At 45.6% G+C, this 57,671-nt stretch carries 49 protein-coding genes and 2 pseudogenes (1 of these 51 only partly in view); 46 read left to right on the forward strand and 5 right to left on the reverse strand.

Translation table 11 applies throughout. The annotated features are described in order from the left end of the window. The 5 genes from recN to LP667_RS06690 form a co-directional block, all read left to right on the forward strand. Positions 1 to 655, forward strand: partial view of a DNA repair protein RecN gene (gene recN / locus LP667_RS06670; protein WP_021731663.1) — the 3' end only. It extends 1,040 nt beyond the left edge of the window; 655 of the gene's 1,695 nt are visible here — the last part of the coding sequence; its start codon lies off the left edge, out of view; the stop codon is at positions 653 to 655. A 575-nt stretch (positions 656 to 1,230) separates the two neighbouring features. Next, positions 1,231 to 2,415: a betaine/proline/choline family ABC transporter ATP-binding protein gene (locus LP667_RS06675; RefSeq protein WP_162257771.1), complete on the forward strand. Its 1,185-nt coding sequence runs from the start codon at positions 1,231 to 1,233 to the stop codon at positions 2,413 to 2,415. Beyond that, positions 2,412 to 3,041, forward strand: a complete 630-nt coding sequence (locus LP667_RS06680; RefSeq protein ID WP_021731661.1) for an ABC transporter permease — start codon at positions 2,412 to 2,414, stop codon at positions 3,039 to 3,041. Before LP667_RS06675 ends, LP667_RS06680 begins: the two co-directional genes overlap by 4 nt. A 12-nt stretch (positions 3,042 to 3,053) precedes the next feature. Continuing rightward, positions 3,054 to 3,989 (forward strand): osmoprotectant ABC transporter substrate-binding protein, encoded by a 936-nt coding sequence (locus LP667_RS06685; RefSeq protein WP_021731660.1) that lies wholly within the window; start codon positions 3,054 to 3,056, stop codon positions 3,987 to 3,989. Then, positions 3,989 to 4,642, forward strand: a complete 654-nt coding sequence (locus tag LP667_RS06690) for an ABC transporter permease (RefSeq protein WP_003640359.1) — start codon at positions 3,989 to 3,991, stop codon at positions 4,640 to 4,642. The genes LP667_RS06685 and LP667_RS06690 overlap by 1 nt, the downstream gene beginning before the upstream one ends. Before the next feature lie 191 nt (positions 4,643 to 4,833). Here LP667_RS06690 and LP667_RS06695 read toward each other — a convergent pair whose 3' ends face one another. Further along, positions 4,834 to 5,169, reverse strand: a complete 336-nt coding sequence (locus LP667_RS06695; RefSeq protein ID WP_021731659.1) for a hypothetical protein — start codon at positions 5,167 to 5,169, stop codon at positions 4,834 to 4,836. A 192-nt stretch (positions 5,170 to 5,361) separates the two neighbouring features. Between LP667_RS06695 and gmk the strand changes: the two genes are divergently transcribed. The 11 genes from gmk to LP667_RS06750 all read left to right on the forward strand — a co-directional run bounded on the left by gmk (position 5,362) and on the right by LP667_RS06750 (position 17,423). Beyond that, complete coding sequence (gmk, locus tag LP667_RS06700) at positions 5,362 to 5,982, forward strand: guanylate kinase (protein WP_003640361.1); 621 nt, start codon at positions 5,362 to 5,364, stop codon at positions 5,980 to 5,982. Next, a complete protein-coding gene (gene rpoZ, locus LP667_RS06705; RefSeq protein ID WP_003640362.1) occupies positions 5,979 to 6,191 on the forward strand; it encodes a DNA-directed RNA polymerase subunit omega in 213 nt (70 codons plus the stop codon). The genes gmk and rpoZ overlap by 4 nt, the downstream gene beginning before the upstream one ends. 163 nt (positions 6,192 to 6,354) lie before the next feature. Then, the gene (gene coaBC / locus LP667_RS06710) at positions 6,355 to 7,581 is read left to right on the forward strand and encodes a bifunctional phosphopantothenoylcysteine decarboxylase/phosphopantothenate--cysteine ligase CoaBC (RefSeq protein WP_033609478.1); all 1,227 of its coding nucleotides are present in this window, start codon (positions 6,355 to 6,357) and stop codon (positions 7,579 to 7,581) included. 22 nt (positions 7,582 to 7,603) lie between these two features. Beyond that, positions 7,604 to 10,021 (forward strand): primosomal protein N', encoded by a 2,418-nt coding sequence (priA, locus tag LP667_RS06715; protein WP_021731657.1) that lies wholly within the window; start codon positions 7,604 to 7,606, stop codon positions 10,019 to 10,021. Between the two features lie 23 nt (positions 10,022 to 10,044). Beyond that, positions 10,045 to 10,998 carry a methionyl-tRNA formyltransferase gene (gene fmt, locus LP667_RS06720; protein WP_021731656.1) on the forward strand — a complete coding sequence of 318 codons (954 nt, stop codon included), beginning with the start codon at positions 10,045 to 10,047 and terminating at the stop codon, positions 10,996 to 10,998. Next, positions 10,995 to 12,338: a 16S rRNA (cytosine(967)-C(5))-methyltransferase RsmB gene (rsmB, locus tag LP667_RS06725; protein WP_021731655.1), complete on the forward strand. Its 1,344-nt coding sequence runs from the start codon at positions 10,995 to 10,997 to the stop codon at positions 12,336 to 12,338. Before fmt ends, rsmB begins: the two co-directional genes overlap by 4 nt. Before the next feature lie 17 nt (positions 12,339 to 12,355). Continuing rightward, entirely contained in the window at positions 12,356 to 13,102 is a 747-nt protein-coding gene (locus LP667_RS06730; RefSeq protein ID WP_021731654.1) for a Stp1/IreP family PP2C-type Ser/Thr phosphatase, read from the forward strand. Continuing rightward, positions 13,099 to 15,120, forward strand: a complete 2,022-nt coding sequence (gene pknB / locus LP667_RS06735; RefSeq protein WP_021731653.1) for a Stk1 family PASTA domain-containing Ser/Thr kinase — start codon at positions 13,099 to 13,101, stop codon at positions 15,118 to 15,120. Before LP667_RS06730 ends, pknB begins: the two co-directional genes overlap by 4 nt. A gap of 84 nt (positions 15,121 to 15,204) precedes the next feature. Beyond that, on the forward strand, positions 15,205 to 16,101 hold the full coding sequence (gene rsgA, locus LP667_RS06740) for a ribosome small subunit-dependent GTPase A (protein ID WP_021731652.1): 897 nt from the start codon (positions 15,205 to 15,207) through the stop codon (positions 16,099 to 16,101). 9 nt (positions 16,102 to 16,110) lie between these two features. After that, positions 16,111 to 16,764 (forward strand): ribulose-phosphate 3-epimerase, encoded by a 654-nt coding sequence (gene rpe / locus LP667_RS06745; protein WP_021731651.1) that lies wholly within the window; start codon positions 16,111 to 16,113, stop codon positions 16,762 to 16,764. Then, complete coding sequence (locus tag LP667_RS06750; RefSeq protein WP_021731650.1) at positions 16,764 to 17,423, forward strand: thiamine diphosphokinase; 660 nt, start codon at positions 16,764 to 16,766, stop codon at positions 17,421 to 17,423. Before rpe ends, LP667_RS06750 begins: the two co-directional genes overlap by 1 nt. A gap of 462 nt (positions 17,424 to 17,885) precedes the next feature. Here LP667_RS06750 and rpmB read toward each other — a convergent pair whose 3' ends face one another. After that, positions 17,886 to 18,071, reverse strand: coding sequence for a 50S ribosomal protein L28 (gene rpmB / locus LP667_RS06755; RefSeq protein ID WP_021731649.1), 186 nt, complete (start codon positions 18,069 to 18,071; stop codon positions 17,886 to 17,888). Positions 18,072 to 18,306: 235 nt separating this feature from the next. Here rpmB and LP667_RS06760 point away from each other — a divergent pair, with 235 nt between their 5' ends. The 18 genes and pseudogenes from LP667_RS06760 to LP667_RS06845 all read left to right on the forward strand — a co-directional run bounded on the left by LP667_RS06760 (position 18,307) and on the right by LP667_RS06845 (position 43,554). Then, positions 18,307 to 18,669 carry an Asp23/Gls24 family envelope stress response protein gene (locus tag LP667_RS06760; RefSeq protein WP_003638623.1) on the forward strand — a complete coding sequence of 121 codons (363 nt, stop codon included), beginning with the start codon at positions 18,307 to 18,309 and terminating at the stop codon, positions 18,667 to 18,669. Positions 18,670 to 18,705: 36 nt separating this feature from the next. After that, positions 18,706 to 20,412, forward strand: coding sequence for a DAK2 domain-containing protein (locus LP667_RS06765; RefSeq protein ID WP_021731648.1), 1,707 nt, complete (start codon positions 18,706 to 18,708; stop codon positions 20,410 to 20,412). 142 nt (positions 20,413 to 20,554) lie between these two features. Next, positions 20,555 to 22,594: an ATP-dependent DNA helicase RecG gene (recG, locus tag LP667_RS06770; protein WP_021731647.1), complete on the forward strand. Its 2,040-nt coding sequence runs from the start codon at positions 20,555 to 20,557 to the stop codon at positions 22,592 to 22,594. Between the two features lie 41 nt (positions 22,595 to 22,635). Continuing rightward, on the forward strand, positions 22,636 to 23,682 hold the full coding sequence (gene plsX / locus LP667_RS06775; protein ID WP_021731646.1) for a phosphate acyltransferase PlsX: 1,047 nt from the start codon (positions 22,636 to 22,638) through the stop codon (positions 23,680 to 23,682). A 38-nt stretch (positions 23,683 to 23,720) separates the two neighbouring features. After that, positions 23,721 to 23,966 carry an acyl carrier protein gene (acpP, locus tag LP667_RS06780; RefSeq protein WP_003640376.1) on the forward strand — a complete coding sequence of 82 codons (246 nt, stop codon included), beginning with the start codon at positions 23,721 to 23,723 and terminating at the stop codon, positions 23,964 to 23,966. Between the two features lie 441 nt (positions 23,967 to 24,407). Further along, positions 24,408 to 25,103 carry a ribonuclease III gene (gene rnc / locus LP667_RS06785; RefSeq protein ID WP_021731643.1) on the forward strand — a complete coding sequence of 232 codons (696 nt, stop codon included), beginning with the start codon at positions 24,408 to 24,410 and terminating at the stop codon, positions 25,101 to 25,103. Positions 25,104 to 25,133: 30 nt separating this feature from the next. After that, on the forward strand, positions 25,134 to 28,691 hold the full coding sequence (gene smc / locus LP667_RS06790) for a chromosome segregation protein SMC (protein WP_021731642.1): 3,558 nt from the start codon (positions 25,134 to 25,136) through the stop codon (positions 28,689 to 28,691). A gap of 18 nt (positions 28,692 to 28,709) precedes the next feature. Beyond that, positions 28,710 to 30,254: a signal recognition particle-docking protein FtsY gene (gene ftsY / locus LP667_RS06795; RefSeq protein WP_021731641.1), complete on the forward strand. Its 1,545-nt coding sequence runs from the start codon at positions 28,710 to 28,712 to the stop codon at positions 30,252 to 30,254. A 178-nt stretch (positions 30,255 to 30,432) separates the two neighbouring features. Next, positions 30,433 to 30,780 carry a putative DNA-binding protein gene (locus LP667_RS06800; protein ID WP_021731640.1) on the forward strand — a complete coding sequence of 116 codons (348 nt, stop codon included), beginning with the start codon at positions 30,433 to 30,435 and terminating at the stop codon, positions 30,778 to 30,780. Between the two features lie 22 nt (positions 30,781 to 30,802). Then, complete coding sequence (gene ffh, locus LP667_RS06805) at positions 30,803 to 32,257, forward strand: signal recognition particle protein (RefSeq protein WP_021731639.1); 1,455 nt, start codon at positions 30,803 to 30,805, stop codon at positions 32,255 to 32,257. A gap of 96 nt (positions 32,258 to 32,353) precedes the next feature. Then, positions 32,354 to 32,626, forward strand: coding sequence for a 30S ribosomal protein S16 (rpsP, locus tag LP667_RS06810; protein ID WP_003638633.1), 273 nt, complete (start codon positions 32,354 to 32,356; stop codon positions 32,624 to 32,626). 17 nt (positions 32,627 to 32,643) lie between these two features. Continuing rightward, positions 32,644 to 32,901: an RNA-binding protein KhpA gene (gene khpA, locus LP667_RS06815; protein WP_021731638.1), complete on the forward strand. Its 258-nt coding sequence runs from the start codon at positions 32,644 to 32,646 to the stop codon at positions 32,899 to 32,901. Between the two features lie 113 nt (positions 32,902 to 33,014). Continuing rightward, entirely contained in the window at positions 33,015 to 33,539 is a 525-nt protein-coding gene (gene rimM, locus LP667_RS06820; RefSeq protein ID WP_021731637.1) for a ribosome maturation factor RimM, read from the forward strand. Further along, entirely contained in the window at positions 33,539 to 34,279 is a 741-nt protein-coding gene (trmD, locus tag LP667_RS06825; RefSeq protein WP_021731636.1) for a tRNA (guanosine(37)-N1)-methyltransferase TrmD, read from the forward strand. The genes rimM and trmD overlap by 1 nt, the downstream gene beginning before the upstream one ends. 157 nt (positions 34,280 to 34,436) lie before the next feature. Further along, complete coding sequence (gene rplS / locus LP667_RS06830) at positions 34,437 to 34,793, forward strand: 50S ribosomal protein L19 (protein WP_003640385.1); 357 nt, start codon at positions 34,437 to 34,439, stop codon at positions 34,791 to 34,793. 486 nt (positions 34,794 to 35,279) lie between these two features. Then, on the forward strand, positions 35,280 to 35,600 hold the full coding sequence (locus tag LP667_RS06835) for a bacteriocin immunity family protein (RefSeq protein ID WP_021731635.1): 321 nt from the start codon (positions 35,280 to 35,282) through the stop codon (positions 35,598 to 35,600). Positions 35,601 to 36,358: 758 nt separating this feature from the next. Then, positions 36,359 to 43,059 (forward strand): annotated as a pseudogene (locus tag LP667_RS17365) (mucin-binding protein). 21 nt (positions 43,060 to 43,080) lie between these two features. After that, positions 43,081 to 43,554 carry a hypothetical protein gene (locus tag LP667_RS06845; protein WP_021731401.1) on the forward strand — a complete coding sequence of 158 codons (474 nt, stop codon included), beginning with the start codon at positions 43,081 to 43,083 and terminating at the stop codon, positions 43,552 to 43,554. Between the two features lie 102 nt (positions 43,555 to 43,656). Here LP667_RS06845 and LP667_RS06850 read toward each other — a convergent pair whose 3' ends face one another. Next, the gene (locus LP667_RS06850) at positions 43,657 to 44,001 is read right to left on the reverse strand and encodes an ABC-2 transporter permease (RefSeq protein WP_056988302.1); all 345 of its coding nucleotides are present in this window, start codon (positions 43,999 to 44,001) and stop codon (positions 43,657 to 43,659) included. 164 nt (positions 44,002 to 44,165) lie between these two features. Here LP667_RS06850 and LP667_RS06855 point away from each other — a divergent pair, with 164 nt between their 5' ends. Next, positions 44,166 to 44,717, forward strand: a complete 552-nt coding sequence (locus tag LP667_RS06855) for a TetR/AcrR family transcriptional regulator (RefSeq protein WP_056988301.1) — start codon at positions 44,166 to 44,168, stop codon at positions 44,715 to 44,717. A 134-nt stretch (positions 44,718 to 44,851) separates the two neighbouring features. On the opposite strand, the gene LP667_RS06860 is transcribed toward LP667_RS06855, so the two are convergent. Continuing rightward, entirely contained in the window at positions 44,852 to 45,439 is a 588-nt protein-coding gene (locus tag LP667_RS06860; protein WP_021731403.1) for a TetR/AcrR family transcriptional regulator, read from the reverse strand. Between the two features lie 594 nt (positions 45,440 to 46,033). Between LP667_RS06860 and LP667_RS06865 the strand changes: the two genes are divergently transcribed. The 10 genes and pseudogenes from LP667_RS06865 to LP667_RS06910 all read left to right on the forward strand — a co-directional run bounded on the left by LP667_RS06865 (position 46,034) and on the right by LP667_RS06910 (position 55,651). Then, positions 46,034 to 46,798: an ABC transporter ATP-binding protein gene (locus LP667_RS06865; RefSeq protein WP_021731404.1), complete on the forward strand. Its 765-nt coding sequence runs from the start codon at positions 46,034 to 46,036 to the stop codon at positions 46,796 to 46,798. After that, positions 46,791 to 48,386, forward strand: a complete 1,596-nt coding sequence (locus LP667_RS06870; RefSeq protein ID WP_021731405.1) for a hypothetical protein — start codon at positions 46,791 to 46,793, stop codon at positions 48,384 to 48,386. The genes LP667_RS06865 and LP667_RS06870 overlap by 8 nt, the downstream gene beginning before the upstream one ends. 472 nt (positions 48,387 to 48,858) lie before the next feature. Then, entirely contained in the window at positions 48,859 to 50,295 is a 1,437-nt protein-coding gene (locus LP667_RS06875) for an anthranilate synthase component I family protein (protein ID WP_021731407.1), read from the forward strand. Next, on the forward strand, positions 50,279 to 50,842 hold the full coding sequence (locus LP667_RS06880) for an anthranilate synthase component II (protein ID WP_021731408.1): 564 nt from the start codon (positions 50,279 to 50,281) through the stop codon (positions 50,840 to 50,842). The genes LP667_RS06875 and LP667_RS06880 overlap by 17 nt, the downstream gene beginning before the upstream one ends. Continuing rightward, positions 50,790 to 51,596: pseudogene (gene trpD / locus LP667_RS06885) on the forward strand (anthranilate phosphoribosyltransferase); the annotation flags it as partial. The gene LP667_RS06880 and the pseudogene trpD, both read left to right, overlap by 53 nt. Continuing rightward, a complete protein-coding gene (trpC, locus tag LP667_RS06890) occupies positions 51,593 to 52,375 on the forward strand; it encodes an indole-3-glycerol phosphate synthase TrpC (protein WP_021731410.1) in 783 nt (260 codons plus the stop codon). The pseudogene trpD and the gene trpC, both read left to right, overlap by 4 nt. Further along, positions 52,372 to 53,004, forward strand: a complete 633-nt coding sequence (locus LP667_RS06895) for a phosphoribosylanthranilate isomerase (protein ID WP_021731411.1) — start codon at positions 52,372 to 52,374, stop codon at positions 53,002 to 53,004. The genes trpC and LP667_RS06895 overlap by 4 nt, the downstream gene beginning before the upstream one ends. Further along, positions 53,001 to 54,200, forward strand: a complete 1,200-nt coding sequence (gene trpB / locus LP667_RS06900) for a tryptophan synthase subunit beta (RefSeq protein ID WP_056988300.1) — start codon at positions 53,001 to 53,003, stop codon at positions 54,198 to 54,200. Before LP667_RS06895 ends, trpB begins: the two co-directional genes overlap by 4 nt. Continuing rightward, on the forward strand, positions 54,193 to 54,987 hold the full coding sequence (gene trpA / locus LP667_RS06905; protein WP_021731413.1) for a tryptophan synthase subunit alpha: 795 nt from the start codon (positions 54,193 to 54,195) through the stop codon (positions 54,985 to 54,987). Before trpB ends, trpA begins: the two co-directional genes overlap by 8 nt. Positions 54,988 to 55,150: 163 nt before the next feature. Further along, positions 55,151 to 55,651 (forward strand): cysteine hydrolase family protein, encoded by a 501-nt coding sequence (locus LP667_RS06910; protein ID WP_021731414.1) that lies wholly within the window; start codon positions 55,151 to 55,153, stop codon positions 55,649 to 55,651. A gap of 212 nt (positions 55,652 to 55,863) precedes the next feature. On the opposite strand, the gene LP667_RS06915 is transcribed toward LP667_RS06910, so the two are convergent. Beyond that, entirely contained in the window at positions 55,864 to 56,334 is a 471-nt protein-coding gene (locus LP667_RS06915; RefSeq protein ID WP_021731415.1) for a MerR family transcriptional regulator, read from the reverse strand. A 239-nt stretch (positions 56,335 to 56,573) separates the two neighbouring features. Between LP667_RS06915 and LP667_RS06920 the strand changes: the two genes are divergently transcribed. Further along, entirely contained in the window at positions 56,574 to 57,617 is a 1,044-nt protein-coding gene (locus LP667_RS06920) for a zinc-binding dehydrogenase (protein WP_021731416.1), read from the forward strand. The last annotated feature ends 54 nt before the right edge of the window (positions 57,618 to 57,671 follow it).

Raw genomic sequence — 57,671 nt, forward strand, 5'->3', positions numbered from 1 at the left:
TGAGGATTTGGCCCAACAAGTTGCCGACTTAAAGCAACAATTACTTGCTACTGGAGCGTCATTGTCTGATAAACGACGAGCTGCTGCTAAAGTATTACAACGTCAGATCCATCAGGAACTAAAGGATTTGTACATGGATAAGGCAATCTTTGAAGTGCGCTTCAAGCCGACAAAGGGTCAAATTTACCGCAGTGGGCTTGATAGTGTTGAGTTTTATATTCAGACTAATCCGGGTGAACGGATGCGCCCCCTGGCCAAGATTGCCTCAGGTGGGGAACTTTCGCGAATGATGCTGGCTTTGAAAACGATTTTTTCTGAATCACAAGGGATTACGAGTATTATTTTCGATGAAGTCGATACAGGTGTCAGTGGTCGGGTTGCCCAGGCAATTGCCGAAAAGATCAATGGCATCGCCCATTTCTCGCAAGTCTTGTGTATTACCCATCTGCCACAGGTTGCAGCGATGAGTGACCACCATTACTTTATTGCGAAAAAAATTACTGGTAAGCGTACCAAAACAAGTGTGACGAAGCTAGATAATGCCGCACGTGTCCAAGAATTGGCTCGGATGTTGGCGGGAACAAAGGTAACGAAGTTGTCGCTTGAACATGCCGAGGAATTATTACAATTAGCGGATGAAGAAAAGGACCGTTGATAAGATTTTAGTTGCGCATTTAATAGGACTAACCGTATCAGGGTTGGTCTTTTTTGTTAGGCTAATTAAGTTAAGACGTTATTAGTAATACGGATAAGGATAGCGATAACTTACAATATCATGCGTTGTATTAGTTGCCATTTGATTGAAACCGGTTGTTAGTTAGATTGCTGCTCATCAGCAGGTGCGGGCTACTATGGCCGCTATACCGAGCGAATAGCACGTGTCTACTATCGGCTTGAAAGCGTGTGAAATTTTCTGCCTTGGATACAAGTCTTATTCTGAGTCGTTGACCTCTTAATTGCTAGGGTTTCTAGGCGGATTACTTTAGGGTTTAAGGGTTGGCCTGCTTGGATTACGATTTCCAACCGATGAATTCAGCACAATTGCGTGGCCCTATTAGAAATTTAAGTGATATTTTCCAAAATACAGTGGCGAGCACGATAAAATACGCAGTTTATATGTCGTGTCGTTTGCATTTTGCTTTCGTTATAAGTTATGCTGATTATAGTACAGTTTATTAAGCAATAAAATAAACTGAGTAAATGATTGGAGTGATGAGGTTGTTTCTGACAATGGAACATTTGAATAAAACGTATCCGGGTGGCAAAGTTGCCGTTGAAGATTTTAATTTAGAAATCGAAAAAGGTGAATTTGTTTGTTTCATCGGGACGTCTGGTTCAGGTAAAACGACCACGATGCGGATGATTAATCGGATGTTAAGTCAGACTTCCGGTACCATTAAGCTTAATGGTAAGGATATTAGCCAGATTGACCCGGTTAAGCTACGGCGGCAAATTGGTTACGTGATTCAAAATATTGGGTTAATGCCCCATATGACGATTCGGGATAACATTACCTTAGTGCCACGATTATTAAAGTGGCCTCAGGATAAAATGGATGAACGGGCTAAGGAAATGATTAAACTGGTCGAATTGCCAGAAGATTACTTGGACCGTTACCCGTCAGAACTTTCAGGTGGGCAGCAGCAACGGATCGGGGTTGTCCGGGCATTAGCTGCGGACCAAGACTTAGTATTGATGGATGAACCTTTTGGGGCGTTGGACCCAATTACGCGTGAAGCATTGCAAGATCTGGTTAAAGATTTGCAAGAACGGCTGGGCAAGACGTTTGTATTTGTGACCCATGATATGGATGAAGCGTTAAAATTAGCGACACGAATCGTCATTATGGATGGCGGCGATATCATGCAAGTCGATACACCAGATGGCATTTTACGCCATCCGGCAAATGAATTTGTGGAGAATTTGATTGGTAAGGATCGCTTAATTCAAGCACGGCCAAGCATCACAACGGTTGGTCAAGTGATGTTGAAAGATCCGATTGCAACAACTCCTGGCAAGTCATTGACGGTTGCGTTACGTCAAATGCATGATAAGCGAGTTGACTCCTTATTAGTAACCGATGAAGCGGGAATTTTGAAGGGCGTCATTGGTATCGAAGATGTTGATTATAACTTTAATTCAGCCACTAGTGTTGGTGATATTATGAAAACCGATATATTCTACGTTCAATCGAATTCGTTAATTCGTGATACGGTGGAGCGGATTTTGAAACGCGGCTTAAAGAATATTCCTGTGGTTGATGATCAACATCGGTTAGTCGGTATCGTGACCCGGGCTACTTTGGTTGATATTGTGTATGATGCACTCTGGGGCGATGAAGACGAAGATGAAGCTGAAAATAATATTCATCATGGGGAGGACGATGCGCCCGCTGAAGGCGGTGAACAGGGATGATAACTTTCCTACAAAACTATGGTTTGCAGCTACTGGTTAAGACCTGGCAACACTTGTATATTTCGGCGTTTTCACTGTTCTTAGGGATTATTGTAGCGGTGCCGATTGGTATTTTGCTCACACGGGTAAAGCCGATTGCGAATGTTGTCATGTCGATTGCTAGTATGTTACAAACCATTCCAGCGATGGCCTTGTTGGCCTTAATGATTCCGTTTTTCGGGATTGGGGCAATTCCAGCCATCATTGCGTTGTTCATCTATTCGTTATTACCGATTCTCCGTAATACCTACTTAGGGATGGAAGATGTTGATCCCGCTTTGGTCGATGCAGCCAAGGGAATGGGAATGACCAACTGGCAATCAATTGTTAAAGTTGAGTTACCGATGGCCGCACCAGTTATTATGGCCGGTATTCGGTTATCCGCAACGTACGTTATTGCCTGGGCCGCTTTAGCATCTTATATTGGTGCCGGTGGCCTTGGGGACTTTATCTTTAATGGGTTAAACCTCTATCGAACTGACTTAATTTTGGGTGGTTCGATTCCGGTGATTATTTTGGCCCTCATCGTTGATTGGCTGTTGGGTAAACTGGAAGCAGCGGTTACCCCAAGAACCACACAAGCGTAGGGGGGATTGAAGATGAAGAAAATTAAAAAGTGGTTGTTAGGTGTTGTTGCAACGGTTGCCAGTGGGTTGTTATTGGCTGGCTGTGGTTTTCCGGGGTTATCTGGGACCTCATCAGATACCATTCGGATTGCATCGCAAAACACGACGGAACAACAAATTATGGCATATATGATTCAAGACATGATCAAGCACTACTCTAACTTAAATACCACGATCATTAATAATTTAGGATCTGGGACGGTTAGTTTCAATGCGTTGAAGAATGATCAGGCTGATATTTCAGCGATTCGTTATACTGGGACAGACTTAACGACGATTCTGGGCGAAAAGATGGATCGGGGTAATATCAAGTCGATTGACCAAAAAGTTCGCTCACAGTTCAACAGCAAGTATCAGATGACCTACTTCCCAAGTTATGGCTTTGCCGATACCTATGCTTTTATGGTGACTAAAGCGACGGCTAAGAAATATCATTTGAATACTGTTAGTGATATGAAAAAAGTGGCTTCGAAGCTGACGGTTGGGTTGGATCAAATCTGGACAGAACGGAAGGGTGACGGTTATGCCGCCTTCCAAAAACTGTACGGGTATCAATTCGGCAAGACTTATCCAATGCAAATTGGGTTGGTCTACGATGCACTGGAATCTGGTAAGATGAATGCCATCCTCGGATACTCTACCGATGGCCGAATTGGCAGTTATGATTTGAAGATTTTGAAAGATGATAAGAATTTCTTCCCACCATACAATGCAAGTGCGGTTGCGACGAACAAGGTGTTGAAGGAACATCCGAAGTTAAAATCTATTTTAAGTCGCTTAAATGGCAAAATCAGTTTGAAGACGATGCAAAACTTGAATTATCAAGTGGATAATAACTTAGTGGAACCGGAAGTGGTTGCTAAACAGTTCCTTGAAAAGCATAATTATTTTGAAGGGAGTGACAAATAATGGCGCAGATGAACTTACTGCAACAGTTGATATACTATTACCAACAAAACGGTGTGTACGTGTTAAGCCAATTCTCGCGTCACTTCTTGATTTCAATTTACGGGGTGTTGTTTGCAGCAATTGTCGGGATTCCAATCGGCATCTTCATTGCGCATCATAGTCGGCTAAGTGCCACAGTGATTGCGATTGCCAACGTGATTCAAACGATTCCATCATTAGCGATGTTGTCGATTATCATGATTGGATTAGGACTTGGCGTCAATACGGTCATTGTAACGGTCTTCTTATACGCGTTGTTACCGATTATTAAGAATACTTATACTGGGATGCAAAATGTCAGTGCCAGTATTTTAGATTCTGGTAAGGGTATGGGAATGACACGCTGGCAGTTACTGCGGATGGTAGAATTGCCATTGTCATTATCGGTGATTATGGCTGGGCTCCGCAATGCACTCGTGTTAGCCATCGGGATTACCGCTATTGGGACCTTCGTCGGTGCCGGTGGTTTAGGTGATATCATTATTCGGGGAACCAATGCCACGAATGGTGGGGCAATTATCCTGGCTGGGGCGTTACCAACGGCCTTAATGGCAATTATTGCTGATACGGTATTGGCTTGGATTGAAAAGCGCGCCGATCCGACACAGAAATAAAACAAGGTAGCACATAAAGTCAAATAAGTTACTAAAAAAGATTGATTTACAGGTACTCCGTACTCACTCATTCAGGGAAGTCAGTGGAGCTGTAACATCAATCTTTTTGATTTGCATCAAAAACACCATGAGAATACGCAAGGTTGTATTGAACATGATTTCATCTTTTGATGCAAGTATTAATGATTAAATTAAACGCGTTTGATATAACGGATGGCATTAGGATCAACTAAATGGGTCAAATGTTGTTGTCGATTAATGAGAACTAACTGGCCACTAGTGAGTATCTTAAGCACGCCGTGAATATTATACGGGTGTGACTCAGTGAGTTGGGGTTGCATTTGTAACATAATTTGATAATGTTCCATCCGTGCTTGAGTTAAGAACAAATCCCGCTGGAAAGCCGGCATCATTGGCAGTAAGGGCGCAATGACGGTCGGGGCAGCAGTAAAGTCATCCATAAATTGGCGATAGGAAGCGTGCAGATTCTTAGAAATTAGTTTTAAATTAGATTGTTGATTTTGCATATTAGCCACCTCGAACATTTGTTTGTGTTTCCATTATACGAACAGGCGTTCTAAAAAGCAAGCCTAAAATTTATGAAATTTAACCTCTAAAAATGAAAAAAGGCTGTGTAACCTTGATAATACTTGCAATATAAGGTTAAAAAGTGCAAAATAAACTTTAAAACATATTTTAATTAAGGGGAATTTGTGATCATGGCGAAACAAGGCATGTTAATCGTCTTATCAGGTCCTTCGGGTGTCGGTAAAGGTACCGTCCGCAAGGAAATCTTTGACTCAGATGATAACGATTTTCAATATTCAGTCTCGATGACGACGCGGCAAATGCGTCCGGGCGAAGTAGATGGCAAGGACTACTATTTTGTGTCCAAAGAAGAGTTCGAGGATGAAATTAAGAGCGGCGGTATGCTTGAATATGCCAAGTATGTTGACAATTACTATGGGACGCCCTTAAAATATATTAAGCAGTCGTTGGCGGCTGGCAAAGACGTTTTCTTAGAAATTGAAGTCAACGGGGCCATGCAAGTTCGCGAAAAAATGCCAGATGGTGTCTTCATTTTCTTGACACCACCAGATTTAATGGAGTTGAAGCACCGTATCATTGGTCGTGGGACTGATGACATGAGTGTGATCAATAAGCGAATGGCCAAAGCGGTCGATGAAATCAAAATGATGCGTAATTACGATTACGCGGTTATTAATGATGAAGTCCCACTAGCTGCTGAACGAATCAAAGCGATTATTCGTAGTGAACGTTTTAGTGTTAAACGGGTCATGCCCGAGTATGAAGAAATGTTAGGAGATGCGGAATCATGATCTTATATCCATCAGTTGATGACTTATTGAAGCAAGTTAATTCGCGTTACTCATTGATTATGTTAGCTAGCAAGCGGGCCCACGAATTGGACGCCGGTGCAGCACCAATGCTTAGCGAATACAAATCGGTTAAAACGATTGGTCGGGCCATGGAAGAAATTGCGGCCGGTGACTTAATGATCGATCCAGATGAAACTGACAAAGATTAGTAACAAAACGGTGTGCTAAGCCAGCTTGGGCTTGGCACTTTTTTTATGAAGAATGATGCGGACGTTCAGCTTCACGTTACTGTCGATTCTTGATACAATTGATTTATTAAAGTGCAAAAATTTCGATGAGATGCTTAGCGAGATTTTAGAAGGACGTGAAGAAGTGAGTATATGGACAAAGCGTCATGTGACGGTGGTCGTTAGTGGTGGGATTGCGAGTTATAAAGCGTTAGTGTTGATCCGTAGTCTAATGCGACAGGGGGCGGTGGTGCGAGTCGCGATGACAGCTCACGCAGCTGAATTTATCACACCGCTGACCTTTCAAACTTTAACGCAGCAACCAGTGGTCATTGATGAGTTTACAACCACCGACCCACAGCACGTGGTTCACGTGGCGTTAGCCGACTGGACGGAAGTGATGATTCTGGTTCCGGCAACGGCTAATTTGATTGCTAAGGTGGCCAATGGTCTAGCCGATGATGCCGCAACGACGACAATCTTAGCGACGACCGCACCTAAGTTTGTGGTGCCAGCAATGAATTCACATATGTATGCTAATCCAGCTACTCAGCGTAATTTACAACAGTTGACGGCAGATGGCTTACACGTCTTAACTCCCGCTACGGGTATGTTAGCAGAAGGTTATGTTGGTCAAGGGCGGATGCCGGAACCAGAGGTGATTTTGGCCTGGTTGACAGATCAATTGATTCAGCTGACGCCTGATTTACCATTAGCAGGGCGGCGAGTAGTCGTCACTGCGGGTGGCACGCGGGAAGCATTGGACCCTGTTCGGTTTATTACTAACCGCTCATCTGGTAAGATGGGGTACGCGATAGCCCAAGTGGCGCGGGAGTTCGGTGCAACGGTGACACTTATTAGTGCAACAACGCATTTACCAGCACCTAGTGGCGTTAAAGTTATGATGGTCGACTCGGCACAAGCCTTACTGACGGCCGTTAGTGATGTTTATGACGCTACAGATATTTTGGTGATGGCGGCGGCGGTTTCAGATTATCGGCCAGTCGAATTAGCTGACCAGAAGATTAAAAAACCAGCTGATCATGCTGACTTAACGTTACGGTTAACCGAAACACCGGATATCTTAAAAACGCTGGCGGCCCGAAAACGCCATCAGTACGTGATTGGCTTTGCTGCTGAAACCCAATCTTTGTTAGCTAATGCAAATCGTAAGTTAACTAGCAAAAAATTGGATTTAATTGTTGCTAACGATGTTTCCAAGCCTGGAGTAGGGTTTAATGGTGATACGAATCAGGTTACTTTATTACGGCCGCAGCAGCAACCGGTAACGACTGAATTAGCAACGAAATCCGTGATTGCAAGAAAGATTTTAACGACTGCGATTGCGGATGGTGCCGGCAAACAAGCATAATTGAGTAGAGAGGAAGGGTCGTGTGGCACAAATTGCCCAAGTATTAGTCGATGTGCCCACTATGCAGACAAATCGACCGTATAGTTATCAAATTCCAATCGCGTGGCAATCACAGGTGCAACCCGGCATGCGGGTTGTGGTTCCCTTTGGCCGTGGTAAGCGACGGGTACAAGGTTTCGTGCTATCCTGTGATGATGTTAGCAATTTTGAGGGAGATTTGAAACCAATCGATGCGGTGGTTGACCTAGCACCGGTACTGAACACTGAAGCGTTGGCTTTGACCGAATGGTTAGCAGCCAGTACGTTTTCGTTTCAGATTACTTGTGCCCAGACGATGTTGCCCGCGGTAATGCGGGCTAAGTACGAAAAACAGCTCCGGACGACGGCAACGACGCCGACTGAGATTCAAGCCACGCTGTTTGGTGGTAAATCGATGGTGGCGTTTGATGATGTCGCTACGACCCCGGCGCTGGTCAGTCAATTGTTACAATTGCAAGCTATGGGGCAAGTCGATGTTTATTATCAAGTTAAAAATCAAGCTCGTCGTAAAACACAAACGGCGGTGAAGGCTATCCTGACTAATGAACAATTACAGACGGCTGAAACTAGCGTGCGGGCGGGTGCCACTCAACAATTGGCAGTGCTCCGTGGGCTAATGACCTTAAATGGCGAGACCATTCCCCAAAAGGAATTTTGTGCACGCTTTGGTGTGAACGACGGTGCAATTCGTACGGCCGTACAGAAGGGGTGGCTCGAAAAAGTAGCGGTCGAAGTTTATCGTGATCCCTATGCGACGAGTGATATCCAGGCCACCAAGGCGCTACGGTTAAATGATGAACAGCAAGTGGCTGTAGATCAGATTACCCAGGCGGTTGATCAAGCCGCAACAACAACATTTCTGTTAGAAGGCGTTACGGGGAGCGGGAAGACAGAGGTGTATTTACAATCGATGGCGGCCGCATTGGCGCAAGGCAAAACGGCGTTAATGTTAGTTCCTGAAATTTCGCTGACACCCCAAATGGTTCAACGCGTGAAGGGGCGCTTTGGCAAGGCGGTCGCAGTCTTGCACAGCGGTCTATCTAGCGGTGAAAAATATGACGAGTGGCGACGAATTCAACGGGGCGAAGCCCAAGTCGTTGTTGGGGCACGTTCGGCTGTCTTTGCGCCGTTAAAAAATCTTGGCTTGATCGTCATGGATGAAGAGCATGAGAGCACTTATAAGCAGGACGATGCTCCACGCTACCATGCCCGACAAGTGGCTTTATGGCGTAGTCGTTATCATCATTGTCCAGTTGTCCTTGGTTCGGCCACGCCGTCGTTAGAAACGCGTGCTCGCGCTGAAAAAGGGGTTTATCAACGGTTACTACTTGCTGACCGGGTTAATCAGCGACCACTTCCCAAAGTGTCGATTATTGATATGAAAAAGGAAATGCAGCAACATGCTGAGAGTAATTTTTCGGCCCCCTTACTCGTCGCTTTGCAAGATCGACTTGAACGTCATGAGCAGAGCGTTTTAATGCTCAATCGGCGGGGGTACTCGTCATTTGTGTTGTGCCGGGATTGTGGCTTTGTCTTGAAGTGTCCTAATTGTGATATTTCACTGACACTACACATGGACACGCATACGATGAAGTGCCATTATTGTGGTCACGAAGAAGCTATTCCACGAAGCTGTCCCAACTGTCATAGTCGTCAGATTCGTTATTATGGGACGGGGACTGAGAAGGTCGAGGAAGAGTTGCAAGAGTTGCTCCCTGACGCTCACATTATTCGGATGGATAATGATACGACCCGTAAAAAAGGGGCCCATGCTAAACTATTGGCCCAGTTTGGGAGTGGTGAGGCCGATATTTTGATTGGCACGCAGATGATTGCTAAGGGACTGGATTTTCCTAATGTGACCCTGGTGGGGGTCTTGAATGCTGATACCGCCCTAGGGTTACCAGATTTTCGGGCGAGTGAACGCACTTTTCAACTATTAACGCAGGTAAGTGGCCGGGCTGGTCGGGCAGAAAAGAGTGGCCACGTTTATATTCAGACGTTTAATCCCGATCATTATGCGATTCGCTTCGCACAACACCACGATTATGAAGGTTTCTTCAAGTATGAGATGCAGATGCGGCATCGTGGTGGCTACCCACCGTATTACTTTACTGTCCAGATCACAGCCAGTGACTTAGACGAGGGGGTGGCGGCTAAACGCATGTACCAATTACTACAGTGGCTACGGCCGCGCTTGGCACCGTCGACAATTTTATTAGGCCCAACGCCAAAACCAATTGCACGGGTCAATCGCCGGTATTATTATCAAATTGTGATTAAATATAAACAAGAACCCAATTTGGCTAGCACATTGACAACGCTATTACATGAGACACAAGCGCAACAACGGCAAGGACTACAGATTGGTATTGACGTGGAACCCTTGCATTTTATGTAGTGGGATGAGGAGGAAGTTTGACAATGACATCAATCGTTTTTATGGGAACGCCCGCATTTGCGGCACCGATTCTCGAAAGTCTAATTAAAGCACAGTACCAAGTACTGGGGGTCGTGACCCAGCCAGACCGAAAAGTTGGTCGTAAACACGTCATAACAGCTTCACCAGTCAAAGAAGTGGCGGTTGCCCATAATATTCCTGTTTTTCAACCTGAGAAAATTGGTGGCAGTCCTGAAATGCAACAGATTATTGATTTACAGCCCGATTTAATTGTCACGGCTGCTTTTGGTCAATTCTTACCAACGAAACTGTTGAAGGCAGCTAAACTTGGTGCGGTCAACGTTCATGGGTCGTTGTTGCCTAAGTATCGTGGTGGTGCGCCCGTTCAATATTCAATCATCAATGGCGAGGCCGAGACGGGAATTACGATTATTTATATGGTCAAAAAGATGGACGCTGGCGACATGTTGGCTCAGCGTGCGATTCCTATCGAGAAAACGGATGATACTGGAACGATGTTTGATAAGTTGAGTCTAGTTGGCCGGGACCTCCTATTGGAAACCTTGCCTAAGCTCATTGCTGGCGAAATTACGGCGGTCCCTCAGGATGAGGCCCAAGTCACGTTCGCACCGAACATTCAACCGGAACAAGAGGTCTTAGACTTCTTTACGAAAACGGCGGCTGAAATCGATAATCAAGTTCGAGGTATGCGGCCAGCACCAATTGCCTACGCTATCTTAGATGGGAAGCGTACCAAGTTCTGGGATGTTACCCCCTTAGCAGATGAAGTGGTCACGCAAGCTCCTGGGCAAGTGGTACGCAAAACTAAGCATGAGCTGGTGATTGCGGCGGCTGACCATACGGCGTTAGCCATCAATCAGTTACAACCAGCTGGTAAACCTAAGATGACAATTACAGACTATTTAAATGGGGCGGCGGATAAATTCGCCACCGGAGAGCAGGTTATTAGTAAATGAGTACAGTTGGCAATACCCCCCGCTGGTTAGCGGTTGCCGCTTTGGCAAAAATTAAGAACGGCGCATATTCGAATTTGCAATTAAATCAATTAATTAATGAACACCAGATGGATCGGCGTGATATTAATCTGCTGACTAATATGGTTTACGGCGTTATTCAGCACCGTTTGACCCTGGAGTACTGGTTGCAACCGTTCGTTCGGCATCCGCATCAGATTGATCCGTGGGTGCGGGAGTTATTATTAAGTGCGTTATATCAATGGCAATATCTGGACAAAATTCCACAACGAGCCGTTTTCAATGAAACAATTGAAATTGCCAAGGTTAAGGGTCATCCTGGTATTCGCCGGTTTGTGACCGGGGTGTTACATCAAATGGATCGGTCAGGGCTCCCAAGCTTTGATGCAATTGAAGACCCTGATGAACGCTTAAGTGTGACTTATAGTATGCCGGTATGGTTGATTCAAGAACTTCGTCGCCAATTGGGTGCTGATAAAATGGAACAAATCATTGCCTCATTGAATCAGCCTGCTAAGCAAGCATTGCGTGTCAATACCGCTTTATCGACTGTCGAAGACGTGACGACCGCGCTAACTAATGATGGCTTAACGGTTGTGCCCAGTGAAATTTCACCATTAGGCCTAATTGCAACGGACGGTCAAGTTATCAATACAGAAGCAATGCGGTATGGCATGCTGACAATTCAAGACGAAAGCGCCCAGCTAGTCGTTCCAGCTTTAAACCCACAACCGGGCGATCACGTCTTAGATGCCTGTGCAGCACCGGGGGGCAAGACGACCCAGATTGCAGCTCGCTTAGATACCGATCAAGGCGGTGAAGTTGTTGCCCTTGATATTCATGCTAATAAAGTGAAGCTGATTGGCCAGAATGCTGCTCGCATGCACGTAGCTGATCGTGTTGCTGCGACCGAATTAGATGCGCGTAAAGTTGGGACTCAATTCAATGACGAAAGCTTTGACCGAATTTTGGTCGATGCACCATGTTCGGGACTGGGGTTGATGCGGCGAAAACCTGAGATTCGCTATGAGAAGCAATTACAAGATAGTTTGAACTTGCAACGTATTCAATTGGCGATTTTAACGGCGGTTGCGCCCACTTTGAAAAAAGGTGGTATCATGACGTATAGTACTTGTACGATTTTGCAACAGGAAAACCAGGACGTGATTACCAAATTTCTGGCGGATCATCCTGACTTTGAGTTGCAAACAACGCCAACTGAACGAGATTTGAAAGCTGAACGAACGGAAAAAACTTTGTCGATTTATCCCGACGACTACTTATCCGACGGCTTTTTCATTGCTTGTTTACGAAAAAAATAATGGTGGAGTGGTAAACAATGGATTTTGCATACCGGTCGGATATTGGCCAACAGCGTGAAGAAAATGAAGACTATGTCGGCTTCTTCCAAAACAAAGCGGGGATTAATTTTGCAATTGTTGCGGATGGGATTGGTGGTCACCAGGGGGGCGATGTTGCTTCCGAAATGGCGGTCTCACACATGGGTTTTCGTTTTGAAAATACGACGTTTAAAGAACCCAATGATGCCGTCAAGTGGCTGGCAAGTGAGGTTCAAGATGAAAATCAGCATATTATTGAAAAAGCCCGTGAATTTTCTGACTTGAACGGGATGGGCACGACGATGGTAGCAGCGTTGCTCTTTGATCAGAATTTTTTGATGGCTAACATTGGCGATAGTCGGGGCTACCTTTTTCGTGACGGTCAGCTACATCAATTGACTGAGGACCATTCGCTAGTCAACGAACTCGTTAAGCGGGGTGAAATTTCAGCTGAACAGGCGCGTCAACATCCTCAAAAAAATATTATTACGCGGACGTTGGGGATTTCACCCGATGCGGATATTGATACGAACCTCTATCAGATGCAGCCCGGTGATCAATTGTTATTATGCTCAGACGGGTTAACCAATATGGTGACTGATCAACAGTTGGCGACTGTCTTGGCAACGACAAAGACAGCGACACAAAAGTGTGAGACGTTGATTAAGCTAGCTAATGCCGCTGGTGGTAAGGACAATATTACGGCGCTGATTATGACGCTTGATGGTGAGGTGGCCAGTAAATGACACCCAACTATACCCTTAGCGGACGGTATCGGATCGTCCGGTCCTTAGGTGAAGGTGGGATGGCCAACGTTTACTTGGCACATGACTTAATATTAGATCGTGATGTTGCGGTCAAACTGCTCCGGTTAGACTTACGTGATGATCCTAAGACCATCAAACGTTTTCAACGTGAGGCACTGGCAACGACGGAACTTGTTCACCCCCACATTGTTAGTTTATATGATGTTGGCGAAGAAAATGGCATGCAGTATTTAGTCATGGAGTACGTCAAGGGGATGGATCTTAAAAATTATATTAAAGAGAACTTTCCTTTACCGTTACAGCAAGTGATTGACATCATGGAGCAAATATTAAGTGCCGTGGCAACGGCCCACGCGCATAATATTATTCATCGGGACTTAAAACCACAAAACATTTTAATTGATGAACAAGGCAATGCTAAAATTACTGATTTTGGGATTGCGGTTGCGTTATCTGAACATACTATGACACAAACGAATACGATTTTAGGTTCAGTGCACTATTTGTCACCAGAGCAAGCCCGTGGGAGCATGGCAACTAAGCAATCTGACATTTATTCGTTAGGAATTATTTTATATGAGATGTTAACGGGGTCGGTCCCGTTCAAGGGCGAGACAGCGGTTTCTATCGCATTAAAACACTTTCAAAATGCCATGCCGTCCGTCCGGGAATTTGATGCGGATATTCCGCAAGCTCTCGAAAATGTGGTCTTGCAGGCAACAACGAAAGATCCACGGGAACGTTACGCGACGGTTGAGGATATGGCGGCTGATTTATTGACAGCATTGGCTAGTAGCCGTGCTGGTGAAAAACGGTTTGTGCCGGAGGATGTTGGCAATGATGAGACAAAGATCATGCCAAGTGCTGATATTCAGGCGGCGATTACGGCTAATCGTGACGGCAAGACACAAGCTGTTGCACAGCCGACGACTTCTCAACCACGGGGAAACACAACTAATACGACGGATGATCAAGCGGCGGCTGAAGAACCATTACCAACGCGCTCATGGTCTAAGCGTCATCCCTTGCGGCGGCGGCTTCTCTTTTGGGGTGGAATCATCTTATTGCTCGTCGTGGCTGTGATCGTGGGTCTCGAGTTAAGCCGACCACAAATGACGAGTGTGCCCAAAGTGACTGGTTTGAGCCAGCGTGCAGCCACTAAGGTGCTCAAAAAGCACCATCTGGTTGTGGGAACGGTTCAACATGCTAAAAGTAATCAAGTCGCTAAAAATCAGGTGATCAAGTCAACGCCGACCACGAAGGCACGGGTACAAGAGCGTTCCCGTATTAACTTGGTGATCAGCAATGGTGCTAAAGTTATGAGCTTTGGCAACTATGTTAACGATAATTATCATGATGTGCGGCAGACACTTAAGTCGGCGGGATTTAAAGTTAAAGAAACTTACAGTACGTCGTCGGTTGCGGCTGGTCAAATTATCAGTCAAGACGTTGTCGCTGGTAGTCGGGTCATGCCAACGGATACGACGGTGACCTTTACAGTTAGTGCTGGTAGTCGTTACGTTGAGTTGAAGGATTTAACTGGTGAGAGTCAAAGTGATATTTTAGATTACGCGCGGGCGAACGATTTAAACGTTAACTTTAAACAAGGTTATTCTTCAGATCAAAAGTCCGGGTACTCCTTTGATCAGGATCCGGATGGTGGCGGCAATGTCCGAACTGGCTCGACCGTCACGGTGACGATGTCGCGGGGGAGTGACGATAACGCGACGACACCGCAGAATTTTTATGTTAAACTAACGGTACCATATAAGGCTTTAACGGCAACGACTGCTCAGGCGAATGACGTTAAGATTTATTTATATGACGATACCCACATGGTTGAGACGGTTTATCGTGATATTGCGATTATGCGGTCGACCAAGATTAGTTTACCGTTTCAGTTGACTGGTAATACGAAGGGGCGTTACCGGATTGTCCGTAACGGGGTGACGATCATGGAAAAGAAAAATATTACGAGCGAAAATGCAACAAAATAACGATAAGTCATGCGCAATGCATGACTTTTTTGGTACAATAGAGAAAAGTGGACCGTACCAAATAATATAAAAGGTGGTGCTAATTTGAAAATTGGACAAATTCGGCAATCGCTGAGCGGCTTTTATGACGTTTATGCTGATGGCCAGATGTATCGTACCCGGGCCCGCGGAAATTTCCGAAAGCGACGGATCACGCCGCTTGTCGGTGATAACGTAGAGTTTGATGCGCCGACTCCGCAAGAAGGTTACGTGTTAAAGATACTTGATCGGCAGACCCAGTTGGTACGGCCGCCAGTGGCCAATGTTGATCTGGGTATCGTGGTGACTGCGGCGACCGATCAAGAATTTTCAACGAATTTATTGGATCGTCAGTTAGTTGCATTAGCGGTGGCTGGCATTGAACCGTTACTTTACTTTGCAAAAACGGATCTATTAACGGATGAGGTATATCAACAGCGCCTAACGCTGGCGGAAGCTTATCGCCAGATTGGGTATCAAGTTATTTGTGAGCGGACGGCATTTTCACCCACAGCGTTAGCGGCAGTTAAGACGGCTTTGACTGATCATGTAGCTGTCGTCATGGGTCAAACCGGTGCTGGCAAGTCGACGTTACTGAATCATTTGCAACCGGGGTTAGACCTAGCGACGGGTGAAATTTCACAGGCGTTGAATCGTGGGAAACATACGACGCGGAAGGTTAGTCTGATTCCGATTGCCGGAGGATTAGTGGCCGATACACCTGGTTTTTCATCCTACGAAGTGTTTGATATTGCAGCCAACGAGTTGACGCATTATTTTCCAGAGTTTGTGCGCCTTAGTGTTGATTGCAAGTATCGGGGCTGTGTTCATATTAATGAACCGCAGTGTGCCGTCAAACGGGCACTGGCCGCTGGTGAGGTATTAGCGAGTCGCTATGATAACTATTTACAATTCTATGAAACTATTAAAAATAAAAAAGTAATCTATAATAAGAAAAAGTGAGTGAGACGAATGATTAAAGTTGCCCCTTCAATTTTAAGTGCAGATTTTGCTAACCTTCAACGTGACGTCCAGATGGCTGAAAATGCTGGTGCGGATGCGTTGCATATTGATGTTATGGATGGTCAGTTCGTACCGAACTTATCATTTGGAATGAGTACCGTGGCGGATTTACGGCCAGTAACTTCGTTAATGTTGGATTGTCATTTAATGATTATGAATCCTGAACGATTTGTCGGTCAGTTTGCAAAGGCCGGTGCGGATTTGATCGGAGTGCACGTTGAAAGCACCCGGCATATTTATCACGCCTTACAGTTGATCAAGGACGCCGGAGCGAAGGCCGAAATCGTGGTTAACCCTGGAACGACGCTTAGTATGATTAGTGAATTATTACCACTAGTGGACCAAGTCTTGATTATGACGGTCAATCCTGGTTTCGGTGGTCAGCATTTTCTGCCACAGATGGTCGCTAAAATTGCGGCGTTAAATGAATTAAAGCAACAGCACGACTATCATTTTGACATTGAAGTCGATGGGGGAATTAATGACCAAACGGTTAAAGCTTGCTATGATGCCGGTGCAACGGTTGCAGTCGCTGGTTCATATGTTTATAACAGCTCGCAACCTGCGCAACGGATTCAGGATCTGAAGGTGGCGACTAATTAATGGCAACCATCGTAAACTTACTGGTGGGCGGTCCGACCGCTAATTATCCAGCAGATTTAACGACGATTCCAGGACCGTGGGTCGGTGCTGATCGGGGTGCGCTGCGGTTAGTGAAGCGTGGCATCCAGCCTGTGATGGTGGTTGGCGATTTTGATTCGATTAACTCGACCGAACTACAGGCTGTTAAGGACGCACTGGTGGGGGCCGTGGTGGTTAAACCAGATCAAGATCACACTGATACCCAATTGGCCCTCAAATCCATCTTTGAACAGTTACAGCCAGATGAAGTTCATCTATATGGTGCAACGGGTGGTCGATTAGACCATTTACTAGCCAACATTTGGTTGGTGCTTGATCCGGTATTTCGTCGATGGGCGCCCCAGATTAAGATAATTGATAAGCAAAATACGATTCAATTCTTCTTACCTGGAGATTATCAGATCACAAAGGAAGCAGATAAACGTTATTTGGCTTTTGTGCCACTAATGCCGATGCATCTAACGTTACCTGATGAAAAATATCAACTAGATGCGGCTTATAATGCGTATCCAATTTCGTGGGCCAGTAATGAGTTCAGTGGGAATGTGGGCCATTTCAGCTTTGACGCGGGTGTTTTAGCCGTTATTCAAAGTCGTGATGACACCATGACGGACGCGTAGGCTGGTCAGGCTGAATGCATATTAAAAGACCGATTAATGAGTCGTGAAACACATTAATCGGTCTTTTAATATCCAAATACAGGCTTTGAAAAGTCGGTTGCATGGTGGATAAGTAGCCACTTAACTAGGTACAGTTGGGCAATCAATCGGTTGACGTAGCTAAGCGTTAGATTATTCAATCAGAAGCTGAGTGCATTCAGGCCAGCCGGGTGCTGTCGATTCCGACTGGCGATTGGGCAAAATGCGGGAGTTACGTCAATCTATACTGAATCATCTTATTTTCAGTGGACTTGAACTGGCTGCTTTTGAGCTATGTTTAGCACACTTTAATCACGATGTGGGCCCAAATAATTAGCACAGCACGCGCATTGATTATAAACTTTATAAAAAGTTAGCGAGAAATTAGTAATTTTAGGCAACAAAAAACGCCAGCCACAAAAAATGTGCTGGCGATTTGCTGCGCTAAACGCGCGTAACTTTACCTGATTTCAAAGTCCGAGCTGAAACCCAAACCTTCTTTGGTTTACCATCAACTAAAATGCGAACTTTTTGCAAGTTAACTTTCCAGCTGCGGCGGCTGTGGTTTAAAGCGTGAGAACGCGTGTTACCAAAGTGCGTCCGCTTGCCTGTAACGTAGTCTTTTGCCATGTTGATCTGCCTCCTTCGGTAATTCATTGATAAAAGGTCGTCTTTATCATTCACTAGAATAATTTATCATAGATTAATAAAGGTTGCAATACATTTCTATCAAGTAATTTTACTTTACTGCTAAATTCCGAGTTTCCGGGCTTCTATTAACCAGTCGCTTAATTTTTCTTTCAAGAGTGGTTGTGCTATGATAAACTATCGTAAATGAACGCGTTAAAACAAGGAGGCTATTTTCATGGCTGTCAAAATCAAAACGCAATTTGGAACTATTGATATTGATAATGATGTTATCGCGACGGTCGTTGGTGGCGCTGCAACGGATAACTATGGAGTTGTTGGTATGGCAAGTCGTAACCAGATCCGTGATAATGTTAATGAAATTTTACGCCGCGAAAACTATGCGCGCGGTGTGGTTGTTCGCCAAGAAGATAATGGGGTAGCTATTGATGTCAACATTATCGTCAGTTATGGGACCAAAATTTCAGAAGTCTCACGCAATGTCCAAGCCAAGGTCAAATATAACTTACAAAACATGCTTGGCGTTACGGCCAATTCGGTCAACGTCATTGTCCAAGGTGTCCGGGTAATGAACGACTAAATTGAAGTTGGTGGAAGCCAAGGAGGAATTTTGAAATTGAAAATCACCACGATTACTAATCTTGAATTTGGCAAAATGGTGCAGGCTGCGTCACAAAAGCTGAACCAACGTGCCGAATTTATTAATTCTTTGAATGTCTTTCCGGTACCAGATGGTGATACCGGGACTAATATGAGTCTATCGATGGCCAGCGGTGCCAAGTACGAACGTGAAGAAACCAGTACGAACGTGGGCGACTTAGCGTCAGCTTTAGCCAAGGGTCTCTTAATGGGGGCCCGGGGAAATTCTGGGGTGATCTTGTCACAGATTTTTCGGGGCTTCTCAAAGGCCGTTGCGGATAAGGACGTTTTAACTGCCAATGATTTGGCAGCAGCCCTCGCAGCAGGGGCTCAGACTGCTTATAAGGCCGTTATGAAGCCAACTGAAGGAACTATTCTGACTGTGATCCGTAAAGCTGCTGGTGCCGGTAAGGAGGCCGTTAAAACGACCGACGATATTTGTGAAGTCATGGATGCCGTTGTCGTTGCTGCGGAAGCTGCTTTAAAATCGACCCCCGATTTATTACCAGTGTTGAAACAAGTCGGGGTCGTTGATTCCGGTGGCCAGGGACTGACTTTTGTGTTAGAAGCCTTTAGTGACTCATTAAGTGGTAAGGTCGATGAATCACAAGACTACGTTCCTGATGATGCAGAAATGGATTCGATGATCGATGCTGCTCATCATCAAAGTGTTCAAGGTCAGTTAGACCCGAATGACATCAAGTATGGCTACTGTACTGAAATTATGGTACGAATCGGCGATGGTAAGTTAGTTGATCACAAGTTTGATTACGAGACGTTTTACAATTACTTAGCACAACTAGGCGATTCACTACTAGTGATTAATGATGATGAAATTGTAAAGGTTCACGTGCATACGGAGCATCCGGGTGATGTCATGACGTGGGGCCAACGTTTTGGTGCGTTAATTAAAGTTAAAGTCGATAATATGCGCCTACAACAAGAAACCATCATGGAACACGATCAAGAAAGTGAAGCACAAGCTGCCGCCGAACCAACTTTGCCTTCACAACCACAAGTTGATATGCACGGCTACGCCATCATCTCGGTTTCATCGGGTGAGGGTATTGGTAAGCTGTTCAAAGGCTTAGGCGTGACTGATATCATTGCTGGTGGTCAAACGATGAACCCTAGTACGGCGGATATCGTTAAGGCCGTCAATGACAGTGGTGCCAAGCAAGCGTTAGTATTGCCGAACAACAAAAATATCTTCTTGGCGGCTGAACAAGCTGCAGAAGTTGCCGATGTCCCGGTTAAAATCATTCATAGTCAAACGATTTCACAAGGTATGACTGCGATGTTGGCGTTCAATGCTGAAGCTGGCTTGGATGATAATCAAGCGGCAATGGAGGAAACCTTGAGCACAGTCGTTAGTGGTCAAGTGACGCATGCCGTTCGCGATACGACAATCGATGGCCTGGAAATCAAGAAAGATGATTATATGGGCTTAGTTGATGGTAAAATCGTGATTACGAACCCTGATCGTGATACGGCTACTTTGGATATGGTGAAGGCCATGCTTGACGAAGATAGCGAATTAGTGACGATTATTTACGGTAAGGATGCGACACAGGCTGATGCTGACCATTTGGCAGCTAAGGTTCAAGAACTGGATGATGAATTAGAAATTGAAATTCATGAAGGTGACCAACCAGTCTATCCATTCCTTGTTTCAGTTGAATAAAACTAACCGTTAAAAATAGGGCTTAGCAGTGATGCTGGGGCCTGTTTTTGTACGGCCGGATACTTCTTGCGGGCTTGAACGGATTTTTTGGTATAATTGATACAAGTAAAAGCAATGACTTTAGAAAGGGCGGTGGTCAGACATGGGACAACAATTGAGTGACGCGGTTGCAACGTTAAGTGGTGTCGGCCCAGCCCGCCAAAAAGGATTAGCAGAGCTTGGGATCAATACGATTGCAGATTTATTGACGTATTATCCCTTTCGCTACGAAGATCTACAGGTCAAAGATGTTAATGAGATTGCGGATCAGGAAAAGGTGACGTTAAAAGGGACGGTGGCTTCGGAACCGGTTTTGGCACGGTTTGGTCGCAAAAAGAACCGGTTGAACTTTCGTCTGTTAATTGACCATGACGTCTACATGGTGACCTTTTTTAATCAACCATACTTAATGAAACAGATCGAGACGGGGCAAGATTTAGCTGTTTATGGCAAGTGGGATGCCACACGAAGTAGTTTGACGGGAATGAAAATTATTAATCCGAATAATGCCGATTCGGCGTTTGGCTCAATCTATCCGGCTAGTAAGACTGTCAAGCAAGGCACGATTCAGAAAATGGTAAAACAAGCTTATGAACTTTATGCACCGGTTATTACGGATATTGTGCCAGCTGAATTACGAGCGAAATACCGACTATTACCGCGACGTCAAATGATCCACGATATGCATTTTCCAGCTAGCCAGGCGGATTCAACGGCTGCACGGCGCTCGGCAACGTATGAAGAATTCTTACTGTTTCAAATGCAAATGCAAGCTTTGAAGCAAACCGATGCGACCACTAATGGTATTGCGATCACTTATGATAATGAACGGCTAAAAGCCTTTATTAAAACATTGCCGTTTGAGTTGACCCGTGCCCAAAAACGGGTCGTTAATGAGATTTGCTTGGACTTAAAGTCACCCAAGCATATGAATCGTTTGCTTCAAGGTGACGTGGGATCCGGTAAAACAATCGTGGCGGCCATCGTTATGTATGCGGCGATTACGGCCGGGTATCAGGCGGCGTTGATGGCACCAACTGAAATCTTGGCCGAACAACACGCTGATAATTTAGCACAAGTCTTTGCCGACACGGATGTCAACGTCGCGCTGTTAACGGGTGCGACCAAGCCGGCTGCCCGCAAAACATTGTTAGCAGCACTGGCTGCTGGTGAAATCAACCTATTGATTGGCACGCACGCTCTGATCCAGGACGGGGTGGCTTATGCCAATTTGGGATTAGTCATAACTGATGAACAGCACCGTTTCGGTGTCAATCAACGGGCGGCTTTTCGCCAAAAAGGCGGACAGCCAGATACGTTGGCCATGACGGCGACCCCGATTCCGAGGACGTTAGCAATTACGGCGTATGGCGAAATGGATGTTTCTGAAATCGATGAATTGCCGGCAGGTCGGCAACCAATCCAAACCACGTGGGTGCGGAGCAATCAAGCCAATTCGGCGTTAAGCTTTGTCCATCAACAGATTGATAATGGTTCCCAAGCCTACGTCGTGACACCATTGATTGAAGAATCAGAAACGTTAGATGTTAAAAACGCTGAAGCCCTGTCAGCTAATTTACAAGAGTATTTTGGGACTAGTGTCAAAGTTGGGCTGTTGCATGGCCGTATGAAACCTGAGGAAAAAGACACGGTCATGGCGGCCTTTAAAGCGGGTGACATTCAGTTGCTCGTCTCGACGACAGTTATCGAAGTCGGGGTCGATGTTAAAAATGCCACGATTATGATGATCTATGATGCTGATCGTTTTGGCTTGGCCCAACTGCATCAATTGCGTGGGCGGGTTGGCCGGGGCACCAAAGCATCATACTGTATTTTGGTGGCCGACCCTAAGAATCAGCAGGGGATTGAACGGATGCAGATTATGACACAAACGACTAATGGGTTTGTTCTGGCGCAAAAAGACTTAGAATTACGTGGTGCCGGTGATGTGTTAGGGGTCAAACAATCGGGGATGCCAGAATTTAAAGTGGGTGACCCAATTGCGGATTTAACGGTTCTGCAAGTTGCCCAGCAGGATGCCCACGCAATCGTGCAGCAACCGGATTGGCAAAGTCAACCGAATAATCAAGCTTTGGCAGCTTATTTAAGCCAGAAACTAGCCGCAGTTGGCACGCTCGATTAACAAACTAAATAAAGTACCGTGATGAGAGGAATGGTGACACAATGATTAAAATTGCGATTGATGCCATGGGTGGCGATTACGCCCCTAATGCTGTGATCGAGGGGGTCGAACAGGCTCGTGATTTATTTGAGGATACGGTCTTTTTGTTATACGGCCAACGTGACGTGATCAACGCACAACTGAAGAATCGGGATCGGATCCAAATTATTAATGCTGATGAAGTCATTACCATGGAAGATGAACCAGTGCGAGCTGTGCGGCGTAAGAAGCATTCATCAATCGTGATGGCAGCCCAGGCCGTCAAGGATGGTCAGGCAGATGCCTTCTTTTCTGCAGGTAATTCGGGAGCCGTACTTGCGGCTGGACTATTTATCGTGGGGCGAATCAAGGGCATCGACCGGCCGGGGTTAGTGACTGTTTTACCAGTTGTTCGTAATGCCAACCAGTCTAATTTTGTGATGATGGATATTGGTGCTAATGCGGATAGCAAGCCGTTGAACTTGCAACAATACGGGGTGTTAGGGACGTATTATGCGGAACGGATGATGCAGGCCAAGCAGCCGCGAGTGGCACTGCTCAATAATGGGACCGAAGATGATAAGGGCAATAAAGTGCATAAGGCGGCTTTTGAACTCTTGTCGCAGACGGATGGTATCAACTTTATTGGTAATGTTGAGTCGCGTGACTTGTTGAACGGGGTCGCTGACGTCGTGGTGACCGATGGCTTTACGGGAAACGCCGTCTTAAAGAGTATTGAAGGGACAGCCCGTTCAATGCTGGGGTTAGTTAAGGATGCCGTCTATAACACGGGCATTAGTGGTAAACTCGGGGGCCTACTACTCAAGAGCGGCTTTAATGATATTCGCTCACAAATGGACTACTCCCAGTACGGAGGGGCCGTACTACTTGGTTTGAAAGCGCCGGTCATTAAGACGCACGGTTCCAGTAAAGCGCCTACGATTGTGAACACCATTCGGCAAATTCGTCAGATGGTCAGCACGGATATTGTACCAGGCGTTGCGGAATATTTCGCAAATCAACAGGCTAATCAGCAAGCAAGTGTAGACATTCCTGCTGAAAACGATTAGAATACTCTAGTGAATTCAAGTTAGTGAGGGATCTTTACATGACGAAAGAAGAAATTTTCGATAAAATTGCGGATATCATTGCTGATCGGTTTGAAGTTGATAAAGCAACGATTACCAACGAAATGAACTTGCAAACCGATTTGGATGCTGATTCCATCGATTTTGTTGAGTTTGTACTGGAATTAGAAGACACCTTTGGTAGCGAAATCTCAGACGAAGATGCCGAAAAATTGTCAACGGTCGGCGAAGTTGTCGATTATGTGGCAGCGCACCAAGCAAAATAAACAAATGAGTCATCAAAAACAGGTAGCCGATGTGGTTACCTGTTTTTGGTTGGAATCGTTGTCGTAGTAGCAATATCATTGTTATTGACCACTAAATCATAGTATAATGTTATGATATGCAATGTGTGACGGGTTGTTTTACTGATTGCTCCATGAATCATTATTTAAAAGCGTCCTGAGTTTGGTCTTCTACAGTATCGCTTTAAAATGTGGGCGGCCAGTATTTAAAACGTGGGCTGTGGCTTGAATTTGTGTCCATCATGTTCCGGCAATTGGCAGAAACATCTGTGGACCTCAGCTGGTTATTTTTGACGTCAGACTTTGGCCGCTTAAATAATGATTCATGCTGAGCTAGATCATAAACACCGCCGGTAACAGATTGTGATAATTGGCGGCTCTAATAGCGCTAACCAACAAGGTGATAACGAAAGGAAGTTTCAAATGATTACAGAATTAGCCGCAATGTTAAAGGAACGTTTTGGCATTGTCTTTAATGATCCCGATTTACTGGCCGAGGCGTTTACACAAGCCTCATATGTCAATGAACATCAGGATCAACAATTGAAATATTACGAACGGGTCGAATTTTTGGGGGATGCCGTCTTGGAGTTAGTGGTGTCCGAATATTTATACAAACGTTATAAAGACATGCCCCAAGGTAAGTTGACTCGTTTACGGGCCGCGATGGTTTGCGAAGAGAGCTTCGCTAGTTTTGCCCGTGAATGTGACTTTCCTCAATACATCCGCTTAGGCAAGGGTGAACAAAAAGCCCATGCGTGGGAACGAGATTCACTTCTATGTGACATTTTTGAGTCGTTTGTCGGGGCTTTGTACTTAGACCAAGGACGTGAACCTGTCTTGAAGTTTGTTCATCAAGTGATTTTTCCTAAATTGGATGAAGGCCGTTTTGATGGCGTGTTTGATTATAAGACGACCTTACAAGAATATTTGCAACGTGATGGTGATGTCGCCATTGACTATCAGTTAATCGAACAAGATGGCCCAGCTAACGAGCGCTCATATGAGATCGCCGTACTTGCCGATGGTCAAAAGATTGGTGAGGGTTGGGGCCATTCGAAGAAGGAAGCCGAACAGAGTGCTGCACGGCAAGCCTATTCACAATTACAGCAAGAGTAACCATTAATAATTACAGGAAGTTTGTGTCGAATGCAACTTAAATCATTAGAAATCAGCGGATTTAAATCTTTTGCTGATAAAACCAAAATTGATTTTCAAGCCGGAATGACGGGAATTGTCGGCCCAAACGGTAGTGGTAAGAGTAACATTATTGAAGCTATTCGCTGGGTCCTTGGAGAACAGGCGGTCAAAAGTTTACGTGGAACCAAGATGACTGACGTGATTTTTGCCGGCTCGGCTAACCGAAAACCGTTGAATATGGCTAAAGTCACCATTACATTTGATAATAGTGACCACTTTTTACCCTTAGATTATGCGGAAGTTAGTATTACACGAAAACTCTTTCGCAACGGTGACAGTGATTATTTAATTAATAATCAGAGTTGCCGGCTGAAAGATATTACGAATTTGATGATTGATACGGGACTTGGAAAAGACTCGTTTTCAGTGATTTCTCAAGGCCGCGTTGAGGCGGTCTTTAATGCCAAACCAGAAGATCGACGCAGTATTATTGAAGACGTCGCTGGGGTTTTAAAGTACAAAAAGGATAAGTTCACAACTGAGAATAAATTAGCGGAAACGACGGATTATTTAGACCGGGTGAACGATATTATTGCGGAGTTGAGTCAGCAAAAGGGACCGTTGGAAGAACAGGCGAGTCTTGCCCGGGATTATCAAGATCAAAAACAAAAATTTGATTATTTGGACCGTTCGCGGCTCGTTAAGAAGTTGACGATTGCTCGAGATCAGTTGCAGGGTGTCAATGAAAAGTTAGCTAGTGCCAAAGCGTTAGTGGCTAAATATCAGCAACAAGTTGATGCGGGTGCGACTAAGCTGGCTAATTTGAAAACCCAACAGACGGCTCAATTAAAGCAAAAAGATCAGCTGGCAGCGCAAAATCTTGAGTTAACTAAGACGATCGAAAATACGCAAGGCCAACAAGGGGTTGATGCTGAGCGGCGGCAAAACCAGCAGTCTGAGCAGGAACGGTTAACAGCTAGTTTGACCGCAACTGAGCAACAGATTGTGACGCAAACCGAGCAACAAGCTCAATTACGACAAACCTTATCTGAGCAGCAGGCCCAAGTTAAGGCAGTCAAAGCACAAGTCGGAGAATTAACAACGGCGACGAGTGCAGCCGGTCGTCAGCAGTTGGCCGATGAGCTGGAAAAACTACGCAATGCTTATATTGATGAAAAACAAGTTCAGGCTGAACTGAATAACGAAGCGAAGAACTTAGTTAAACAACATCAACAGTCTGGCAGTCAGAGCACGGCGTTAGCAGAACGGTTAGCACAGGCGCAAGCTAATCTAAAACGGGTGCAGACGACCGTTGACGTGCATAATCGGGAGCAACGTGATTTAGAAAATCAAGTCAATCAACAACAAACAACATTAACGGCTCAGCAAGCTCAAGTTAAGACGAATGCGGAACAGATCGATGAGCAACAGCAGCGCTGGTTAGATGCAGCGGGACTAATGCAACGTGAGAAGTCACGCTTAGAAGCTTTACAAGCTGTTCAGGAACGCTACACGAACTTCTATGCGGGTGTCCGGATGGTCCTGCAACATCGCCAGCAGTTTAGTGGTGTCGCCGGGGCTGTTTCCGAACTCTTGACTGTCCCTGACCGTTACACTAAGGCGGTTGAGGTTGCGTTGGGGGGCCAGTTGCAAAATATTGTTTGTGATACGCAACAGACGGCCAAAACCGTGGTCAATTTCTTAAAACAAAATCACGCTGGCCGGGCGACGTTTTTACCGATCGAGCGGATGACGGCGCGACAACTGCCCGTTAATACTGAGCACGACTTATTACAACAACCCGGGGTGTTAGGTGTTGCCAGTGAATTGGTCGATTGTGAGCCCAAAATTATGGCTATCAAACGTTATTTATTGGGAACAACGGCAATTGTTGACACGTTAGATCATGCGATGGCAATTTCACGGAGTCGCCGGTTTCGGTGCAAGTTAGTGACCGTTGATGGTGAAACGATTGCGGCTAGTGGGGCCATTACTGGTGGTGCCACGCGGCATGATGATAATGGGCTTCTCCAGCAACAACAGTCCGCTGAAAAAATTGCGGCGAATGTTGAACAGATGCAATCTGAATTGGTGACCTATGAGCAAGGTCTGGCCAATCTAAAAAAAGCCAACCAAGATTTAATGGTTCAGGTCGAAACTAGCCGTCAACAATTGAGCGATCTCAAGGACCACCTCAGCCAGGTGCAGGCGCAATTACAAGCTGCTCAGAGTGAACAAACTCAGTTAAGTCGTCAAGTTAAAGCTTTAACCTATGAACAGCAACAAACGCAGGCTGATGATAGCTATGAGGATTTAGTGGCTCGTAATCAGCAAGCTCAAGCGGCCAATGCGGCTAAGCTAAAAGATTATCAAGCGCAAATGCAGACTGTTCAACAGCAACAAACTGATTATGAAAGCTATCAACAGACACAGGCGGCGAAGTTACAAGCACAACGGGAACAATTGATTACGCTGCAGGAGCACGTTAAACAAACGCAACGACAATTAGAACAGTGTACGGTTTCTTTCACGCAAGCTGAGCAGACAAAAAAGCAAACGCAAGCGGATTTAACGGCCATTCAAACGACATTAGCTAGTCAGCAAATGTCGGTCGCGGAGCGTGAAACGGTCTTGAAAACGGCTAAGGCTAAACAAACTGAGGTTGAACAACAACGGGCGGCTTGTGAACACCAGCTGGCAACGATCAATGATCAGGTTGAAGAATTGTCAAACCAGCAAGTTCGCTTGCAACAACTAGCTGCGGCTGCAACTGACGACTACCGGCGTTTGGAATTAAGTCAAACGAAATTGACCGGTGAAGTCGACCATGCGACCGCGGACTTAGCTGAAAAGTATCAGCTGACAGTTGCGGCAGCTCAGGCCGATGTTAGTGACTTAGCGTTGCCAGCAATTACAGAGCAGTTGAAACTACTCAAACGAGGCTTGGATGAGATTGGAACGGTCAACTTAGGTGCAATCGAGGAGTTTGAACGGGTCAAGGAACGCTTCGACTTTTTAAATAATCAAGCAGCCGACCTAAAGGAAGCTAAGGAACACTTGTTACAAACCATGGCAGACTTGGATACAACCGTCGCGACGCGTTTTAAAACGGCGTTTGATCAAGTAGCCGCGGAGTTTAGTACGATTTTTGAGCAGATGTTTGGTGGCGGTAAGGCTGAATTGATTTTAACCGATCCGGAACACTTACTGACGAGTGGTGTCGATATTATGGCCCAGCCACCTGGTAAGAAGTTCCAGCGGTTAAGTCTGTTGTCCGGTGGTGAACGAGCGTTAACGGCCATTACGTTATTGTTTGCGATTCTAGCAGTGCGGCCCGTGCCGTTCAGCATTTTGGATGAAGCCGAAGCTGCGTTAGACGATGCCAACGTGGACCGTTTCAGTCAGTATTTGAATGACTTTCAAACGGGGACGCAGTTTGTGATCATTACCCACCGAAAAGGGACCATGATGCACGCTGATGTGCTTTACGGGGTCACCATGGAAGAATCGGGCGTCTCCAAGATGGTTTCCGTCTCCTTGGCGGACTTGAAAGAGGAACAGAAATAATTAAAGGAAGTGTTGAAGATGGGACTATTTAGTCGGTTAAAAAAAGCGTTTAGTCTACCAGAATCAGATGATGCTCAAACAACATCAGCTGCTAGTGACGCGTCGGCAGCAACGAGTCAAGCTAGTACGTCGGTCAGTGATGATCGGGCCCCTTCGTCACAACAGTCAGCTCGGTCGGATGTCGCAACAACTGAATCAACTGCCACACCGGTGTCCAGTACAGCCGTAAGCGAAACGACGAGTACTGCGGACGAACCAGCTACAGTAACACCAGCGGCTACTAGTGAAGCCCCGGCTGATAGCATGGCAGCGGTAACCGCGCAACCTGATTCGCAAGCACCAATGCAATCAGCGACGGTGTCGGAAGCACCACTCACGGCCAGTGCAATGGTTGCCCAGTCACTAGCTGCATTAAGTGCGAGTGCGGCACAAGTTAGTCAAGCGGCCGCGAGCGAAGGGGCGTTAACGACTAAGTCTGATGCAGCAGTTGAAGGCAACGCAATGTCAGAATCAGTGGCCAGTACGGCGCCAGCAGTCAAGTCATCAGCGCCAACAGAGACGGCTGCGACTGAATCGGCCGCACCGACTGTTAATGCGGCTGATTCGGAAGTGACTGAGCCGGAAGTGACTGAAGCCGAACGTTATGATGAAGGACTGAAGAAGTCACGGAAGACGTTTGGCGATCGGATCAACGCCTTCTTGGCTAATTTCCGTCACGTTGATGAGACGTTTTTCGATGACTTAGAAGATACGTTGATCGAATCTGATGTGGGTTATGAGACCGCCATGCGGATCAGTGACGAGCTACGTGACGAAGTTAAATTAAAGAACGCGAAGAGCAAGAAAGAAATTTCAAGCGTCATCGTCGAAAAATTGGTTGATATGTACGGCGAAGCTGGTGAGGGTGAGGATAACTCAATTCACATGGCTAAGAGTGGCCCAACCGTCATTTTATTTGTCGGGGTCAACGGTGCAGGTAAGACAACCACAATCGGTAAGATGGCGAACATGTACAAGCAGCAAGGCAAGAAGGTCTTGTTGGCGGCTTGTGATACGTTTAGAGCTGGTGCAATCCAGCAGTTGCAAGTCTGGGGCCAACGAGACGGGGTTGACGTGGTCGCTAAGGCCGAAAAGAGCGATCCGGCAGCTGTGTGCTTTGACGCGGTTAAGAAGGCTAAGGCCGAAGATTACGACGTGCTCTTTGTGGATACCGCTGGTCGGTTGCAAAATAAGGTTAACTTGATGAATGAATTGGAAAAAATCAAGCGGGTCATCACGCGTGAAATCCCAGATGCACCACATGAGGTCTTACTGGTGTTGGATGCAACGACCGGGCAAAATGCGTTAAATCAGGCAAAACTGTTTAAACAATCAACGGATGTTAGTGGGATTGTGTTAACAAAGCTTGATGGTACGGCACGTGGTGGGATCGTCTTGGCCATTCGTAACGAGTTGCATCTCGCCGTGAAGTACGTTGGTTTGGGTGAAAAAGTTACTGATTTACGGCCGTTCAATGCCAATGACTTTGTCTATGGTTTATTTAAAGACATTATCACGGGTTAAATCGGTTGGTGATGGTGTTTAAACTGCAAGCTAGTTAACGAAATGGTAATTGTTCTCCGCGTGAGAATGATTACCATTTATTTTTGTCTGAAATGGCGACTGATAGTTGACGAATGCCGATAAAATCGGTACTCTTATTTAGTGTGTAGTCTGTGATGATAAGCGTGAGGAGTCCCACATGGAAATTGAGAAAAATTATCGAATCAATTCGTTATTTGAGTTTTACGAACCACTATTAACAAATAAGCAAAAATCATATATTCAATTGTACTACGCTGACGACTATTCCTTAGGTGAGATTGCGGCAGAATTTTCAGTTTCGCGCCAGGCCGTCTATGATAATATCAAGCGGACTGAAAAGATTTTAGAAGGTTACGAGACTAAGCTGCATCTTTATCACGACTTTGTGGAACGTAATCACGAAGTTGACGCGATCTCTGACTATATTAATCAAAATTACCATGGGGACACTCAGTTAATTAAGATGATTCAACAACTAGTCAACTTGGAAGCTGACTCAGAATAATAATAAAGGTTAGGTGACACTAATGGCATTTGAAGGCCTAACGGAACGTTTACAAAAAGCAATGACCAATTTACGGCGCAAGGGGAAGATCTCGGAAAGTGATCTTCGAGCAACCATGCGTGAAATTCGGTTAGCATTACTAGAAGCCGACGTTAACTTTACGGTGGTTAAGGATTTTGTTAAAACGGTTCGTGAACGCGCACTCGGCGCAAAGGTGCTGGAAGGTTTAAATCCAGCCCAACAAATTGTTAAGATCGTTGATGAAGAGTTAACGAAAACGATGGGTGAAAAGGCGGTTCCACTGAACAAATCGCCGAAGATTCCAACCGTCATCATGATGGCTGGTCTACAAGGGGCCGGGAAAACGACAACGGTCGGGAAATTGGCCCTCAAGTTAAAGAACGAACAGAACGCGCGGCCATTAATGATTGCGGCCGACGTCTACCGGCCAGCTGCGATTGAACAATTGCAACAGGTTGGTCGCCAAATCGATGTTCCAGTCTTTCAATTAGGGACCGATGTTGATCCTGTTGAGATCGTTCGTCAAGGGATGGTCCAAGCTCAGGAAAATCATAATGATTACGTGTTCATCGATACGGCTGGTCGACTCCAAATTGATGAACAACTGATGAACGAGTTGGCTAATATTAAGGATTTAGTGCATCCAGATGAAATCCTGTTAGTGATCGATGCGATGACTGGTCAAAACGCCGTTAATACGGCGGAAGGCTTTAATGATAAGCTGGACGTGACTGGGGTCGTCTTGACGAAGTTAGATGGCGATACTCGTGGTGGGGCCGCACTATCAATTCGGGCCGTCACTGGAAAGCCAATTAAGTTTGTTGGTCAGGGTGAAAAGATGACCGATCTGGATGTCTTCCATCCTGATCGTATGGCGGATCGAATTCTTGGCATGGGTGACATGTTAACGCTGATCGAAAAGGCGCAACAGCAATATGATGAAAAACAAGCCGAAGAGATGAACCTGAAGATTCAGGAAAACACCTTTGACTTCAATGACTTTATCGATCAATTGGATCAAGTCGACAAGATGGGGAATATGGAAGATATCATGAAGATGATTCCAGGGATGGCGAATAATCCTGCTATGAAGAATCTCAACATGGATCCTAAAGATATTGCCCACATTCGAGCAATTGTTTACTCAATGACCAATGCCGAAAAAGCAGATCCAGATCTCTTGAATCCTTCACGGCGGCGACGGATTGCGGCTGGTTCTGGCCGGCCAATTCATGAAGTCAATCGGATGATTAAGCAATTCAATCAGACCAAAAAGATGATGAATCAGATGTCCAAGGGGAACTTTGCCGGTATGGAAGGCCTCATGGGCGGTGCCAATGGTGGTGGCGGTATCGGTGGCAAGATGCAGCAAATGGCCATGAAGCGAATGGTTCGTCAAACTAAGAAGAAAAAACAAAAGCGCTTAGCCAAAGCAATGCGGCGTCGCAAACGCTAATTTATAAGTTTTTTTAGCCTGTCAAGAAAAAGTCCTTTACAAGCTATTGATTTACTGGTATATTATTACCTGTTAAAGAATTCGGGAGGTGTTTAAATGTCAGTCAAGATTCGTCTAAAGCGGATGGGTTCTAAGAAAAATCCATTTTACCGGATTGTTGTCGCAGATTCACGTTCACCACGTGATGGTCGTTTTATCGCCCAAGTCGGCACATACAACCCACTTACAGAACCAGCCCAAGTTAAACTTGAAGAGGAAGATATCCTCGGTTGGTTGAACAATGGTGCCCAACCTTCAGATACGGTTAAGAATATCTTATCCAAGGCCGGTATCATGAAGAAGTACCACGAAGCTAAGTTCACTAAATAATAAAGCGGTAATAGATCATGGCAGATATTAAAGCTTTAATCACCACGATTGTCACCCCGTTAGTTCAATATCCAGATGATATTAAAGTTGATTTTAAGGAAACCACACGGTACCTTGAATACAACTTAACGGTTAACCCCGAAGATATCGGCCGGGTCATTGGCCGGCAGGGACGAGTTGCTTCGGCAATTCGGACAGTCGTGTATAGTGTCCGAGTTTCAGGACCTAAACGTGTCCGACTTACGATCGAAGACGGACAACAAAAAAACTCTTGAGCGAAGCAGTGATGTTTTGTTTAAGAGTTTTTTTATATCCTACGAGGCTTTTTAAGCCGAACGGATTTACAGAATAATTAATAATAATCGAGAGAATTAAGAGGAGGTAAATAATGGATTACTATCGTGTTGGAACCTTAGTTAATACCCACGGTATCCGTGGTGAGGTGAAAGTTGTCGTTGTAACTGATTTTCCTGAAGAACGTTTTAAGGTCGGGCAACAGTTGATCTTATTTAAATCGCCAGATGCCACTATGGGTGGTGTCACTGTTACGATCACAAAGTCACGTGAGCAAAAAGGCCTATACTTTTTGACTTTTAAAGGGTTCGATAACATTAATGATGTTGAACGTTATAAAGGCTGGACAATTAAGGTGCCTGCTGAAGCCTTACATGACCTACCAGCGGGTGAGTATTATTATCATCAGATCGTTGGCCTACAAGTTGTAACAACCGCTGACGAGCCACTGGGGACCATCAAAGAGATCTTGTCACCGGGAGCTAATGATGTTTGGGTCGTTCAGCGTGAACATGGTCAGAGTGACGTCTTGCTGCCTAAGATTCCGCAAGTTATTAAAAACGTTGACCTAGCTACGGGTGTGGTGACCGTTGAACTAATGGAAGGGTTGATTGATTAATGCAAATCGACATTTTGAGCCTGTTTCCGGAGATGTTTGCTGGTCCACTTCATGAGTCGATGATTGGCAACGCTATTGAAAATGATGTCATCAACGTAGATGTTACCAATTTTCGCGATTTCACGACCGACAAGCATAATCATGTTGATGATTATCCGTATGGTGGTGGTGCGGGCATGTTGCTGCAACCACAGCCAATTTTTGATGCGTTGGCCAGTGTTCAAGCGAAGCATTCAGCAGCAGGACGAGTCATCTTACTGGATCCGGCGGGAGTGCAGTTCAATCAACACGTTGCCGAAGACTTTGCCGGAGAAGAACACCTGACCTTTATTTGTGGTCACTATGAAGGTTATGATGAACGTATCCGTTCGCTAGTGACCGATGAAGTTTCTTTAGGTGATTACGTTTTAACGGGCGGTGAACTGGGCGCGATGGTCATGATTGATGCCACCGTGCGGTTATTACCAGGCGTACTCGGAAATGCGGAATCAGCGCCTGGCGATTCTTTTTCGAGTGGACTCTTGGAGTATCCGCAATATACGCGTCCCGCCGATTTTCGTGGCATGAAGGTGCCGGATATCTTATTGAGTGGTGATCATGGGAAAATTGATGATTGGCGTTTGGAACAGGCGCTCAAACGGACTTACGAGCGCCGTCCTGATATGCTAACGGGATTAACGTTGTCTGGGAAAGCGCAGCAAATGTTAGCTGATATAAAGGCGGACGAGCCGGAAGCGTGAATTTTTATGTTGACTGGGATTAGTTAGCCAACAAGTATTCAAAAAAACTTGCATGCCGGTCCTTGAATATGGTATTCTATTTATTGGCTATTGTGCCCATTAACGATGTTCCGCTGACCAGGTTGTCACGAATGTCGGCGAAAGGAAGAAATACATTATGCGTCAAAACCAATTGATCGAAAAGATCACCAATGAACAACTTCGGACGGATATCCCTGATTTCCGTGCTGGAGATACAGTTCGTGTTCATGCACGAGTTGTTGAAGGTACTCGCGAACGGATCCAATTATTTGAAGGTGTTGTTATCAAGCGCCATGGTTCCGGTATCAGCGAAACTTATACTGTTCGTAAGATCAGTAACGGTGTTGGTGTGGAACGGACATTTCCATTACACACACCACGCGTTGCCGCAATTGATGTCGTTCGTCAAGGTCGCGTACGTCGTGCCAAGTTATACTACTTACGTAACTTACATGGTAAGGCTGCTCGGATCCCAGAACGTCGTCGTGGCTAAATCACAACGTCAACAATTATTAGTCGCGGCTTAGGTCGGGCTGATAATGAGAAGGCTAGTTAATCACATTTAGTGGTTGGCTAGCTTTTTTTGTTGCTTGTTAGCTGGCGTCCGGTCATTGCACCGATTACTAGTAAGTTTCAGAAGCATCAGGCCCGAAGCCGTGATTTGCTTCATAACTCAACTAGCTAACGATTTTTCTAGCAATTACCGTTTTAAAGTATTATCCTGTTGATACGAAATAGAGACAATGCTTAGCGTGATTATCAAGGCCTTAACTTGCTTTGAATCGGTCCAAATAAAGACCGCTTGAATTCTTCATGGGGGCGTCGTTAAATGAAACTGATATTTGATCTAATCGTCGAATAATATCAAGTTTAAGCAGATTGCGAGCGTTGTTTGCGAAATCACTAAAATAGTTGCAAGATTGATGTATGGGGATTAGTTCAATAGTATTATAAAATAAGGGAAAGTTAGGTGCAGTCGGTGTTTAAACATGCGGGGAAGCATCAAGTCGATGAACAGGCGTTATTGAGTCAATTATATGATTTTGTCCTCGAGGTCAGTATTACTGACCGGGAGCGTAAGATTGGTTTGATGGCTAAGGCCGACTTGGAGCGCAATCGGTATTCAATTGCCGTACTGAATAAATTAGTAGTCAGTTTTCAGATGGAGGCACTGCGCAACAAGGGTCTGTCACCGGCTGCTTCAAAGTTTTACGATCAAATGTATCCAATCCTGATTGCTGCGAAACCGATTGGCACTAATCTAGGTTATATTGGCATGCATAGCACCTATTTGGATTGAGCCGGAACGTTTAATGATTTTCAATGCAGTTAAAAGTTGTGATGCGAGGATGTTTGATGGGCCTACGTGGCAACTGATAGATGAACTTTAGACTTCTGAGGTGGCAACTTAATTAGATCCTTCGTCAAGTAGCAACGAATAATCTTTGAAACTAGTTAAACGTAAACACAATTAACACGATCAAAATAGACGATTAAAACTCCTTTGAAATTGTTCAAGGGAGTTTTTAGTTGCCTAAAAGGACTAGCCCTAGGGACTGCCCTGTAGTTTTTGAAGTAATTGACAACTTTGATTGGTCAAAATGTAACTAAATGCGTGAATACGATTTTGATCGTAATTAGATTAACGGTGAGTGGATACTTATAAAAGTGCTGTTGCTTATTAAATCAGTTACTAATAGCTGCTTAACGTGAAGCGAACAGTATACATTGTTTAATACTTAACGAATCAGTAGAGTAGTCAATAAAACTTGAAGAATGATGACCGATAATCCTATTATATCAATAAAACTAAGCTTGTTTATAGCGTCAACTAATACTGCAATCAAATAATTTTAAAAATAAATTTGTATATTTAGCGTAGTGCACTTGTTATTTCCACTTGTTTAAACGTATACTGATGATTGAAGGGGTCAATTAAGTGACGGCTTTATGATTAATGCAATTATTTCAACATTAACGATATGTGTTAATTTTTAACTTAATTAATCTATCTGTCTTATAGCTATCTATATATATTTGAACTTTGGAGGTAGAAGCATGCGGAATCGTTTTAGTAGACTGGGACTTGAAAGTAAGTCCCATTATAAACTTTATAAATCAGGACGACGCTGGGTAGCCGCTGGTATAACCGTATTTTCTGTTGGAGTAGGCTTGACTTTTAGCCAAGTTGAGCAAGCCAAGGCTGCAACTGATACTAGTACTGATGAGGCTGAAAATAGCACTAATGTAAGCTCCAACGCAACCACTGCAACTAAAAATACCGTGGTACTAAAATCAAGTGGTACGGCGACGACCACCACTACTGATACTAAAGATACGACGGCGACGACTGCGGCCGCAAAGGCAACTACTTCAAGCGTTGCAGCTTCCAGTACGGCTGTCTCCAGTGCGGCCACTTCTAGTACTGCCGCCTCAAGTACAGTTACAGCAAGTACAACTGTCTCCAGTGCGGCCACTTCTAGTACCGCTACCTCAAGTGCAGTTAAAGCAAGTACAACTGTCTCAAGTGCCACTACTTCCAGCACCGCTGCCTCGAAGGCAATTACAGCAAGTACAATTGTCGCCAGTGCAGCGACTGCAAACACGACTGCGTCAAGTACAGCTACCAAGTCAATCGACACTGATTCAACTTCAACAACGACGCTAAAGACTGCCACCAGCGCAAATTATAGCGTTGATAGTCAAGGCACGAATACGACAAGTTCTTCAGTGGCAAACACGCTTACTAGTGCTGCTACGGCTAGTCAGGAGAGCAATGATACTGGTGCAGCGACAACAACGACTACTTCAGACGCGGTTTCTGGGATCGTTTCAGCGGCCAGCAGTACGACACCAATAACGCGCAGTACGGCTAACAAAGTAATGACGATGCTGGCAACAAAATCGACTATTCAGGCTGTCGCAGCTTTGACAAGTGATGCTGAGGCACAGGCGACAGTGTCATTAGTCACCACGGGGGCCGTGTCGATGTCTTATAGTGATAATGGTGCATCGATTATGAAGTTAGGACAGTATATCAGTTCTCCAGATACGACACCGGACAATGATATTGCATACTACATTCAGGATGCATCTGGCAATTATTTAGAAGATATCAATGGTCAAAAGGTCAACTTACTATATTTGCTTTTCTTAGATGAGGAGCATGTCAACAGTTATTTTGATATTACTTATACAGATAGGCAGGGCCAAGTGACTAATTATGCTGAGGGTACGGATCTTGAGTCACTTAAACAAGCCGGAAACTACGCCATCACACTCAATGCCACCGGTAAAGCAGCGATGAGTGAGGTTATTCAAGGTTATGCGAGCTATTATGATTTATCCGGTGATGTCGATGTCACTGACTATGTGCCAACTTTTTCAACTGGTGCATCAGATTATACATTTACACTTCAAATTTTACCCGCAACCATTAAAGCCACGACGGCTTCAGATGGTCTAGCTATGAATATAGCTACCCAGCCATACACCGGGTCATTGACAATGTTGCCGACGTCGCTGACGGTTAAAGACGGTGCTTCAGTGAATGTACTTCAAATAAAAAATGGTGTAATTAGTCATGCGGAACCGGGTGTTGCGGGTACAGTTGGTCAGACGGTTTTAACATCAGCGGATTTCACCTATACTTATCAAGGGACCGGTACTAATTTGACCGAGGCGGATGTTGGCGTATATACGCTGACCTTGAATGCCGCTGGTCGGGCCGCAATTCAAGCGGCCTTGGGATCTAACTATATTCTTGATGCTGATGCAGTTTTTACCAAACCTACAAATAGGGTTACTGCTGCTGAACTTGGTTTAACAACAGCCAGCGATACCGTTACCTACGATGGCAAAGCCCATGGAACATCAGTATCCGTAACCAGTGGTACCGCCTATGATCAGTTTGACTTTACAACCCCAACTGGGACCAATGTTGGTTCGTATGCAATGACCTATGAGTTAAACGATGCCACGCAAGCAGCCATCCTAGCTAAAAATTACACGGTAACAGCGACAGACGGAACTTTAGTGATCACACCTGAAGATATGACGGTCACGGTTAACGATAGTAATGTTGATTATGATGGTCAGGCGCATGGGACGACGGCCAGTGTTACTAGTGGAACCAACTATGATGATTTAGTATTTACTGCCGTTGCGACGGATGGCAGTGGTGCAACGTCTTATACCAATGCTGGTTCGTATGCAATGACCGGCGCAACGACGGCCGCTGCTGGTAATTACAATATTTCGTACGTCAATGGTACGATAACGATTAACAAGGTAAACGCCAACATCACTATTCCAAGTAAAATCTATTGGAATGATGGTACAGAAAAGAACTTGACGGCGGTCGTTGCTGGGACAGTTAATGGTGAGACTTTGAATTACAGTGTGACAGATGGCTTGAGTGCGGTTGGCACTAAGACAATCACGGCAAATTATGATGCGGCTGATCCGGTAAATCAAAACTATACGATTACAGTCGTTCCTGGCACTTTAACCATTGGCGACATTGCCGTTCAATATCTTTATGAGCATACGGATGCTGCCGGTAAAACCCAAGTCGATAGTACGGCAACTGGCACCGCTACGCATGGTTCAGATGCCATGGCTACTGATTATTTAACCTACAGCACGGCTGAAAAGCCCAAGACAGGTTATACATTAGTTTCTGATGATACTGGGGTAGCACCTAATGGCACGTTAGCTAATAGTGGTGGTACCGTGACGTATATTTATTTAGCAAATACGGAAACGGCAACGGTGGCGTACGTTGACCAAACAACGGGAGCAACGATTAAGACGGAGCCATTACAGGGGGCCTACGGGACAACCGATACTTACACAACGGCCGACAAAATCGCAGCTTACGAGAATGCTGGTTATGAATTAGTGAGCTCAACATTCCCAACGACTGGGGTGGTCTACGATGAAGATGGAACGGTCAAGTCTTACACTGTCACGTTGAAGCATAAGTTCGTGACGGTCACACCGGATAACCCTGGGACGCCCGACCAACCAATTGCTCCCGCCAACCCAGATGGGCCGAAGTATCCAGCCGGAACAACGGCGGCAGATTTGACTACTTCAGTCAGTCAAACGATTAAGTATCAATATCAAAATGGTGACTCTGCTGCCACCGACAATGTTCAAACGGTTACTTTTAAGCGTTCGGCAACTGTCGATGAAGTTGACGGTACGCTGGTCTATACGGCTTGGCTGAATGGGGATTCTACGACTGCCTATTATCCGGCCGTTGCGTCGCCAGTAATTACTGGCTATACAGCCGATAAGCCAAATGTTACTAGTACTGATTCAGTGACAGGAACTGATTTGGATACAGTTGTAATAGTTACTTACAAGGTCAACACTGAAAAAGCCACGGTTGCGTATGTTGATACAACGACCGGACAAACGATTAAGACGGAGCCATTACAGGGGGCCTACGGGACAACTGATACTTACACAACGGCCGACACAATCGCAGCTTACGAGAACGATGGTTATGAATTAGTGAGCTCAACATTCCCAACGGCTGGGGTGGTCTACGATGAAGATGGGACTGTTAAATCCTACACTGTCACGTTGAAGCATAAGTTCGTGACGGTCACACCGGATAACCCCGGGACGCCCGACCAACCAATTGATCCTGCCAACCCAGACGGACCGAAGTATCCAGCCGGAACAACGGCGGCAGATTTGACTACTTCAGTCAGTCAAACGATTAAGTACCAATATCAAAATGGCGACTCTGCTGCCACCGACAATGTCCAGACGATGACTTTTAAGCGTTCGGCAACAATCGATGAAGTCGATGGCACGTTGGTCTATACGGATTGGTTGAATGGGGATTCTACGACTGCCTATTATCCGGCCGTTGCGTCGCCAGTAATTACTGGCTATACAGCCGATAAGCCAAATGTTACTAGTACTGATTCAGTGACAGGAACTGATTTGGATACAGTTGTAATAGTTACTTACAAGGTCAACACTGAAAAAGCCACGGTTGCGTATGTTGATACAACGACCGGTCAAACGCTTTATATAGCAGATGTAAAGGGTGATTATAATACCCAGTCAACTTATCGGACGGCTGAGACGATTGCTAAGTATGTCAAAGCAGGCTATGAGTTAGTAGGCGATAATTATCCGACGAACGGTATCATGTTTGATGAGGATGGGACGGTCAAGTCTTATACGGTAACGTTGAAACATAAGTTGGTCACGGTTACACCGGCTGATCCGGGAACACCGGGCCAACCAATTGATCCTGCCAACCCAGACGGACCGAAGTATCCAGCCGGAACAACGGCGGCAGATTTGACTACTTCAGTTAGTCAAACAATCAAGTACCAGTATCAGAATGGTGCGGTTGCTAGCGCCGACAATGTCAAACAGTGACCTTCAATCGTAACGCAACGATTGATGAAGTTGATAACACGCTGGTCTATACGGCTTGGCAAACTGGTGACGCGGCGACTGGTCGTTATGTAACTGTTATGTCACCAGTAATTACCGGCTATACGGCTGACAAGCCAAGCGTTGCTGGTAACGATGCCGTGGCAAGTACTGATTCTAATACGACTAGCACCGTTACGTATCGTGTTAACACTGAAAAAGCTACGGTAATGTATGTGGACCAAACGACCGGGCAAACGATTAAGACGGAGCCATTACAGGGGGCCTACGGGACAACCGATGCTTACACAACGACTGACACAATCGCAGCTTACGAGAACGATGGTTATGAATTAGTGAGCTCAACATTTCCAACGGCTGGGGTGGTCTACGATGAAGATGGAACGGTCAAATCCTACACTGTCACGTTGAAGCATAAGTTCGTGACGGTCACACCCGATAACCCTGGGACGCCCGACCAACCAATTGATCCCGCCAACCCAGATGGACCGAAATATCCAGCCGGAACAACGGCGGCAGATTTGACTACTTCAGTTAGTCAAACAATCAAGTACCAGTATCAGAATGGTGCGGTTGCTGGCGCCGACAATGTCCAAACAATCACCTTCAATCGGAACGTCACGCTTGATGAAGTCGATGGCACGTTAGTTTATACGGATTGGTTGAATGGGGACGTGGCAACTACTGGTAGCTATAACACGGTGGCCTCATCAGTGCTTACTGGTTATACGGCCGATAAGACGAGTATTGCTGGTAACGATGCCGTGACAAGTACGGCTCAAGATACTACGGTTGTCGTGACGTATACAGCTAATCCAGAAACCGCCACGGTGACATATATTGATGCAACGACTGGTCAAACACTTGATATCAAAACTTTAACTGGCGACTTCAATACTTCATCAGATTACCGGACAACTGATACGATTGCCAATTATATTAAAGTTGGTTATGCCTTAGTAGCTAGTGATTATCCGGCAACGGGTGTCATGTTTGATGAAGATGGGACGGTCAAGACTTATACGGTGACGTTGAAACATAAAATGATGACGGTCACGCCAACTGATCCTGGAACTCCGGGGCAGCCAATTGATCCCGCCAACCCGGATGGACCGAAATATCCAGCAGGGACCACGACACAGGCTTTGACGAAACAAGTTAGTCAAACAATCAAATATCAATATCAGAATGGCGATACCCTTGGCACTAAGAATGTCCAAACAATTACCTTCAATCGTAATGCAACGATTGATGAAGTGGATGGCACACTAGTTTATACGGCTTGGGTGACCGGTAATTCTGAAACTGGTCATTATGAAGCGGTTGATTCGCCAGTGATTACCGGTTATACGGCCGATAAAATGAGTATTGCTGGTAACAATGTGGCCAATACGGCCCAAGATACGACCGAGATTGTGACGTATACGGCTAATTCGGAAACTGCCACAGTCACGTATATTGATACAACGACGGGGCAAATACTCGATGTCGTCACTTTAACCGGTGATTTTGCGACCCAGTCAGCTTATCGCACAACTGACATGATTACCAAGTATGTCAAGAATGGTTATGTATTAGGGCGTGATGAATATCCAGCTTCGGGTGCCACTTTCAATGCTGATGGTGTCGTTCGTAATTATTTCGTCCGCTTAGCACATGCAATTGATTCAACGACAGCGACCAAGACAATTACGCAAACTGTGCATTATCAGAATATGGCTGGCACGCAATTGCATGCGGATACGGTTAGGACCATTACATTTATTCGCGTTAAAACGATTGATAGGGTAACCGGTGAAATTACTTACGGCAACTGGTCAATTAATCAGGCCGGCAACCGGTTTGAGACGGTTGCTGCGATCAGTATTCCTGGCTATCAGCCGACGACAACGGGTACTCAAGTAGTAACGGTTACACCAGGTAGTGCTGATGATGTCCAAACGATTCGTTATGTGGCCGATACACCAGCAACGAGTGAAACACCGAAAACACCTGCGGGGACGATAACGATTAAAACACCGGACAAAGTTAATCCGGGTAAGCCAACACCCCCAAAAACTACCAAGCAGGTTGTTCAAGCAAAGCAACCAGGAAACATTGATCAATCCATTCGAACAGCAATCGCTGATGAAACGACAGTTAAATTAGCCAAATCCGCTAAGACGGTAAAAGCAATGCCAGATCGTAAGTCAACGGCAACGCACAAGCAAGCGCGGTTGCCGCAAACTAATGATGACCGACAAGCCAGCGTAGCGGCCGAGCTACTTGGATTGACCGCAGCAACCTTGTTGGTGGGGCTGGGGGCGCTCCTAAAAAAACATCGTGATTAGCTTTTTAATGGAGGCGTTAATATGACGGCTTTAATTGATATCCGAGGCCAGAAATTTGGTCGCCTGACGGTCATTAAACGTAGTGGGACCGCCACCAATGGTAATGCACTCTGGTTGTGTCAATGCAGTTGTGGTAATACGACAAGCGTAGATTCATACGCATTAAGGCATGGTCGTGCGAAAAGTTGCGGCTGTTTAACACGAGAAAAACGCGCACGTTTAATTCGTCGTAATCCAAAAGCGGTTGCAAGTATGGGGCGATTAAGCAATCTAAAGATTCGTGATCATCACACCGACTTACCATCGAAAATCATGTCTAAGCGCAATAAAAGCGGTGTTATCGGCGTTAGTTGGGACACTAATTCCCAAAGATGGGTGGCGACATTTTTCTACAAAGGCACCTACCTATTACACAAGCCATTTCTTCATTTTGAAGACGCTGTTATTGCACGCCAGACGATGGAAAGGCGTTATTTAAATAAAGAAGTTAACTAATTGGTGTTAAATTAAAGTTCTTTCTCGATAAGAAATTATATCTTGTCAAGAAAGAACTTTTTGATTAACGTGATGATGATTCAAAGTGTGTGCAGTGTTAATTCAGTGTGTCTGAGGAGCTGAGAAGTTTAAGCGCTGCACTTGCCGAAGATGACAGGTAAAAAAGACTAAAATCAAAAGGTTGAAACTGATTAGGATGGTCGCAAAAATAAACGTTTCAGGCCAAATTGACTGGCCAATCGAGAGGGTGCTGCGAAAAGCGTCAATAGAAATCGACATCGGCAGGTACGGATGAATTACTTTGAAAAATTGATTGGATAACTCAATGGGGTAAGTTCCAGCCGAACCACCACGTTGAATGATCATAAAGAGCAACATGAGCCAGGCACCGGTTTTACCTAAAATAAGGTTGAAGGCTGATCCAGATACTTTTTCTCTTAAACACATTGAACATTTTTACTACCCCCTTTTTTATTCTATGGGTAGTTTATATTAATTTTGAAATTACAAACATGGTCAAATTAATATGATTTGTGGCTTAAGGCTACAAATGGCAGCAATATGGGCCATAAGGTTACAGAAGTGACAAAACTGGTAATGGGGGAAGCGCTATGACGGATTTTAGAATAAAAAAAACTGACGATGTGATCACCAAATCGTTTGTTGACCTAGTAATAGAGAATGGATTTGACAACGTGACTGTCAAGGACATTGCACTCAGATCTCTGATTAGTCGTAAAACGTTTTATTTACATTATGATGACAAATTTGCACTGACTGATGCGATATTACAAGATATTTTAACGTGGCTTGATGAGACATTGGAAAAAAGGCGTTTACTTATAAATCAGGGGGTGGTCTTAAGTAACGCCATTAGTAAACTAGAACCAGAACTTAGACAATTACTGACGTGTTGGCGCAGACCAATCAACGCGATAATGACAATTCCACAAGCTAAGATGCGACTAATGGATGGTCTTAAAGATATTTTAGGTCGTCATTTACAGGCAGCTTTCAAACATCCAGAGTCAGATTTGGAAATCAATGTTATTGGCGGCATGATGTTAGGCATGACTGAGTATTATTTGCAAATAAATGACTTTCCATCTGGTGAAGAACTGAAACAATTATCAAGTAGCATTAGATTGATACTTGGAGAGTAATATAGGCATCACGGTTACGGCTTTTAGAACGCGTAACGAATTCACTGCAATCAAAGAAGCGGTTTTTAGGGTGGTGTGCAGGCCCTAGTTAGTACTGTTAGAATCATGGCAGGAATCCAGATGATCAGTATAAGTTACCAGTTCACCTGAGCAAGCTTTGCCAAGTCGGCTGGAGTCAGTGTGCGACTTTGAATAAAAATGGTGTATGCCACGGCTGGTGTTGCTACGGTGGGTTGTGACAGCCAAAATTTTAAGATGGTTAAGAGATTGGTAATCAGTAGTTCCTGTGCCAAGTGAGTTGTAACGTCACCAGCCAGTGGTGTAACTGCTGTTTGAAGAGTAGATTGACGGCCGATTTTGGTCATAATGAGCCGATGGATTTTATGGGTGAGCTGGGAGGCAGCACATTGCAATAAAGTTAGGACGATTTGGCGCTGCTGATAGAGATAGTTGAGGACTTCATGGAAGGGTGCAGTATTATCGCCGTCATGTTGATGGGCTGTAAAAATAAAAGCAATCTGATTAATCAGTTGATCTTCAATGTGGTCGAGCAAGGCATATTTGTCAGAATAGTAATGATAAAAGGTCTCACGAGCAATCCCGGCTTGATTGAGAATCATTTTGATGGTTAATTGGTTGAAATTAGTCGTTTTAAGCAAGTGAATACAGGCGTGGTCAATTAGATTGGTTGTCTGTAATTGACGGGGCATTCTTTCGGACATTGGCAGATCCTTCCTTTCTGTTTGTTTCAGTTCAGATGGTATCATCGTAGCTAGCAAAATCGGATATAACGCACCTTGGAAAATGTCGCGACAGCAGATTAGCGATGATGGGGTACTGAAGCTACTGATGATAGAAGGGTAGCCTAAAAAATCAATCAAATAAGCATGGTTGAATAAGTCACTGTTATCTTACGCAAGGTTAGCGGCCTTGACAAGTAGAATTAGGCAACGATGACCGCAAAGAAGTGAGCGGTCAGTTTTTAACGAATGGGACATATCTTAACTTACAATATTCGTTGGTGCGGGTAAATTTTAATAAGGCATGTTTTGCCAAAAGCTTGCGAACAATACTAAAACCGCTTCAACTCAATCTACGTCGATTGACGACGAGAAATTAGGTGCTGAGACTTTGCCCTAGAAGTTATTATTAACTGATGAACAATCGGGTCAGCTCGGCTAAAATCGTTAGTTTCTTGATGGAACTAGTCATTGATGACAGGTGTGTGAATCGATAGCAACCGAAACAATCCATTTTCGAGTTTTAGGATTCTTCCGGTATAATGAAGCATAACTGATGACAAGGGGGACGATCACATGATTGAAATTCACGAATTAACGAAGCGTTATGGGGAGAAGACGGCATTAGATCAGCTCACTTTAACGATTGCACCAGGCCAGATCTTCGGCTTCTTAGGCCATAATGGTGCCGGTAAATCAACGACAATCAAAAATTTAGTCAGCATTATTAAACCAACGAGTGGCACGATCACGGTCGATGGCCTAGACCTTGAACGGCAGCGGCAAGCCGTCAAAGAAAAGATCTCCTACGTGCCAGACACACCCGATATCTTTCTCCAACTTTCAGCGATGGAATATTGGGATTTGATAGCCGCGGCCTATCAACAATCAGAGACTGCGCTTGAAGCGCGACGGCAGCAGCTGGTAGCCTTGTTCGATATGGCCGACCACGCTGAAGAGCCGATGGCCAGCTATTCACATGGGATGCGTCAAAAAGCTATTTTGATTGGGGCGTTGCTGCCCGATCCCGATATTTGGATCTTGGATGAACCGCTACAAGGGTTAGACCCACAAGCCGCGTTTGACTTGAAAAATCTGATGAAGGCTCATGCTGCCAAAGGCAAGACAGTCATTTTTTCAACCCATAACCTGGATACGGCCCAGCAACTATGCGACCGCTTAGCGATTTTGAAACAGGGCCAATTAATCTATACTGGTTCGGTTGAGCAATTACTAGCCCAACATCCGCAACAATCACTTGAGGCGATTTATTTACAAATGGCCGGGCGTCGAACTGATGATCACTTAGTCGATGCGATTGAGGGTGAGCACGATGCATAAAAGTCAGCTACGCGTTTTGTTAGCAGTTAATCTCAGGTTGTTAAATCCGCAACTAACGGATCGGTTGCGTAAAAAAGGCGCCTCGGGAACGGCCTTGAGTAAGAAGTTAATGCGGCAGTTTTACTTGAACGCCTTGATGTTCCTTGGTATCTACGGCTTGACGATGGTTGCTTTTGATTTCAGCAAGTTACCGGGTATGTTCACGTTCTACGTGGCGTTATTTATCTTATTGGGCATTTCACAGAGTATTTCGGGTATTTATAACGTCTTTTTTGCGGGGAATGACCTAGCCGAATATTTACCGTTACCTTTCCGCAATCAAGAGATTTTTATGAGTAAAATTTTGGTCGTTATCTTCAACACGGTGCCTTTTACCATTCCGTTACTGTTAATTTTTATCATGACCGCGACTCGCGCAGGAATCTTTGTGCTGTTAGGATTCGTAATGGCAATCTTGATGTATGGGCTAATACTGAGCTTGCTATTATGTCTGTGCGCCTTAATTGTCTTTGGTTTGACGAAACTAAAGGTGTTTCGCACCCATCAAAAGATGGTGATGAACATCATGTTAGGGCTCAATGCCGTCTTAGTGTTAGTCGGACTCTACTTCATGAATCGCGGTTCATCATCGGACACTGGCACGCAGATTGACCGCACGGTGATACCCCCGTTATTACCGATTTTTAAAGTATTCACGACCCCGTTAACAATAGTAAGTCTACTGACTTGGGGTAGCTTGATCGTTGCTTTACTAATTTTGCTAGCGTTGACCAGCCGGTTTGTTTTGGCTCACTTGGTTGACCAACTAACCCAAGTTAATACGGCGTTAGTGGCGACCTCGCAACGTCGGCATGTGCGGCAACATAACCTCAACCAGCTTTTGCGCACCTATCAGTTCCAGCTACTGAAAGACCCCAGTTTGGCTTTACAATTATTCACGAATTCGATCCTGTTGCCATTGATACTAGTCGGAACCGTTGTCTTTTCGGGAACAGCACCGAATTTTAGCCGACTATCGCTGAATTGGATTGGCGTCTGGTTTGTCAGTGGCATGGCTGGTGCCATCGTCAATGTTAATCAAACCTCGTTAGTCGGTAACGTTATTTCGCTTGATAAAATGAACTTTGACTTTGTGAGCGCACTGCCAATCCCAATGTCTCGTTACTTACGGCAAAAATTTCACTTGGGTTATTGGTTTCAGGTCATGATTAATACAGTAATGGCCCTAGTAGTGGGTATCGCTGGGCGAGCGCCATTAGCCCTCGATTTAGCTCTAATACTAGGAGTTGCTTTGGGCACATACTTAGCTGCCCAGCATTACTTTAGGCGCGATTATCAGTTACGGATGACGAATTGGACCAACGTGACGCAACTGTTTAATCGGGGTGGCGGTAATCTTGGGTTAATGCTTAACCTATTGGTCTGCAGTATTGTGGGTGCACTGACAATTGTGATCTATAGTGTACTGATTAATCTGTTTGCAGTGGCAGCCATGTTGATTAATATCATCGTATTGGTCGGTATCGGGCTCGTTTCTGGTGGCCTGATCTGGCATTACCGCAAGACTTTTTGGCAGCCATTGGACTAATAAGCATTAATTTAATAATCTAAAACATTAAACTAAAATAAAACTATTGACAAATCGCTCATCAAGTTTTAATGTTAATAACAACTTAATATTCGTCCATGAAACCGATGAAGTGGAGATCAAGATAATGATGCCCGTAAAGAGAGTCGCCGTTGCTGAGAGTGCGATCGAACGCAAGTTATTAAATGGACCACTGAGGGCGCGACTAACGAACAGCTTTGTTCTAATACCTCGCGACGATAGGGAGCCGTCAATTCCCGGGAATGTGTTTGCATTTCGCTAAGCTGGGACCCAAGTCTAACCTGAATGGGGTAATTTGGTGTCCAACCAAGGTGGTACCGCGGAAAAATCCGTCCTTGACTGTTATTAGTCATGGACGGATTTTTTTGATAGGGGGCAGTTCAATGCAGCAACGATGGCAACTAACCACAACTCAAATAAAAATATCTTAATTAATGAGGAGTGGTTCAATATGAATCCAACATTACCAACCTTAATCCCTTATCGAGATCATTATCCCTACGTGCCAGTGATGGTCAAACGGCCACTCACCGCTTTTGATCCACTCGCGGTAGCTAAAATTGTCCATCAGATGGGGAACGGTTTTGCACTAACGATTGATCGGCATCAGCGCTATAGTTATTTCAGTTTTGAACCGCAGCAAAGTCTCACGGGACAAGGGCTTGCCAAGGATGATCGCCCTGCTAATGAAACGCTACAAGCGATTCTAGACCAGTATCGAACGCCGCGAATTCAAGGTCTACCACCATTTACTGGTGGCTTGATAGGATACTTCGGTTATGAATACGTTCAACAATTTGTATCCAAGTTGCAATTAAAATCAGCAGCGACAACTGGCCTTGATGACCTGGGCTTATTCTTAGTCACGAGTGTCCTGGTCTATGACCACCGTCACCACGAGCTGGGGCTGACACAGCTGATCCCAACCGTTAATCTAACGGCCACTTACGCCGCAACACAAGCTAAGTTAACGCAAAAACTGACTGCCATCATTCAACAATTACAACAACCGTTAGCTTTGCCGCCGTTCCGCTTACAACAGCCGCTACAGATGCAAGCGGACCAGGCTACTTATGCGCGGCGCGTTGACCACATTCGACAGCACATCTACGCGGGCGATATTTTTCAAATGATTTATGCTAATCCGTGTTTGGGGACCATGGAGGGGTCATTACTGGCAGTTTATCAGCAACTTCAAAAAACGGTGGCACCATATAACTGTTATTTTAAACAAGCTGATTTTGAAATGACGGCAGCGTCACCAGAAACGTTAGTCACGAAAGATGGTGAACAGGTCGCAACGTATCCATTGGCGGGAACAAGGCGTCGCGGTCGAACACCTGCCGAAGATCAGCAGTTGGCCCATGAATTGCAAACCAGTCCTAAAGAAGTTGCCGAGCACAATATGTTAGTTGATCTGGGACGTAACGATTTAGGGCAAGTTGCAAAGTTTAAAAGTGTCCGGGTGACTAATTTGCGACGATTAATTCGTTATTCACAAGTCATGCACCTAGGGTCCCGCGTGGCCGCAGAAGTGGCGCCCACCACCACGGCACTCCAAGTACTTGCCGCTACTTTTCCAGCCGGGACGTTAGCCGGAGCGCCTAAGGTTGAAGCGATGACCCTGATTAATCATTATGAACAGGTCCCACGGGGCGTCTATGGTGGTTGTTTCGGCTACTTGGATTGTAACGGTAATTTGGACATGGCGATTGGTATCCGGCTGGCTTACCGAATGAATGAACGGTTGGTGATTCCAGCGGGTGCGGGGATTGTCGCTGACAGTATCGGCATCCAAGAATTTAAGGAGTGCCAGAACAAACAACGAGTGGTTGTTAAGGCAGTACAAGACGCAGAAAGGTTGGCCGACGATGGAATTATTAATTGATAACTATGACAGTTTTACTTATAACCTGTATCAACTGATTGGTCGGTTGGCACCCGATGTCCGGGTGATTAAAAATGACGACTTAACGGTCACGGCAATCAAAGCGCTACAACCTGCTCATATTATTTTGTCACCAGGACTGGGAACGCCAGCCCATACGGGGGTCAGCCCACAGGTGGTACAACAATTAGCCGGTCAGGTGCCAATACTCGGCGTTTGTATGGGCTTAGAAGTCATGGTCACGGCTTTTGGGGGTTCGTTGCGGGCAGCCCAGCACTTAGTTCACGGGCAGGCTACGTTAATGCACGTGCAGCCGTCACCACTATTCAAAGATTGTCCGATGCAGTTCGTTGCGGCGCGCTATCACTCATTGGTAGCCGATTCTAACTGCTTACCCGCGAACTTTCGGATCATTGGGACAAGCGATGATCAGGAAATCATGGCGGTGGAAGATGTGGGTCGTCAACTGTATGGGGTTCAATTCCATCCCGAATCGGCCCACGCTGGAAATTGTTGGGACGGGCGGGGACCGGTCGAATTCGTTTAACATTTCAACGACCACCGCACTAGTGGTTGCGGCGGCAGGGGTGCCAGTGACCAAGCATGGTAACCGGGCGGCGTCGTCCAAGAGTGGGGCTGCGGATGTTTTGGAGGCGCTCGGTGTCAAAATTGATTTGACACCGGCTCAGAGTTCAGCACTGCTAGATCGGACGAACTTTGCCTTTATGTATGCGCGTGAATATCATCAGGCGATGCGGTTTGTTGCCCCGGCTCGACAACAAATCAAGATTCCAACTATCTTTAATGTGTTAGGCCCCTTAGCTAATCCGGCCCACGCGGAGATGCAGCTATTAGGAGTGTATCGGCATTCCTTGATGGCTCCGTTAGCCGAAGTCTTGACGCGCTTAGGTGTTAAACATGCGATGGTCGTGCACAGCCAGGATGGGTTGGATGAAATTTCTGCAGCGGCTCCTACTGATGTGATCGTAATCAATCATGGGCGTCAAGCAACGCTGACCCTAACACCAGAACAGTTCGGGTTGTCGCGCTGTGATCATGCTGACTTGATTGGCGGTAGCGCGCAAGTCAATGCTGCCATCACACGGTCAGTACTCGCTGGGGAACCAGGCGCACCACGTGCTGTGGTCTTAATGAATGCTGCAGCGGCATTACACATTGCCAAACCGCAGTTGGACCTAGCGGCTGCTTTTGAACTGGCCCGTCAAACGATCGATCAAGGGGCTGCTGCAACCGAGCTAGAACGTTTAATTCAGGAAAGTCAGGCGGTGATGGCTTCATGATACTAGATCAACTCGTTCAGGCAAGCCAACAACGGGTTCAGGCAGTGCCAGTTAGGGATCGTGCGAAGCGCATCCAACAAGCTCGAAAAATGACCACACCCGTTTTATCATTTGAAGCAATGCTGGCCCAGCCGGGCTTACAGATAATTGGTGAAGTTAAGCGGGCGTCACCTTCTAAGGGGCTGATTGCGGCTGAGTTTGACTATTTACAGATTGCGCAAGACTATGTTGCTGCTGGGATCGATGCCATCTCGGTGTTGACCGAACCCCGGTATTTTAAAGGACAGTTGTCTTACTTACAAACTATTGCGCAAACGGTCTCGGTACCCACACTACGTAAAGATTTCATTGTGGATGCAAGCCAGATTGCGAGTGCTCGTATTGCTGGTGCTAGTGCGGTTTTATTGATTGTTGCTATTTTAACACCGGTTCAACTGCAGACTTTCATTACGTTGGCTCATGAGCTGAATTTAAGTGCGTTAGTAGAAGTTCATACAACGGCTGAGATTAAGCAAGCGGTGGCGGCTGGGGCCCGGATTATTGGCATTAACAATCGTAATTTGAAAGATTTTAGTGTCGATTTTGCAACGAGCTGCCAATTGCGGCAAGCAGTTCCGGCTGAGTGTTATGTGGTCGCCGAGTCTGGTATTCAAACGGCCACACAGGTTCAACAGTTGGCCGCTGCTGACTTTGACGGCATGCTAGTTGGCGAAACGTTGATGCGTGCACCAGATAAAGGTCAAGCCGTCATGCAACTGCGGGCGGGGGTGCGTGGATGACTCAAATCAAAATTTGTGGCTTAATGCGACCAGCAGATGTCGTGATGGTTAATCGGGCACAACCGGATGCGATTGGAATGGTGTTTGCCCCTGGCCGGCGACGCCAAATCACAGTGGCGACTGCGCGCCAACTAGCCCAGCAGTTAGATTCGCGTATTCGGCGAGTCGGCGTGTTTACAACTAATCAATTATCGGAAATTTTAGCTCTCGTGCAACAGCACATTATTCAGGTGGTCCAGCTACACGCTGCCGTCGATGATCCCCGGATTGCGTCCTTAATGGCCGCCCATGTGCCGGTGATTCAAGCGATGCCACCAGCGAATGCTACGCAATGTCAAGCGGATTACTTATTGTTGGATAATGCCCGTCCAGGTAGTGGACAGGTGTTGGATTGGAATCAATTACAATCACAGCGTCCCATCCGGCCGTTTATCTTGGCTGGTGGTTTAACACCGACGAATGTCGTAACGGCAATTAACAAGTTACACCCGGCAATGGTCGATGTGGCTAGTGGCGTCGAGACGGCCGGCAATAAGGACCGTGAAAAAATCGATCTGATGGTCCAACGGGCGCACCAAATGGGCGTATCAGCACCATTACTAACGAGAAATATGGAGGAATTAGCATGATTAAAAATCAATCACAAGCAGGTCGTTACGGCGACTTTGGGGGTCAGTACGTTCCAGAAACCTTAATGACCGAGCTACAGCGTCTGGACCGTGCCTTTCAACATTACCGGCAGGATGCGCAGTTTCAAGCAGAGTTGACTGACTTATTGAATAACTATGCGAACCGACCATCGTTGTTGTACCATGCACAACGGTTATCAGATCAATTAGGTGGTGCCCAGATTTATTTTAAACGTGAGGACTTGAACCATACGGGCGCCCACAAGATTAATAATGTCTTGGGACAGGCACTACTGGCAAAAAAGATGGGCAAGAAACGGCTGATTGCTGAAACTGGGGCCGGTCAGCATGGGGTGGCAACTGCGACCATCGCGGCGCTGTTCGGGATGGAATGTGAGGTCTTCATGGGTAAGGAAGATACGGATCGCCAAGCCCTGAATGTTTATCGGATGCAACTATTAGGGGCCAAGGTCCATCCGGTCACGACTGGATCGATGGTACTGAAAGACGCGATTAACGCGGCCTTGCAAGAATGGACGCAACGTTGTGATGATACGGCTTATATTATGGGGTCGGCGACGGGGCCACACCCATTTCCAATGATGGTGCATGAGTTCCAGAGTGTTATCAGTGTTGAGGCGCGACAGCAGATTCTTGACCAAACGGGCCATTTGCCGGATGCAGTCGTGGCTTGTGTTGGTGGTGGTAGCAACGCCATTGGCAGTTTTGCAGCGTTTCTTGATGACTCATCCGTTCAGTTGATTGGTTGCGAGGCAGCTGGCAAGGGCGTTCAAACGCCGTTGACGGCCGCGACGATCGAGCGTGGCCGAACTGGCATCTTCCATGGTATGAAATCACTATTTTTACAAGATGCGGCGGGACAAATTGCCCCGGTTTATTCGATCTCAGCCGGACTTGATTATCCGGGTGTCGGACCGGAGCACGCCTATCTAGCTATAAGTGGTCGGGCCCAATATGTGGGGATCACCGATGATCAAGCAGTGCAGGCGTTTGAGCTGATCGCCAAAGTGGAAGGGGTAATCTGTGCGATTGAGAGTGCCCATGCGGTGGCCTACGTGCAACAATTAGCACCAACCATGCGTCGTGATCAAACCATTATTTGTACGCTGTCCGGTCGTGGTGATAAAGATGTGGCGGCCATTGCTAAGTATCGGGGGGTGACGATTGATGACTGATCTAACAACAATTTTTCAAGATCATAAGGCGTTTATTGCCTTTGTTGTGGCTGGTGATCCTAATTTTGCAGCAACGGTCACCCAGGTAGTCGCGTTAGCGGAAGCGGGCTGTGACCTCGTTGAGATTGGCATTCCGTTTTCGGACCCCGTGGCTGATGGGCCCGAAATTCAGGCTGCTGACTTACGCGCTTTTGACCAACACATCACCCCCCAACGGGTTTTTGAATTGGTCGCGGCAATTCGAGAAAAAACGGCCGTTCCACTCGTGTTTTTAACTTATGCGAATATTGTTTATCAGTTCGGCTATGCCGACTTTGCGCAACGGTGCCAAAAGTTAAATGTGGCTGGCTTGATTATTCCCGATTTGCCACTAGAGGAGTCTGGTGAGCTCCGGCCAACTTTAGACCAGTATGGTATCGCTTTGATCCCGTTGATTGCGCCGACGAGTGATGACGCACGTATCGCCGCGATTGCCCACCAGGCACGAGGCTTTATCTACGTCGTGTCATCGTTAGGTGTAACTGGAACCCGTCAGCACATTACGACTGATTTAGCGACGTTGGTGGCGAAGATTCGTCATGCGACCACGTTACCTGTCGCGATTGGTTTTGGTATCCATGAGCCAGCGCAAGCCCAAGCCATGGCACAAGTTGCTGATGGGGTCATCGTTGGTAGTGCGGTCGTGCATTTGATTGCGACACATCAACCAGCGACGGCAGTGCTAACTGATTATACGCGACGGATGCGCCGCGCATTGGATGGTCATACCGCCGATACGGTTGATTGAACTTGAGTGCTATGATGTTGTTGTGATTTTTACCGGTGACTTCAATTAAACGCTGGGAAACGTTAGGATAATGTGCTAGGCTGAAAACAGTTTACTGAATTTTGAGGACGTTGATGATAACGGTTGACGCTAACTAAACCAGTTAATTTAAGGAGGCTTCCACATGGCTGATGTATTGATTATTATTGATATGCAAATTGGCGTCTGTTGCGGCCCGCAACCCGTTGCCAATCTGACGACTGTAATGTCGGGAATCCAACAGCGCATTGCAAAGTATCGGTCACAAAATAAGCCGATTGTGTTTGTTCAACATCACGATGCGGATTTGGTTACCGGTTCGACCGATTGGCAGATTATGCCAGCGCTGCCAATTGAAGCCACTGACATAGTAGTTCACAAAACGCACGCTAATGCTTTTTATCAGACGGATTTACAAGCCCAATTAACGATGCTTGGGTGCCAATCGCTTGAAATCTGTGGTGCTCAAGTCGAATTTTGCGTTGATACGACGATCAAGATGGCACACGGTTTGGGCTACCAACTTAAAATGGTGCGGGGACTGACTACGACGACGGCTAATCCGATGATGAGTGCCCAACAAACCATTGATTTTTATCAGGACCGGATTTGGAACCACCGTTTTTTGACCTTGGTGACGGCGTAAAGGGCGACTGGTAATTTGCGAGATGGATAGGGTATGAAGTGATTTTTTAATCTAAGCATCAAAAAGCAGCAGGCTTAACGACCTACTGCTTTTTGAGTGCAAAGAGGTGTATTGAGTATTTAAAATGATTTAAATCATTTTAAATCATAAGTTGAAATTCAACATGATTTTATGCTAATGAATGCGGTTTCGATTCAATGATTAATCTGCAACTAATCCGCTGTAAAATTATGTTGGGCTGCCAACTGATGCTTAACGCGCCGCATTTTCTCAGGCAACTCATCATCGGCCAACGTATCATGCACAGCACAAGTTCCTGCATCGTCAGCAACTTGGTAGTACCAACATTTATAATCAACGACGTCTAGTGTCGCTTGCAATTCCGCCAATTGTTTTTGTAACGCGGTGCGTCGTTCTTGAAACATCGCCCGCCGTTTTGAGATGGTGGCGTCACCGGCCATAGTCCAGTCAACAAACGTTTTAATTTCTTTGATGGTTAGACCCGCATTTTTTAAACATTTAATGAGATAGATAAATTCTAAATCAGATTCCTTAAATAATCTTGTACCGATCTTATTGGAACTGCGCGTGACAAAATCAAAGAGCCCTTCCTTGGCGTAATAGCGCAATGTGTACGTGGTGAGGCCGGTTCGTTTGGCGACATCGTGAATGGTTAAATACATCGGTAAGCTCCTTTTTCTAGAAAATTCTTGACTGATAGTTAACTATCAAGTCTAGAATTAAATATATGAGTGATCATATTATTTGTCAATGACCGGCTTGGCTGGTGCAATTACTAGTCGTGGTACGTATAACCTTGTTATAATTAAGGTGTGTTATTGACTTTCAATATTATTATTTTAATTTATGAAGGGAACGACCGCTGACGAGTTCGTCATTTTAGCGGCCAAAGGTGATTAGTATGAAATCAACAATTTTTGAAGAAGCTGGGCGCGTCTCTGTTCAGGAAGTTGCCAAACCAACGTTGCAAGCTGATGACGATGTCATTGTGCGGATTGTCCGGACCTGCGTTTGTGGCTCTGACTTGTGGGCCTACGCACATGGCGATAATAAAGATGCACACTCGACCAATGATGGTCACGAAGCCATCGGGATCGTTGAAGCAATTGGTTCCGAAATTACGACGGTCAAACCAGGCGATTTTGTCATCACACCATTTACGCACGGTTGTGGTAAATGTGCAGCTTGTTTAGCTGGCTTTGATGGTACTTGTGATCGGCATCCAGGCCATACAAATTGGTCTAATGGTTTCCAAGCAGAATACATTCGCTTCACTTATGGCAACTGGGCACTAGTCAAAATTCCTGGCCAACCTGGTGATTATACGGAAGGCATGCTCAAGTCACTGCTGACGTTGGCCGACGTGATGCCAACGGGTTATCACGCGGCACGGTGTGCGAATGTCCAAAAGGGTGACAAAGTGGTCGTTATCGGGGATGGCGCAGTTGGTCAATGTGCCGTGATTGCGGCTAAGTTGCGCGGGGCCTCCCAAATCGTTTTGATGAGCCGTCATGAGGACCGCCAACAAATGGCACTTGAATCTGGCGCGACCGCGGTCGTTGCTGAACGTGGTGAAGAAGGCATCGCTAAAGTACGTGAAATTCTCGGTGGTGGCGCTGACGCGGCGTTAGAATGTGTTGGGACCGAAGCAGCCATTGACCAAGCCTTAGGTGTTTTACACAATGGTGGCCGCGTGGGCTACGTTGGGGTACCGCATTATAACAACCGGCCGCTTGGATCAACCTTTGCCCAAAATATTGCGGTTGCAGGTGGTTCGGCTTCCGTCACGACTTATGACAAACAGTTCTTACTCAAAGCCGTCTTAGATGGTAATATTAATCCGGGCCGGGTATTTACGCAAACCTACCCATTAGCCGACATTAATCAAGCTTACCAGGATATGCAAAATCGCAAGACCATCAAAGCGATGGTTGTGATTGACTAACTGCTAGTGTCAGTAGTTGCTTGAAGATTGAAATGCGAATAAATCAAAAAGTCG

The sequence above is a fragment of the Lactiplantibacillus paraplantarum genome (assembly GCF_003641145.1).
Taxonomy (GTDB): Bacteria; Bacillota; Bacilli; order Lactobacillales; family Lactobacillaceae; genus Lactiplantibacillus; species Lactiplantibacillus paraplantarum.

Bases quoted from the DNA above. Each gene is read 5' to 3' on its own strand.
- LP667_RS06675 (WP_162257771.1), top strand. From the start codon at position 1,231: ATGGAACATTTGAATAAAACGTATCCGGGTGGCAAAGTTGCCGTTGAA.
- LP667_RS06680 (WP_021731661.1), top strand. From the start codon at position 2,412: ATGATAACTTTCCTACAAAACTATGGTTTGCAGCTACTGGTTAAGACC.
- LP667_RS06685 (WP_021731660.1), top strand. From the start codon at position 3,054: ATGAAGAAAATTAAAAAGTGGTTGTTAGGTGTTGTTGCAACGGTTGCC.
- LP667_RS06690 (WP_003640359.1), top strand. From the start codon at position 3,989: ATGGCGCAGATGAACTTACTGCAACAGTTGATATACTATTACCAACAA.
- LP667_RS06695 (WP_021731659.1), bottom strand. From the start codon at position 5,169: ATGCAAAATCAACAATCTAATTTAAAACTAATTTCTAAGAATCTGCAC.
- gmk (WP_003640361.1), top strand. From the start codon at position 5,362: ATGGCGAAACAAGGCATGTTAATCGTCTTATCAGGTCCTTCGGGTGTC.
- rpoZ (WP_003640362.1), top strand. From the start codon at position 5,979: ATGATCTTATATCCATCAGTTGATGACTTATTGAAGCAAGTTAATTCG.
- fmt (WP_021731656.1), top strand. From the start codon at position 10,045: ATGACATCAATCGTTTTTATGGGAACGCCCGCATTTGCGGCACCGATT.
- rsmB (WP_021731655.1), top strand. From the start codon at position 10,995: ATGAGTACAGTTGGCAATACCCCCCGCTGGTTAGCGGTTGCCGCTTTG.
- LP667_RS06730 (WP_021731654.1), top strand. From the start codon at position 12,356: ATGGATTTTGCATACCGGTCGGATATTGGCCAACAGCGTGAAGAAAAT.
- pknB (WP_021731653.1), top strand. From the start codon at position 13,099: ATGACACCCAACTATACCCTTAGCGGACGGTATCGGATCGTCCGGTCC.
- rpe (WP_021731651.1), top strand. From the start codon at position 16,111: ATGATTAAAGTTGCCCCTTCAATTTTAAGTGCAGATTTTGCTAACCTT.
- LP667_RS06750 (WP_021731650.1), top strand. From the start codon at position 16,764: ATGGCAACCATCGTAAACTTACTGGTGGGCGGTCCGACCGCTAATTAT.
- rpmB (WP_021731649.1), bottom strand. From the start codon at position 18,071: ATGGCAAAAGACTACGTTACAGGCAAGCGGACGCACTTTGGTAACACG.
- LP667_RS06760 (WP_003638623.1), top strand. From the start codon at position 18,307: ATGGCTGTCAAAATCAAAACGCAATTTGGAACTATTGATATTGATAAT.
- recG (WP_021731647.1), top strand. From the start codon at position 20,555: ATGGGACAACAATTGAGTGACGCGGTTGCAACGTTAAGTGGTGTCGGC.
- plsX (WP_021731646.1), top strand. From the start codon at position 22,636: ATGATTAAAATTGCGATTGATGCCATGGGTGGCGATTACGCCCCTAAT.
- acpP (WP_003640376.1), top strand. From the start codon at position 23,721: ATGACGAAAGAAGAAATTTTCGATAAAATTGCGGATATCATTGCTGAT.
- rnc (WP_021731643.1), top strand. From the start codon at position 24,408: ATGATTACAGAATTAGCCGCAATGTTAAAGGAACGTTTTGGCATTGTC.
- smc (WP_021731642.1), top strand. From the start codon at position 25,134: ATGCAACTTAAATCATTAGAAATCAGCGGATTTAAATCTTTTGCTGAT.
- ftsY (WP_021731641.1), top strand. From the start codon at position 28,710: ATGGGACTATTTAGTCGGTTAAAAAAAGCGTTTAGTCTACCAGAATCA.
- LP667_RS06800 (WP_021731640.1), top strand. From the start codon at position 30,433: ATGGAAATTGAGAAAAATTATCGAATCAATTCGTTATTTGAGTTTTAC.
- ffh (WP_021731639.1), top strand. From the start codon at position 30,803: ATGGCATTTGAAGGCCTAACGGAACGTTTACAAAAAGCAATGACCAAT.
- rpsP (WP_003638633.1), top strand. From the start codon at position 32,354: ATGTCAGTCAAGATTCGTCTAAAGCGGATGGGTTCTAAGAAAAATCCA.
- khpA (WP_021731638.1), top strand. From the start codon at position 32,644: ATGGCAGATATTAAAGCTTTAATCACCACGATTGTCACCCCGTTAGTT.
- rimM (WP_021731637.1), top strand. From the start codon at position 33,015: ATGGATTACTATCGTGTTGGAACCTTAGTTAATACCCACGGTATCCGT.
- trmD (WP_021731636.1), top strand. From the start codon at position 33,539: ATGCAAATCGACATTTTGAGCCTGTTTCCGGAGATGTTTGCTGGTCCA.
- rplS (WP_003640385.1), top strand. From the start codon at position 34,437: ATGCGTCAAAACCAATTGATCGAAAAGATCACCAATGAACAACTTCGG.
- LP667_RS06845 (WP_021731401.1), top strand. From the start codon at position 43,081: ATGACGGCTTTAATTGATATCCGAGGCCAGAAATTTGGTCGCCTGACG.
- LP667_RS06850 (WP_056988302.1), bottom strand. From the start codon at position 44,001: ATGTGTTTAAGAGAAAAAGTATCTGGATCAGCCTTCAACCTTATTTTA.
- LP667_RS06855 (WP_056988301.1), top strand. From the start codon at position 44,166: ATGACGGATTTTAGAATAAAAAAAACTGACGATGTGATCACCAAATCG.
- LP667_RS06860 (WP_021731403.1), bottom strand. From the start codon at position 45,439: ATGTCCGAAAGAATGCCCCGTCAATTACAGACAACCAATCTAATTGAC.
- LP667_RS06865 (WP_021731404.1), top strand. From the start codon at position 46,034: ATGATTGAAATTCACGAATTAACGAAGCGTTATGGGGAGAAGACGGCA.
- LP667_RS06870 (WP_021731405.1), top strand. From the start codon at position 46,791: ATGCATAAAAGTCAGCTACGCGTTTTGTTAGCAGTTAATCTCAGGTTG.
- LP667_RS06875 (WP_021731407.1), top strand. From the start codon at position 48,859: ATGAATCCAACATTACCAACCTTAATCCCTTATCGAGATCATTATCCC.
- LP667_RS06880 (WP_021731408.1), top strand. From the start codon at position 50,279: ATGGAATTATTAATTGATAACTATGACAGTTTTACTTATAACCTGTAT.
- trpC (WP_021731410.1), top strand. From the start codon at position 51,593: ATGATACTAGATCAACTCGTTCAGGCAAGCCAACAACGGGTTCAGGCA.
- LP667_RS06895 (WP_021731411.1), top strand. From the start codon at position 52,372: ATGACTCAAATCAAAATTTGTGGCTTAATGCGACCAGCAGATGTCGTG.
- trpB (WP_056988300.1), top strand. From the start codon at position 53,001: ATGATTAAAAATCAATCACAAGCAGGTCGTTACGGCGACTTTGGGGGT.
- trpA (WP_021731413.1), top strand. From the start codon at position 54,193: ATGACTGATCTAACAACAATTTTTCAAGATCATAAGGCGTTTATTGCC.
- LP667_RS06910 (WP_021731414.1), top strand. From the start codon at position 55,151: ATGGCTGATGTATTGATTATTATTGATATGCAAATTGGCGTCTGTTGC.
- LP667_RS06915 (WP_021731415.1), bottom strand. From the start codon at position 56,334: ATGTATTTAACCATTCACGATGTCGCCAAACGAACCGGCCTCACCACG.
- LP667_RS06920 (WP_021731416.1), top strand. From the start codon at position 56,574: ATGAAATCAACAATTTTTGAAGAAGCTGGGCGCGTCTCTGTTCAGGAA.